This is a genomic window from Microbacterium sp. UFMG61 (assembly GCF_015354505.1).
Classification (GTDB): Bacteria; Actinomycetota; Actinomycetes; order Actinomycetales; family Microbacteriaceae; genus Microbacterium.
In genome coordinates this window covers 227560-282143 of the sequence record NZ_JACAFP010000005.1, presented here as the reverse complement: position 1 = coordinate 282143, position 54584 = coordinate 227560, and the positions used below count along the sequence as shown (strand labels likewise).

Here is a 54584-nt window from a genome sequence, read left to right as displayed (position 1 = left end):
CAGGGCGACACGGTCGCCGTTGCCTGCCTCGACGTGCCGGTCGAGGCAGTTGTACGCGACGTTGAGCTCGCCGTCGTCGAACCACTTCGCGAACGGCGGCGTCGACCAGTCGAGCACCTGCGTGAAGGGCTTGTGCCACTCGAGCAGCTCGCGTGACTGGCCGGCCCAGAACGCCTCGCGGTCGGCCGCCGCGCTCTCGTACAGCGCGGGCGAGGAGATCGACTGAGCGACGAACTCCTCGGACGGCGGGAACTGGCGGGTTTCATCGAGAAGATGATCGATCTGGCTGCTCATCGGCAGACGCTCCTTTGCGGCATGGCAGGTCGTGCAGGCTGATCCCGGGGTGGCGCGATCAGGTCACGGCGAATCTAGTCTCGGCCGCTGACGTCGCATACTGCCGAAAGTCGGTACTCCGACGGGTTTTGTCAGGACGGTCGCCTTGCGTACACTCGACCTCAGCCGAATTCTCATTCCGGCCTTGGTGTGCCCGAATCCCCCGAAAGGGTGCGCCGTGGGCGGCATCTCATTCCCCCCGTGAGGTGCCGCCCTTCTCCGTGTGGGAGCGCTCTCTGCTGTCTGGGATCGGACGTCGCCGATCGACCGATCTCTCTGCACGGGGTCGGGTGAGATGAGGTTGCTCACAGCGCGTGCGCGACGGCTCCCGAACGCGGTCCCTACGGCACGCCGGGCGCCTACCGTCGGGGCATGCCCGAATCCTTCGTCATCCGTCCGCGTTCGACGTCGCGGTTCGTGGAGAGCGCTCAGGCGGCCGACACCGAGTACCTCCCGATCGATCCGGCCTTCGGGCCGTTGGCCGAACACTGCGCCGATCCCGACGTCACCGACATCTTCGTCAACGGCGCGCAGGGGCTCTTCGTCGACCGCGGGCACGGCGCCGAGGCTGTGCCGGAATGGAGCGCCTCCGAGCGAGAGGTGCGCGATCTCGCGGTCGCGCTGGTGGGACTCGGCGGTCGTCATCTCGACGACCAGGCGCCCTGTGTCGACGTGCGACTCGACTCCGGAATCCGGGTACACGCCGTCCTCGCCCCCGTGGCGACGGCGGGCACCGCTTTGTCGATCAGAGTGCCACGGGTGCGCGCCGCCGATCTCGACGCGCTGGCCGCTCTCGGCACCTTCGACGCGCGCGGCCAGAGCTGGCTGGTACGGCTCGTGCAGGAGCGCGCGAACATCCTCATCACCGGCGGCACGGGAACAGGCAAGACCACGCTGCTGTCGGCGTTGCTCTCGGCCGCGCCGGCGTCGGAGCGGATCGTCACGATCGAAGACGTCGCAGAACTCAGACCGAGGCACCCGCATCATGTGGCTCTCGAAGCACGGCAGTCGAATCTCGAAGGTGCGGGCGGCATCAGTCTCGCGCGACTCGTGCGCGAGTCGCTGCGCATGCGTCCCGACCGCCTGGTGGTGGGCGAGTGCCGTGGCGAAGAGGTGCGGGAACTGCTGACCGCTCTGAACACCGGGCACGATGGGGGAGCAGGCACGCTGCACGCCAGCGGTCTGAGTGATGTTCCGGCCCGGATGGAGGCGCTGGGCGCGCTCGCCGGGATGGATGCCGCGGCGCTCGCGCGCCAGGTCGCCAGTGCGTTCACAGTGGTGCTGCACCTCGAGCGCGCGCCGGACGGGCGGCGGCGGATCGCGCAGGCCGGCGAGTTCGCCCTGACCGATGACCGTCTCTCGATCGTCGAGGTGCACCCATGGTGATCGCGCTGCGGCGTGACCGCTCCGAGGCTCACCGCGCCGCAGACGTCGATCATGCGACCGGCGGCGCCGATGCTGCGACGTCGGTGCAGACGCTGGCCGTGCTGCTGCAGGCAGGCGCCGTGCCCCTGACGGCGTGGCGACACCTCGGTGACACGGGCGATGAGCATGCCGCTGCCGTCGTAGAGCGTGTGGAACAGGGGATGGCCCTCGTGGCGGCGATCGAGTCGGAGGGCGGTGCGTGGCGTGATCTCGCCGCCGCGTGGGAGGTGGCGACCACGGTCGGTGCTCCGCTCGCCGAGGTGCTGCGCATGATCGCCGAGACCCTTCGCGATGCCGCATCCGCCGCAGACGACGTGCGCATCGCGCTCGCCGAGCCCGCGGGCACCGCGCGGCTGCTGCTGTGGATGCCGTTCGCCGGCCTGCTGCTCGGATTCGCCCTCGGGTTCGACACCGTCTCGGTCGTGATCGGCAACCCGATCGGCGCCGGCTGCGTCGTGGCGGGGCTGCTGCTCGTGGGGGCCGCGCGTGCCTGGACGGCGCGTCTGCTGCGTCGAGCGAGACCGAGCCCCGCAACGCCCGGCATGCAGGCCGAGCTCGTGGCCGTCGCTCTGTCCGGTGGCGCCTCCGTCGAGCGCGCACTGCGCCTCGTGGACGAGAGTCCGGCCTCGCGCCATGGCGATGGCAGGCGCATCAGATCGGTGCTCGACCTCTCCCGCGCGGCGGGCGTGCCGGCGGCCGAACTGCTTCGAGCCTCGGCGGCGCAGGACCGGCATCGATCGAGGATCGACGGCCGGCTGCGCGCGGCGAAGCTCTCGACCCAGCTGCTCCTCCCGCTCGGGGTGTGCACTCTCCCGGCATTCCTGCTGCTCGGCGTCGCCCCGTTGCTGCTGAGCGTGCTGACCTCGACGCCACTGCCGCTCTGAGCGACGTCTGCATCGAGAACCTTCACCACCCCCATCGACCACCGGATGCCTGCGCATCCACACAGAGAAAGAAGGAACCCACATGAACACGACGAGCAGGGGCATGACGAGCATGAATGCCCTCCCTCCGCTGACCGGCCGACGAGCCGCGATGCTCTTCGGCGACGAGAGTGGGGCGGCCACCGCCGAGTACGCGATCACGACCATGGCCGCCGTCGCCTTCGCGGGCCTGCTCGTGGTCATCATGAGATCGGATGAGGTGCGCGGCATCCTCACAGATCTCGTGCGCCGGGCGCTGACGGTGGCGTGATGCGCGACCGGGGAGATCGCGAGCGCGGATCCGTGGCCGCCGAGCTCGCGCTCGCCCTCCCCGCGGTCGTGCTCACTCTGCTTCTCGGCGCCGGGGCGCTCGGCGCAGCCGCGCGTCAGGTCGCGCTGCAGGACGCTGCGGCCGATGCCGCGCGGCTGCTCGGTCGGGGTGAGGATGCGGGCAGGGCATCGGGTGTCGTCGCGGGTGCGGTCCCCGGGGCGTCGATGTCGAGTGTCGCATCCGGCGACCTGATCTGCGTCACGGCCCGTGCCGATGTCGCCGTCGGATCGGTCATCCGTCTGCCGCTCGAGGCGGCGAGCTGCGCGCTCGCGGGAGGCCTCTAATGCGGTGCTCGGCGTCGGGTGGCCTCTGATGGCGGGGTCCGCGCTCGCCGCGGGGGTGCTGTCGGTCGCCGCCGCGCTGTCTCTCGGCCTCGTCCTCGTCGGCGGAGCCGCGGTCACCGCGCAGCGCGCCGCCGGAGCTGCCGACGCCGCGGCGCTCGCCGCAGCAGACACAGCGAGCGGTGCGATAGCGGTCGACGGTGACCCCTGCGCCGTGGCCGCGCGCGTCGCTTCAGCTTCCGGCGGCACGCTCACCCGGTGCGTCGTGGAGGGCTTCGTGGCGACCGTACAGGTCGAGGCGGCGTACGCTGGTCTCGCAGCCGTCTCCCGAGCCCGAGCTGGGCCACCCGACGGAAGATGACGGCCGCGCGAAGCACGGTCCGGCGAAAATGCAGGCGACCACTGTGACGAACCCATCACAGCGGTGTGTATGGTGTGCTTCGAAGAAAGGACGCTCCCTTGGCTGAAGGCAAGAAGCTCGTCATCGTCGAGTCTCCGACGAAGATGCGGTCGATTCAGGGGTACCTCGGCGATGGCTACGAGGTGCTCAGCTCTGTCGGCCACATCCGCGACCTCGCAGACAAGAAGGACATCCCTGCCGCTGACAAGCAGGCCTACGGGAAGTACTCGATCGACGTCGACAACGACTTCGACCCCTACTACGTGGTCTCCGATCGCAAGACGAAGACCGTCGCCGAGCTCAAGCGTGCGCTCAAGACCGCCGACGAGCTCCTGCTCGCCACTGATGAGGACCGCGAGGGCGAGGCCATCGCGTGGCACCTTCTCGAGACCCTGAAGCCCAAGGTCCCCGTCAAGCGCATGGTCTTCCACGAGATCACGAAGGACGCGATCCAGGCGGCCATCGGCAACACCCGCGAGCTCGACACCGATCTCGTCGACGCGCAGGAGACCCGGCGCATCCTCGACCGCCTGTACGGCTGGGACGTCTCGCCCGTGCTCTGGTACAAGGTCAAGACCGGTCTCTCGGCAGGACGAGTGCAGTCCGCCGCGACGCGCATGATCGTCGAGCGCGAACGCGAGCGCATGGCCTTCGTGTCGGCCGAGTACTGGGACGTCGAGGCGCTCGCGTCGTCGTCCTCCGGCTTCCGCGTGCGGCTGGTCCGGGTCGACGGCGGTCAGCTCGCCCGCGGCACCGACTTCGACGACACCGGAAAGCTCAAGAAGGCCGTCGTCATCCTCGACGAGAAGAAGGCCGCGGCCCTGGCGCATGCCGTCGACACCGCGGGCGCCGGCGCGGTGACCAAGGTCGAGGCGAAGCCGGGAACCCGCAGCCCCTACGCACCGTTCACGACCTCCACCATGCAGCAGGAGGCCGGTCGCAAGCTCTCGATGAGTGCCAAGCAGGCGATGAGCGTGGCCCAGCGTCTGTACGAAAAGGGCTACATCACCTATATGCGTACCGACTCGGTCGCACTGAGCACGCAGGCGGTGCAGGCGGCTCGCAGTCAGGCCGTGGCCCTCTACGGCGACTCGGCCGTGCCGCTCAAGCCTCGCGTCTACAAGTCGAAGAGCAAGAACGCGCAGGAGGCGCACGAGGCGATCCGCCCGTCGGGCGAGACCTTCCGCACGCCCAAGTCCGTCGCATCCGAGCTCGATCGCGAAGAGCACCGCCTCTACGACCTCATCTGGAAGCGCACCGTCGCCAGCCAGATGGCCGACGCCAAGTACGAGACCACGACCGTCACGATCCTCGTCGACGCGGCAGGTCAGAAGGCCGAGTTCACGGCATCCGGAACCGTCTACACCTTCAAGGGCTTCCTCGACGCGTACGAAGAGGGGCGCGACGAGAAGCGCAACGAGAAGGACGCCGACGAGAACCAGTCGCTCCCGGTCGTCGCCGTCGGCGATGAGCTGCGCATGTCGGATGCCGAGGCCAAAGGCCACCGCACGACCCCGAAGCCGCGCTACACCGAGGCTTCCCTGGTGAAGGCGCTCGAGGAGCACGGCATCGGCCGCCCCTCGACCTTCGCCAGCATCATCGGCACCGTCATCGACCGCGGCTACGCGACCAAGCGTGGCCAGGCACTCGTGCCCACGTGGCTCGCCTTCAGCGTGGTCCGACTGCTCGAAGAGCACTTCGCCGACCTGATCGACTACGACTTCACCGCAGCTCTCGAAGACGACCTCGATGCGATCGCCCGTGGTGAGCAGAAGCGCGTCGAGTGGCTGCGCTCCTTCTATTACGGCTCCGACTCCCATGTCGGCCTCCGCCAGGTGGTCGACAACCTCGGTGAGATCGACGCACGTGCACTGAACTCGACGCCGATCACCGAGAACGCGACCCTGCGGTTCGGCAAGTACGGCCCCTACCTCGAGGTCGCCAACCCCGAGGCGCCCGACGAGAAGCCGCGCATCGTCAACGTCCCCGAAGAGCTCGCACCCGACGAGCTCACCGCCGAGAAGGCGCAGGAGCTGATCGATGCGCCGGTCGCCGGCGATCGCGTGCTCGGCACCAACCCCGAGAACGGCAAGATCATCGTCCTCAAGGACGGCCGCTTCGGACCCTACGTGCAGGAGAACGACCCGGTGTCCGACGACGCGGCGGTCGACGAGGCCACGGGAGAGGTCGTCGAGGCTCCGAAGCCCAAGCGCGGAGCGAAGAAGGATGCCGCGCCCAAGCCGCGCACCGGATCTCTGTTCCGCTCGATGTCGGTCGACACGATCGATCTCGACACCGCACTGCAGCTCCTCAGCCTGCCGCGTGTGGTCGGAACCGACCCCGAGAGCGGCGACGAGATCACCGCTCAGAACGGTCGCTTCGGCCCGTACCTGAAGAAGGGCACCGATTCCCGCTCGCTCGAGAGCGAATCCCAGATCTTCGATGTCACGCTCGAGCAGGCCCTCGAGATCTACAAGCAGCCGAAGTACGGCGCGGGATCCCGCCGCGCATCCAGTGCTCTCGTCGAGTTCGAGGCCGACCCCGTGAGCGGCAAGCCGATCCGCATCCGCGACGGGCGCTTCGGCGCGTACGTGACCGACGGTGAGACGAACGTCACCATCCCGCGAGGACAGAAGGTCGAGGACATCACGTTCGAGACCGCGGTGCAGATGCTCGCCGACAAGCGTGCCAAGGGTCCGGCGCCCAAGCGCGGCGCGGCGAAGAAGGCACCCGCGAAGAAGACGCCCGCGGCGAAGAAGGCTCCCGCCAAGAAGGCTCCCGCCAAGAAGGCTCCGACGGATGCCGAGAAGGCCGCCGCTCGTTCGGCTGCTGCGAAGAAGGCTGCAGCGACGCGCGCCGCCAACGCAGCAGCGAAGCGTCGTGCTGAGTGAGTGCGGCGAATCGACGTGAAGGTCGGGTCGTGACCGCACGTTCCGGAGTGTGGATCACGCTCGAAGGCGGCGACGGCTCGGGCAAGACCACGCAGGCCGATCTCCTCGACACCTGGTTGTCGAACGAGGGCCGCACGGTCGTGCGCACGCGCGAGCCCGGTGGATCCGAGGTCGGCAACCTGATCCGTGACATCGTGCTGCACCATCGCGGTGACATCGCGCCCCGCGCCGAGGCGCTCCTGTACGCCGCCGACCGTGCGCATCACGTGGCGACGGTCGTGCGCCCCGCGCTCACGCGTGGTGAGGTCGTGCTGCAGGATCGCTACCTCGACTCGTCTGTCGCCTACCAGGGCGCCGGACGTGTGCTCGACGGCGAGGAGATCCGCGACCTGTCGCTCTGGGCCGCCGAGGGCGCGCTTCCCGATCTGACGGTGCTGCTCGACCTCGCGCCCGAGGCCGCGCGCGTGCGTCTCGACTCGGCCGACAAGCCGTTCGACCGACTCGAGGCCGAGAAGACCGAGTTCCACGCGCGGGTCCGCGATGCGTACCTGACGCTGGCCGCCGCCGAGCCCGAGCGCTTCCTCGTGCTCGACGCCGACGCGTCTCCCGAGGTGATCGCCGCGCAGATCCGCGAGCGCGTGCAGACTCTTCTCGGCTGAGACCGCGCCGCCAGCGACCGGATGCCGTCTCCGTGCGCGGACGTCGGTGCTCCCGATTAGGCTGAGGACATGCCCCAGACCGTCGCCGCCCCTTTCCCGTGGGTCGATGTGTGGGGGCAGGACGCCGCGGTCGAGACGCTGCGCGCCGCAGCATCCGATCCCGCCGCGCTCTCGCACGCGTGGCTCATCACGGGCCCGCCCGGGTCAGGCCGATCGACTCTGGCGTACGCGTTCGCCGCTGCGCTGATCGCCGATCATCCCGATGACGAGGCGGCGATGCGACAGGTGCTCGCGGGCACGCATCCCGACGTCACGGCTCTGCGCACCGACAAGGTGATCATCACGATCGCCGAGGCGCGCGCTCTGGTCGAGCGCTCGTACTTCGCCCCCTCCGCCGGGCGCTATCGCGTGATCGTCGTCGAAGACGCCGATCGCATGGTCGAACGCACCTCGAACGTCCTGCTCAAGGCGCTCGAAGAACCGCCGGAGCAGACGGTGTGGATCCTCTGCGCGCCCAGCGAGGCCGACCTGCTGCCCACCATCCGCTCACGGGTCCGCTCCCTGCGTCTGCGCGAACCCGACGTCGCCGATGTCGCGCGCCTGATCACGCTGCGCACCGGGGTCGACGAGGCCGTGGCCGAGCAGGCCGCTCGCCACGCGCAGCGCCACATCGGCATGGCGCAGCGACTCGCCACCGACGACGCGGCTCGGCGTCGCCGCGACGAGACCCTGCGGTCGGTGCTCGCGGTCCGCGGGGTCAACGACGCTGTCGACGTCGCCGGACGCATCATCCAGGCCGCCACCGACGATGCGAAGGCGTTGACCGCCGAACGCGATGCCGCCGAGCGCGCCTCCCTGCTGCGCACGGTGGGTATCGCCGAGGGGCAGGCCGTTCCGCCGGCCCTGCGCACGCAGATCTCGGCGCTCGAAGACGACCAGAAGAAGCGCGCGACGCGCAGCCTCCGTGACGGCATCGATCGCGTGCTGACCGACCTGCAGTCGATGTTCCGCGACGTCGTGATGCTGCAGTTCGGCCGCGACGACGAGTTGATCAACCGAGAACTGCGCGACGACCTCGCCGCGCTCGCTGATGCCTGGCCCGAGACCCGCACGCTCGTCGTGCTCGACCACCTAGCCGAGACGCGCCAGTCGCTGGAGCGCAATGTCGCTCCGCTTCTCGCCCTGGAGAGCTTGCTCGTGACCGTCACGAGCGGGAGGACACCGTGACCGACCGACCGACTTCCCGCATGCGGCGCGCAGCCGCCCTCGTCGCAGGGCTCGCGGCGGCAGCCGTCGCCCTGTCCGGATGCCTGTACGCGGCCATTCCCGAGGGCGGAGAGCCCAAGCCCTCGGTCACGAAGGCTCCCGACACCGAGGGCGTCGCCGACGACCTCCTGCCGTTCTACGGCCAGACGCTGACCTGGACCGAGTGCGGCACCGGGTTCGACTGCACCGACGTCACGGCACCGCTCGACTGGGAGAACCCGGGCGACGGCGAGATCACCCTGTCGGTCGTGCGTCATCAGGCGACCGGTGAGGCGCAGGGGTCGCTGCTGACGAACCCCGGCGGGCCGGGAGCGAGCGGTGTCGAGCTCATCCGTGACAGCCTCGACTTCGCGGTCGGCGCCGATCTGATCGAGAACTTCGACGTGATCGGATTCGACCCACGCGGTGTGGGCCAGTCGTCGGCGGTCACCTGTCTGGACGCGGCAGGGATGGACGACTACCTCTACACGCTCCCGACCGCGAAGCGCGGCACGCCGGAGTGGGAGGCCGAGCTGCTCGCCGGGGCCGAGGAGTTCGCGCAGGCGTGCGACGCCAACAGCGACGGCATCCTTCCGCACATCACCACGATCAACTCGGCGCGCGACATGGACCTGATCCGAGCCGTGCTGGGCGACACCGAGCTGAACTACCTCGGATACTCGTACGGCACCTTCCTCGGTGCGACGTACGCATCGCTCTACCCCGACAAGGCGGGCCGTCTCGTGCTCGACGGCGCGATCGACCCCGCGGTGTCGGGGCTCGACGTCGGCGCCACGCAGGCACTCGGCTTCGAGTCGGCGCTCCGCGCGTACATGCAGAGCTGCCTCGACTCGGGGGAGTGCCCGTTCAACGGCACGGTCGACGAGGCGATGGCCGACCTCGGTGCGCTGCTCGCGAGCGTCGACGCCAACCCGCTGCAGAACGGCGACGGACGCATGATGGGTGCCGATGCCCTCATGACCGGCATCATCGCCGCTCTCTACTCGGCCGACAACTGGACCTATCTGACGCAGGCGCTCGACGAGGCTCTGCAAGGCGACCCCACCACCGCCTTCTTCCTCGCGGACTTCTACAACGGCCGCGACCAGGACGGCTCGTACCTCGACAACTCGACCGAGGCCTTCCGTGCGTACAACTGCATGGACTACCCGGTCGAGGACGACCCTGCGGCCGAGGCTGCCATCGAGGCGAAGATCGCCGAGGGCGCACCGACCATCGCCCCGTACTGGAGTGGCCCCGACCCGTGCGAGGTGTGGCCCTACCCGCCCACCGGCACCCGCGGTGAGATCACTGCTGAGGGTGCCGGGCCGATTCTCGTCGTCGGTACGACGAACGATCCGGCCACGCCGTACGAGTGGTCGGAATCCCTCGCCGGTCAGCTCGACGAGGGCGTTCTGATCACCCGTGTGGGCGAGGGGCACACCGGCTACAACAAGGGCAACTCGTGCGTCGACAGCGCCGTGGAGGCGTTCTTCCTCGACGACACGGTGCCCGAGGACGGCCTCCGCTGCGAGTGAGGACGGCGACACTCCAGGGTGTCGACGCGCCGATTCGCGATGTCGCGTCCGCTCGGGTAATATCGATGATCGCGCCGCTTTAGCTCAGTCGGCAGAGCATTTCACTCGTAATGAAAAGGTCGTCAGTTCGATTCTGACAAGCGGCTCCACCAGGCCCCGTGATGCGAAGAACATCGCGGGGCCTTCTGGTTCCCTCCGGGCGGATCGCTTGGGGCGTACTCTCGAAGCATGAGCCGAGCGCTTCTCATCGTCGACGTCCAGAACGACTTCACCGAGGGCGGGGCGCTGGCCGTGGCCGGCGGGGATGCCGTGGCATCCGCTGTGTCCGCGCTGCTCGCCGAGAGGGCGGGTGACTATGACGTGATCATCGCGTCGCGCGACTGGCATGATTCCGAGGGCGACAACGGCGGGCACTTCGCCGAGAGCCCGGATTTCGTCGACACCTGGCCCGTCCATTGCGTCGCCGGATCAGACGGAGCGGACTACGACCCGCTCCTGGTGACCGACGCCGTCACTCACCACGTGCACAAAGGGCAGGGGCGCCCGGCCTATTCGATGTTCGAGGGCGCCACCGTGGCGGGGGAGACCGTGGGGGCGATCCTGACCGCAGCGGGCGCTCTGAGCGCCGATGTCGTCGGCATCGCCACCGACCACTGCGTCCGCGCCTCGGCCCTCGACGCGATCGCCCACGGCGTGCAGGTGCGCGTCTTCACCGACCTGATCGCGGGCGTCGGCGTGGAGTCGAGCGAAGCCGCGCTTGCCGAGCTCGCGCACGCGGGCGCCGAGCTGACCGAGAGCGGTGCTGTGTGACCCGCAGCGTCCTCCTGTTGCGCGCCGTCAACGTCGGCGGCCGGGGCACGGTGCCGATGGCAGAGCTGCGCGCTCTGCTCGCTCCCGAGTTCGGCGAGGTCTCGACCTACATCGCGAGCGGCAACGTCGTGTGCGAGCATCCCGCCGACCCGGATGCGGCGCGGGCGCGGGCCCGCGAGCTGATCGCGGCGGAGTTCGGCGTGGACACCCCGGTGATCCTGCGCACGCACGCTGCGCTCGCACGGGCCGTGGCGGAGCATCCGTTCCCGGAGGCGTCCGAGAAGATGCTGCACGCGATGTTCCTCGAGGGGTCGGCGTCGCCCGGAGCCGTCGAGGCGCTGCACGAACGTCTCGTGCCGGGGGAGCGGATCGCTCTCGTCGGCGACGACCTGTGGATCGACTACGGCGACGGGGGAGTGCAGAACACCAAGCTCACCAAGGCCGTGCTCGACCGGGCGCTCGGTGTCGCCGGCACGGCGCGCAACCTGCGCACGGTGAGAAGGCTCGTCGAGCTCACCGCATGAGCCACCGGGAGCCGTTCGTGCTGGCGCTGCCCTTCGCCGGGCGATGGCTGGTGCAGAACAGTCCGGCGACGCGCGTTCCCAGCCACGCCACGGAGCTCTTCGGAAGCTCTCACGCGATCGACTTCGTCCCGGTCGATGCGGACGGACGCAGCGCCCGACGTGGCCTGCGCAGCGTGTTCGGAAGCGAGAGGCCCGAGGAGTTCGTCGGCTTCGGGCGCGCGATCCTCGCCCCGGTGACCGGAGAGGTCGTGCGCGTCCACGACGGGGAAGAGGACCATGTCGCCCGGCGGTCGATCGGCGCCCTGATCGGATACGCGCTCACTCAGCCCGCCCGTGTGCGGAACGGGGCGCCGGCCATCGCCGGCAACCATGTCGTCATCCGCGCGGATGACGTGCTCGTGCTGCTCGCCCATCTGCGTGAGGGACGTGCGACTCCGCGGGTGGGCGACGTCGTGCACGTGGGGGAGCAGGTCGGCGAGTGCGGCAATTCGGGCAACAGCACCGAGCCGCACCTGCACCTGCAGGTGTCGGAGTCGATCGATCGCCACGGGCGCGGTGTGCCCCTCGCGTTTCGGCGCGCGGACGAACTCCCGTGGGTTCCCGGCAACGGGGAGATCGTCGGCGCCTGAGCCGCGCGATCAGGCCGGAAGGTGGCGAGAGAGCGCCGTCGGCGGCATCTGGGTGCGAGGCTGCAGGTCGACCCGGCGCATCGCGCAGTCTGTGCAGCGCACATACAGCACAGTGCCATCGCTGGTGCGGTGCCGGGATTCCACGAGCCAGGCGTGCTCGTGAGGTACGGGCGTCGAGGGGGTCCGCGGCGTCGGGAGGGTCTGCAGGGAGGTCATGCATCCAGCGTGATGTAATGGCCTTATGCATCTCAACCCTTACGGCGAGTACGCGGTCCTGCTGGCGGCGTCCCTGGCGGATGACTTCCCCGCCGACCGCGCGGGCATCGAAGAGCGAACTCTCGAGATGGGCATGACGATGACGTTCCCGCCTGCCCCCGACGACCACGAGAGGGTGCGAGCGGTCGTGGACGACTGGCTGCGGATCGTCGACGAGAGCGACCCCTCCGCGCGGGCCGGGATGCTCAACGCCCAGATGGCTGAGGCGGCCGCGTATCCCCGGCTCACCGACCACGACGGCGAGGGGTGGCATCTGCATTACCGCGATGACGTGCAGTCGCTGCCGTACGTCCTGCGGGCGATCTTCGCGGTCGGCACCTCACTGCACCTGGTCACCCGGGGCATCGATCGCCTGGGACGGTGCGAGGCCTCGCCCTGCACCCATGTGGTGGTCGACGTCACTCGCAACGGGCGTCAGAGGTTCTGCTCGGTGCGGTGCGCGAACAGAGCGGCGGTCCGGCGTCACCGAGCTCGTGCGAGCGTGTGACACCGGACCGCCGGATGCTGTCGTCAGGGCGAGTGGTCGTCAGGCCGTCTGGCCCGCGTGGCGGCTTTCGGCCACCTCTTCGACGAGCTTGGCGTTGAAGGCCGGAAGGTCGTCGGGAGTGCGGCTGGAGACGAGCCCCTGGTCGACCACGACCTCTTCGTCGACCCAGGTCGCTCCGGCGTTGCGGAGGTCGGTCGCGAGGCTCGGATAGCTCGTGAGCGTGCGACCGTCGACGACACCCGCCTCGATGAGGATCCACGCGCCGTGGCAGATGACGGCCACCGGCTTGTGCTGCTCGAAGAACGTGCGTGCGAGTTCGATCGACGGCTTGTCGAGCCGCAGGTGATCGGCGTTCACGACGCCGCCCGGCAGTACGAGAGCGTCGAACTCGTCTGCCGTGGCATCCGCCGACGTCAGGTCCACGTGCTGCACGTGTCCGTTCTTGCCCTTGATCTGCGCACCCTCGGGTGCGATGAGGGTCGCGCTCGCGCCCTCGGCCTGCACGGCGTCCCAGGGACTGGTCAGCTCACTGTCCTCGAATCCGTCTGTCGCCAGGAATGCCACTCGGCTGTCGGTGAGAGTCGCCATGATGCGTCCTTTCGTAGAGGGTCAGGTCCCGGATGGGGACGCTTCGACCCTCTCGCACGATCCGGACGCCGAGAAGGGGGTGGCCGTATCGAGAGGGCGGTGATACGCGCGCGGATCAGTTCTCGGTGGGCGCTCCCGGCATCGCTCGACTGCGCCAGGAGCCGCCCATGCGGTCATACGTGACGATCGCGTGGCAATTCCGGCAGCGGACGTCGCACCTGGCGAGCTCCTCGGCGATGACGCCGAGGCTGAAGCCGTTGCGCACGAGTTGCATCACCGTATCTCGTTTTCCTGCCTGAGGTCGATGATCGAAGTCGAGGACCCTGAGATCGGCAGCGCCGCAGTCGGTGCAGGGATGACTACGCAGATACTCCGTGATGAACTCGATGCTCTCGGCGCGCTGCGCTGCTTGCACGCGTGCGAGCGTACGTCCGGCCACCGACATCGCCGGCGTCATCCGATCGCTCCGGAAAATGGTGGGCCCTGTGGGGATCGAACCCACAACCCGCGGATTAACCTGCCACTTCGACTTTCGCCGCCATCCTCACGGATGTTCGTGGTCTGGACTGTCCCTTCACCATGGCTTTCGCCGAAGGTGCCACCCGTCCAGTCTCTACACCTTCCGGACCAGGTCCGGCTTGGCTCGGGATTGCCATCTGTCTCCAGGAAGGGTTCCCCGACTTTGAGTGGTGTCATCCTCGGAGTTTCCTCCGAGGCGCTCCTATTTCGTTGAAGTCCGCTGCTCTGCCAATTGAGCTAAAGGCCCGTACACCGGCCCGCAGGCCGACCTTCTCATCCTAGCTTGCGTTCGCACTGCGCCCGCAGGCGGGCGCACAGAACAGGCCGCCGACGAGGTGCCTCGTCGACGGCCCGTTCTTCTGCCCGCCATCCTCCCCCGAGTGGAGGGCAGTGTGTTCCGAGTTCCCAGCTCGGTGTCCCGTGCTTACTCAGCCGGGGGCATCAGCACCGAGTCGATCAGGTACACGGTGGCGTTGGCGGTCTGCACGCCGCCGCAGATGACGTTGGCGTCGTTGACCATCAGCTCGTCGCCGCTGCCGGTGACCTCGAGGTCAGCACCCTGAACGGTGGTCTGCGTGCCGACGATGTCGTCCGGAGTGATCTGGCCGGGGACCACGTGGTACGTCAGGATCGAGCTCAGCGTGGCGCTGTCGGTCTTGAGGCCCTCGATGGTGGCCGGGTCGATCTTCGCGAAGGCCTCGTCGACCGGTGCGAAGACGGTGAACTCGTCGCCGTTGAGCGTGTCGACCAGGTTGACGTCGGGGTTGAGCTGTCCGCTCACGGCTGCGACCAGCGTGGTGAGCAGCGGGTTGTTGGACGCGGCGACTGCCACCGGGTCCTGAGCCATGCCGGCGACCGATCCGTCGCCGTCCGGCACTGCCTCGGCGTATGCCGCGCAGCCGGGGCCGACGAGGTTGGCGGCCGGGTCCATGGTCTCGGTCTCGGGAGCCATCGTCTCGGACGACTCGGGAGCCGACGACTCCGACGGCTCGTCGGTGCTGGTGGTGCCACCCATGGAACATCCGGCGAGCACGAACGCGCTTGCCAGGCCGAGGGTGATCGCTGCGGTGACCTTCTTCTTGGTGCTGAACATCTCGAGCTCCTTGAGAATCTCTGCCACGGCCTCTCCGTGGCGTTGACAGGTGTTCGGAGCCCGCCTCGGAACGGATGGGAGATTCTCAGAACTTTTTTGAGATCGGCTGATCTCCAATCCGATTCGGGGGCTGTGGCGAACAGGTTTCGACGTCACGCGTTAAGAGGACTCCTCGACGCGGGAGGCATCAGGATCTTCGCCGGCCGGATCGGTGAGATCTTTTCCGTCACTTTCGCGTGACGGTTGCGCGGGAATGCATGGAGGATGCGGCATGCTGGTAGAGATGGTCATCGATGGGATGGCCGTACCCGAAGACGGTACGGCACGGGATGCTGTCGCTGACCTGCTCGTGCGCATCGGCGACGGAGATCAGCGCGCGTTCGCGGAGCTGTACGACATGCTCTCGTCGCGCGTCTTCGGACTCATCCTCCGAGTGCTGGTCAACCGCTCTCAGAGCGAAGAGGTCCTTCAGGAAGTTTTTCTGGAGATCTGGCAATCCGCTTCCAAGTTCGCTCCGAACAAGGGACAGGGAAGAACCTGGGTGATGACGATCGCGCACCGTCGTGCGGTCGACCGGGTACGAGCATCTCAGTCCAGCGCGGACCGAGACGTGCGTGCCGGGTTCAGAGAGATCGGGGTCGCGCACGACAGTGTCGCGGAGACGGTCGAGCTGGGCATCGAGGGCGAGAAGGTCGTTCAGGCTCTCGCAGGCCTTCCCGAGGCACAGCGCGAAGCTCTCGTCCTGGCCTACTACGGCGGATACAGTCAGAACGAAGTGGCAGTGCTCGTGGGAGCACCGCTGGGGACTATCAAGACACGGATGCGAGATGGGCTCTCGCGTCTCAGGACAGCTATGGGGGTGACGGCATGAACGAGAAGGAATTCGCGGACCTCGCGGCAGGAGCAGCGCTCGACGCGCTGTCTCCCGACGACGCGGAGCGGTACCACGCGGCACTCGTCGCGCACCCCGAATGGCAGGGCATCGTCGATGCGGATGCCGACAGCGCGACCTTCCTCGCACTCGGTGCGGCCCCGATGGCCCCCGCACCCGAACTCCGAGCGGCGCTCCTGGCACGCATCGCCGTCACGCCGCAGACCGGCGACATCACCGACTTAGGAGTCACCAGCACCCCCGCTGCTGTGGACCCCGACGAACATCGTGCAGAACCGATCGTCACGGAGACTGCTGCCGGCGCCACCGCGCCGAAGGCGCCCGCGCATCCGCTTCGCGTGCTGTTCGCGCTCGCCGCATGCCTCGCGCTGCTCGTGGGTGTGGGTGTCGGCGCCGTGGCTCTCAACGACTACGTGAATCGCCCGGCGAGCGTGGTCGCTCTGCAGGAGATCCAGTCGGCGGAGGACGCCCAGGAGGCCTCCATCGAGCTCGCCGACGGCGGCACGGCCACGGCTCACTGGTCGGCATCGCTCGGCACAGCGGTGCTCGTCGCCGACGGCATCGAGACGTTGCCCGAGGATCGCGCCTACGAACTGTGGTTCGTGCGCGGTGAGACGCCGATCTCGGCGGGAGTCTTCGAAGCCGACGGGGGAGACGCCACGGCGGTCCTTGCGGGCGAGATGCACGAGGGTGACATCATCGCGGTCACGGTCGAGCAGGCCGGGGGCTCGCCGAGCGGCCTGCCGACGACCGACCCTGTCATCGCCATCCCGACGGCCTGACCGCGCGGATCGCGCGTACCCTGGTGGGATGCCCGAGCAGTTCTCCCGCCCCGTCCGCCGTCCGACCCAGGCCTTCGACAACATCGTGGGCACCCACGATCCCGCTGAGGAGACCCGGATCGCGCACGCCACGGCATCCGCTCTGCTGACGCGCGTGCGCGCCGACGAGAGCGGCGTGAGCGCCGAACGCCTCGTGGCCTTCACCGACGAGCACGGCATCGACGAGATCGCGGAACTGTGGTCGAAGGCTCCCGCTCGCACGCTGCCGGGAGCCCTCTGGCGGCTGTATCTGCTGCAGCTCGCCATCCACGGCGATCCGCACACGGCCGCTCTGCTGTACGAGCGGGGGCGCATCGAGTTGGCCTCGGCGGATGCGGCGATCGCCGGGGCTCCGGTGCCGGCGAACCCCGATGAGCTCGTCGCTCTGATCGACACGATCCTCCGCGGGGCTTTTCGGGGCGACTTCGCCGTGGCGCTCGACCGTGCGGCGGCGTTCTGTCGTGTGCAGGCGTCGGGTGCCACCCACACGGCCGACGATTACGAGCAGACCGAGCCGTCGCGCGCGAGCGAGCTGACCACGCGCGCGCTGCGCCTCAGCAGCTATGCGCAGGATCTCTCGGCGTCCGCGGTGCTCTGGCGCACCGGCGGCCTCGCCTGAAACGCAGAGAGGCTTCCGTCTGGGCGGTGCATCCAGACGGCGCCCGGACATGAAAAGACCGGGCCGCAAGAACGCCTCTCGGCGGAAGGCCGCTCGCAGCGGCGAAAATTGGAGCCCGGGGTTATGCGGCCCGGCCACTCCAGTGTAACAAGATCGCACCGCGGCTATTCCCGGGGCCTAGGCTCGGATCATGACCCGGCGCTTTGCTCTCATGATCGATCCGGCGGCGGTCGACGCCGACCGCAGTGACTTCGCAGACACGTTCACCCTGGTGGATGCCGCGGCACCCGCGCTCAGCGTGGGTGAGCTGAGCACCCAGCGCGGTGACGGCGTGTTCGAGTCGATCGGCGTGGTCGACGGCCATGCTCAGGAGGTCGTGCCCCACCTCGAACGCCTCGCGCATTCCGCCGAGCTCTGCGACCTTCCGCTGCCGAACCAGGCGCAGTGGCATCAGGCGATCGACCGCGCGGCGGCCGACTGCGGGCCGGGGGAGTACGTCATCAAGCTCATCCTCAGCAGGGGCGTCGAGCACGGACCGACGCCGACCGCGTGGGTCACGGCGGCGCCGGCATCCGACTTCTCGACCGTGCGTCAGAACGGCGTGCGCGTGGTGACGCTCGATCGTGGGTACGACCTCGATGTGGCAGAGCGGGCGCCATGGCTGCTGCTGGGCGCCAAGACCCTGTCGTACGCGGTCAACATGGCTGCCCTGCGTGAGGCGCACCGTCGCGGTGCGGACGACGCGATCTTCCTCTCGCGCGACGGCTTCGTGCTCGAGGCACCCACCGCATCGCTGATCCTGCGCTTCGGGGATCGGTTCGTCACGCCCGCGCCGAACGGTGGAATCCTGCACGGCACGACGCAGCTGAGCGTCTACGAGTACCTCGCCGGACGCGGATTCACAGCGGAGTACGGGCAGATCCCGGCATCCGATCTCTCCCGCGCGGATGCCGCCTGGTTGGTCTCGAGTGTCAGGCTCGCGGCCCCGATCACCGCCGTCGACGACACTGCCCTCTCGGTCGACCACGCCCTCACATCCGACCTCAACACCTACCTGCTGTCCCCTCGCGACTGACCCCCGGCCCCTAACCTCTCCCCTCCGCCCCGGAAAACAGAGGCTGTGTGATGCCGCCTCGGCGTGTCACCGGGCGACCTGCCGCGGCCACGGAGAGGTGTCCGGGTTTTCCCACATCAATCAGCTGAGCGCGAGGCGCGTCAGGGCTCCTCGCACCGCATCCTCGACCGTCTGCCAGTCGTGGACGACCATCGCGTAGGTGAAGCGAAGCGTCTCGTAGCCGAGAGCGGACGCCACGGCGTCGCGCCCGAGATCCTTGATCCGTGCCGCGCTGCCCTCGTGATTCTCGCGTCCGTCCGCCTCGATGATGAGCCTGTCGCCGATGACGAAGTCGACTTCGCCCACACCCTCGATCATGACCTGGCATCGGACCATGACCCCGATGCGGTGCAGGCGAAGGCGAATGAGCGATTCCAGGCCGCTGTCGGCATCGGACCGCGCGAAGGCGAGCAGCCACCGGTGGTCGAGAGGCAGATGCCGAGCTAGCCACGCCATGTCGCGCGCGGAGAGGAGGGCCTGCCGGAGGGCGGATTCCAGGGCCGCGAAGAACGCGTCCTCTCCGGCGCAGTCGAGCATCTGCAGCAGGGTGTTGCGGAGGGGAGCGGGGAACCCGACCCGGACAGTGCCGTCGTCCCAGTGGATCCGGCACGCGTCTCGATTCAGGCGCGGCGTCCCTGCGCGACCCATCCATATGTGGGCTCGGGCGGTACGTCGAGGATCCACAGTCCGTGCAGGACTCCTGCGGCGCTGCATCCGATCGTGCCACCGTGCGCGGCAGCGTGCACAGCGTCGACGGGTGCATCGCGGAGTGCGTACACGCCCTGGCGGGGTCGGATGATGTCGCCGGCCCGGACCGCTCGGGTGCGCTCGGCCTCGGTGACGCCCTTGCGCTTCAGCTCCGCGGTCCGCGCCATGCGTCCGAGATCCTGCAGAACGACGTCAGCGCGCGCGAAACCCATCCGTCGATGTTCGCGTCGGCCTCGAGCACACCGCCCGTTCGGGCCCCGATCGCGCTGGCATCTGTGCAGTGACGGCTGTTCTCGCACCCTGTGCAGAAGGGGACGAAGACGGAAAACCCAGACCATGCGGCGGCGACTCGGCGTGTCTGAGGGTGACGCGCCGACCGGCCAGGTGATGGTCTGGGTTTTCCGAAAGCGAACGAAGCGGCGGAGCGGATGCTTACCCGAAGCGACCCGAGACGTAGTCCTCGGTGGCCTGCACGGACGGAGTCGTGAAGATCGTCGAGGTGTCGTCGTACTCGATGAGCTTGCCGGGCTTGCCGGTGCCGGCGATGTTGAAGAACGCCGTCTTGTCGGACACGCGGCTCGCCTGCTGCATGTTGTGGGTCACGATGACGACCGTGTAGTCGTTCTTGATCTCGGCGATGAGCTCTTCGATCGCGAAGGTCGAGATCGGGTCGAGAGCCGAGCAGGGCTCGTCCATGAGGATCACGTCGGGCGACACGGCGATCGCACGCGCGATGCAGAGACGCTGCTGCTGGCCGCCGGAGAGGCCGGAGCCCGGCTTGTCGAGGCGGTCCTTCACCTCGTTCCAGAGGTTGGCACCGCGCAGCGACTTCTCGACGAGGGCATCCTGGTCGCTCTTCGCCATGCGTGTGTTGTTGAGCTTGACGCCCGCGAGCACGTTCTCCTTGATCGACATGGTGGGGAACGGGTTCGGACGCTGGAACACCATGCCGACCTGACGGCGGACCAGCACGGGGTCGACGCTCGCGCCGTAGAGGTTCTTGCCGTCGATCAGCACCTCACCCTCGACGCGTGCGCCGGGGATGACCTCGTGCATGCGGTTCAGGGTGCGCAGGAAGGTCGACTTGCCGCATCCCGACGGACCGATGAATGCGGTGACGGTGTTGGGCTTGATGTCGATGTTGACGCCCTCGACGGCGAGGAAATCGCTGTAGTAGACGTTGAGGTCGTTGACTTCGATGCTCTTGGACACGAGAGGATCCTTCTTGTAGAAATCGGGTAGACGGCTCAGCGGCCGTTGATCTTGGGGGCGAACACCTTGGCGATGACGCGCGCCAGCAGGTTGAGCACCATGACGATGACGATGAGCGTGAGGGCAGCGGCCCACGCGCGCTCGAGATAGGCGTCCACGGGGATGCCGGGGTACTTCGCCTGCATGTACGAGAAGACCGGTAGCGTCGCCATCTGCCCGCTGAACATGTTGAGGTTCATCCCCTGCACGACACCGACCGTGAGCAGCAGCGGTGCGGTCTCGCCGATCACGCGGGAGATCGCGAGCATGATGCTCGTGGTGATACCCGCGATGGCGGTGGGCAGGACGACCTTGATGATCGTCAGCCACTTCGGCACACCGAGCGCGTAGGCGGCCTCGCGGAGCTCGTTCGGCACGATGCGCAGCAGCTCCTCGGAGCCTCGCACCACGACCGGGATCATGAGCACCGAGAGCGCGAGCGATCCCATGATGCCCATTCGGGTGCCGGGGCCGACGATGAGAGCGAACACCGAGTAGATGAACAGACCGGCGACGATCGAGGGGATGCCGGTCATGACGTCGACGAGGAACGTGATGCCGCGGGCGAGCCTGCGGCCCTCACCGTACTCGACCAGGTAGATCGAGGTCATCAGCCCGATCGGGACTGAGATGATCGTGGCGCCCAGGGTGATCAGGAGCGTTCCGTAGATGGCGTGGACGGCGCCGCCGCCCTCGCCGACGATGTTGCGCATCGAGAAGCTGAAGAACTCCCCGTCGAACCGCATCAGGCCGTTCACGACGACCGTGTACAGCAGCGAGATGAGCGGCAGGAGCGCGACGACGAACGCCCCGGACACGAGCGCGGTCATCAGGCGGTCGACCGCGTGACGACGGCTCTCGATCACCGACGAGATCACATAGATCAGGATGATGTAGAACACCAGTCCGACGACGAGCGTCAGCGCGATGTTGAAGTCGGCCGGGTCGCCGCCCGCGTTCATGAAGGCGAAGATCGTGCCCGAGACGACGAACGCGATCAGGAGCAGGGCCCAGGGCGCCCACTTGGGCAGGTGGCCCGCAGACGTGGAGTGCGTGGTGGTGGCGACGGGCGCCGGGGTGAGCGTGGCGGTCATGTCAGTTGGCTCCCGAGAACTCGGCGCGGCGCGAGACGATCCAGCGGGCGATGAAGTTGACCGCGAAGGTCACGATGAAGAGGATCAGGCCGGCCGCGATGAGCGTGTTGACGCCCTCGTCGTGGGCCTCGGGGAAGCGCAGCGCGATGATCGCGGGGATCGTCGTGGGGTTCTCCGGGTTGATCAGGTTGAAGGTGATGATGCCGAGGGGCGAGAGCACGAGGGTCACGGCCATGGTCTCGCCGAGCGCGCGGCCGAGACCGAGCATCGCACCCGAGACCATGCCGCTGCGGGCGAAGGGCAGCACGGCCATGCGGACCATCTCCCAGCGCGTCGCACCGAGGGCGAGCGCCGCCTCTTCGTGCAGCTTCGGCGTCTGCAGGAAGACCTCGCGGCAGATGGCGGTCATGATCGGGAGGATCATGACCGCGAGCACGAGGGATGCCGTGAGGATCGTCTTGCCGGTACCGGAGGGGGTGCCGCTGAAGAGCGGGATCCACCCGAGATTCTCGTTGAGCCACTTGTAGAAGGGCACGAGCATCGGCGCGAAGGTCAGCGCGCCCCAGAGGCCGAAGACCACTGACGGAACCGCGGCGAGGAGGTCGATCACGTAGCCCAGCACACCGGCGAGGCGGCGCGGGGCGTAGTGCGAGATGAAGAGGGCGATGCCGATGGCGACGGGCGCCGCGATCACGAGGGCGATGAAGCTCGACCACAGGGTGCCGAACACGAAGGGCCACACCCAGGAGAGGAACGCCTGTCCCTCGAGGATGTGGTTGTTGCTCGTGTCGGGCGAGAGTGCCGGGAGCGCCTGGACGATGAGGAAGATCGCCACCGCTGCGAGCGTGACGAGGATGATGATCCCCGCTCCGAGCGCGGTGCCGGAGAAGATGAGGTCGCCCCGTCGGCGCAGCGCGGGGCGCGAACCGGGGGAACGGGTGGTGTCGGGACCCGCCTGGGTGGTGGTCATCGGGGCTGCTCCACGATCTGCTCTGAGGGGCTTTCGGGTGTCTTCATGCGGGTGCCCCCGGGTGTCGGTCGAGATCCTTCGACCGACACCCGGGGGCCTCGGTGCCGGAGCTCAGCGGAGTGCTGAGCGCCCGGTCACTCCGTGACGATCGCGTCGATCGCGGTGGTGATCTGCTCGCGCAGGCTGTCGGAGATGGGTGCGCTGCCGGCGGCCTCGGCCGCAGCATCCTGTCCCTCGGCCGATGCTACGTACTCGAAGTACGCCTTCACGAGGCCGGCGGTCTCGGCGTCGTCGTACTCGACACAGCCGATGAGGTAGGAGACGAGGGCGATCGGGTACGAGCCGGCCGGAGCTGCGGCCGGGTCGACGTCGAACGCGAGGTCGTGGTCTGAGCGGCCCTCTTCGAGCGGCGAGGCCTCGACGAGGGCGGCGGCCGCCTCGGCCGAGTACGCGACGTACTCGCCCTCGACCTGCACGGCGACCTGGCCGAGCTCCGAGGTGCGTGAGGCGTCGGCGAAGCCGATGTAGCCCGAGCCGTTCGAGATCGCGTCGACGACACCCGAGGTTCCGTCGCCGGCCTCACCGGTCGAGAGCGGCCACTCGTCGCTGGCCTCGTAGGTCCAGACGTCGGGGGCGACGGCGCTGAGGTACTTCGTGAAGGTCTCCTGCGTGCCCGACGCGTCGGCGCGGTGCACCGGGATGATCGCCTGGTCGGGAAGGGCGACGCCCTCGTTCTGCGACGCGATGGCCGGGTCGTTCCACTTCGAGATGGCGCCCGAGAAGATGCCCGCGAGGGTCTTGCCGTCGAGGTTCAGCTCGTCGATGCCCTCGAGGTTGAAAGCGACCGCGACGGGCGAGATGTAGACAGGGATCTCGACGATCTCGTCGGAGGTGCAAGAGCCGAAGCCGCCCTTGGCGATCTCGTCGGCGTTGAACGCGCGGTCGGAGCCGATGAAGTTCGACGAACCTGCGATGAAGTTCTCGCGGCCGGTGCCCGAACCGGTCGCGGTGTAGTTGATCGTGGTGTCGGGGTTGGCGGTCTGGAACGCGGCGACCCAGGACTGCTGCGCAGCCTCCTGCGACGAGGCGCCGGTGGCCTCGATCGTGCCCGTCAGGGTCGAGGTGGGGGCGTCGGACGAGCCGCCGCCGGTGTTGCCGCCTTCGTTCGCGGCACAGCCTGCGAGAGCCAGAGCGGCCACGGCGCCGACGGCGCCGATACGTGCGATTCGGGAGATCTTCACTGTGGATCCTTCGATCATGGATGGGTGGGGCCCGGTGCAGGGCACACAGTGACGCTAGGTGCGGCGGTTAACGAGACTCGACCCCGCAGGTGAACGGAAGGTGAACGGCGCGCGTCTCTCTGGGGCGGATCCGCGGGAACACGCGGATCTTCCGGTCTGCGAAGAGGGTCAGACTTTAGGGATGTGCGTCTCGATCGCGATGATCCCCGACCCGGGATTGGACGCCGAGAGGTGCACGACCGAGAACGCGGCGGGCTCGAGATCGGCCGCGCTGCTCACATACGATCCCTGGATCGTCCCGGTCGCGAGCGCGATCTCGGAGAGGATGCCGGGCAGCACGGGGCCGTGGCTGCACAGCACCGCGGGCTTGCCCGAGCGGACGCGCCGGCCGATCACCGACCGCAGGTCGTCGTCGCCGTCCTCCCAGGCGTCCTGACTGATCAGCGCGGTCTTCACGACCTTGCGGTCGAGGGCCTTCGCCAGGGGGGTCACGGTCTGCACGCAGCGCACGGCATCGCTCGTGACGATCTTGCGGACGCCGAAGGCGCGCAGCGGCCCCACGATCGAGGCCGCCTGCTCGCGTCCGCGGTCGGTGAGAGGACGCGAGGCATCCGATCCGTCCCAGTCGGACCGCGCGAGAGCCTTGGCATGCCGCAGCGCGATCACCGGGAAGGTGCGCAGCACGCCGTCGTCGACGAGGTTCGTGAAGAAGTCGAGGATCTCGACATCGACGGGATAGCTGAGTCGCGACCGCGCCTTCTTCAGGCTCACCCACTCGATCGCCGCGATCTCGCGGTTGGGCACGAACGTCGAGGTGCGGATCGCATCCTCCGTCGCCTCGGCCGCCCAGTAGTGCACGACCTTCTGCTTGTTCGACGGCAGGTGATAGCGACTCACGCCGACCGGCACGCCGAGCGAGATGCGGATGCCGGTCTCCTCGTGCACTTCGCGCACCGCGGTCTCGGCGAGCATCTCACCGGGATCGACCTTGCCCTTCGGCAGCGTGATGTCGCGGTACTTGGTGCGATGGATCAGGAGGATCCGCAGCTTGCCGTCGACGAGTCGCCAGATGACGGCGCCCGCCGCATACACGGCCTTGTCGGTCCATTTGGACCGAGCTGTGCTCTTGACTCCGGTCGCCCCGTGGGAGGTCATCGGGTCGCCCGTGCGCGTCGGCGTCGCTGGATCAACCCCATCGTCTTGTCCTGCAGATCGATCAACGGCTTGCCCTCGGCGTCCTCGGCGTGCCGGGTCCACACGCCTTCGGCACCGAGGTGCCACGACGTGGTGCCGGGGTCCATCGCGAGGTCGAAGAACGCGAGCAGATCCTTCAGATGTCCGGGGTCGGTCACCCGCACCAGCGCCTCGACCCGGCGGTCGAGGTTGCGGTGCATCATGTCGGCGCTGCCGATGTAGACCTGCGGGTCGCCGTCGTTGTGGAAGGCGAAGATGCGCGAGTGCTCGAGGTAGCGACCGAGGATGCTGCGCACCGTGATGTTGTCACTGATGCCCGCGAGGTCGGTGCGCAGGCTGCAGATGCCCCGCACCCACACGTCGACCTTGACGCCGGCCGCGCTCGCGCGATACAGCGCGTCGATGACCTCTTCGTCGACCATCGAGTTGACCTTGATGCGGATGCCGGCGGGCTTGCTCGCCTCCGCGTTGCGGCGCTCGTTGTCGATCTGCCGCACGAGTCCCTTGCGCAGGTGCAGGGGTGCGACGAGCAGGCGCTTGAACTTCTTCTCGATCGCATAGCCGCTGAGCTCGTTGAACAGGCGGGTGAGGTCCTTGCCGACCTGGGCGTCGGTGGTGAACAGCCCGAAGTCCTCGTAGATGCGACTGGTCTTCGGGTTGTAGTTGCCGGTGCCGATGTGCGAGTAGTGGCGCAGCACGCCGTCTTCCTCGCGGATCACCAGAGCCAGCTTGCAGTGCGTCTTGAGTCCCACCAGGCCGTACACGACATGCACGCCCGCCTTCTCGAGCTTGCGTGCCCAGACGATGTTGTTCGCCTCGTCGAAGCGCGCCTTGACCTCGACCAGAGCGAGGACCTGCTTGCCGGCCTCGGCGGCGTTGATCAGGGCCTCGACGATCGGGCTGTCGCCCGAGGTGCGGTAGAGGGTCTGCTTGATGGCGAGCACGTGGGGGTCGCGCGCGGCCTGTTCGAGGAACGCGACGACGCTCGTGGTGAACGACTCGTACGGGTGGTGCACGAGCACATCCGACTTGCGGATCGCCTTGAAGATGTCGGCGCGCGTGTTGCTGCCGGTGGGCTGGAAGGCCACCGCGGTGGTCGGCAGGTGCGGCGGGTAGCGCAGGTCGGGACGATCGATGCGCGAGAGGTCGAAGAGACCGCGCAGGTCGAGCGGTCCGGGGATGCGATAGATCTCCTGGTCCGTGATGTCGAGCTCGCGGACCAGCAGGTCCATCGTGACCTCGTCCATGTCATCGGTGATCTCGAGGCGGATGGGCGGGCCGAAGCGACGGCGCAGCAGCTCGGCCTCGAGTGCCTGAATCAGGTTCTCGCTCTCGTCCTCCTCGATCTCCACATCCTCGTTGCGCGTGAGGCGGAACGCGTGGTGGTCGAGCACCTCCATGCCCGGGAACAGGTCGCCGAGGTGGTTCGCGATCAGTTCTTCGAGGCGCAGGAACCGCTTGATCTCGCCGGTGCCCGGTACCTCGACAAAGCGCGGGAGCATGGGCGGCACCTTGAGTCGCGCGAACTCCTGGCGCCCCGTGCGCGCATTGCGGATGCGGATCGCGAGGTTCAGCGACAGACCCGAGATGTAGGGGAACGGGTGCGCGGGGTCGACGGCCAGCGGCATCAGCACCGGGAAGACCTGGGCGCCGAAGTACTCCGAGAGCTTGGCGCGCTCCTCGTCGGAGAGCTCCGTCCAGTCGGCGATCTCGATGCCCGACTCCGCGAGAGCGGGCCGCACGAGCGAGGTCCAGGCCTCGGCGTGACGCAGCTGCAGGGCATGAGCCTCACGGGCGATGTCGGCCAGCGCATCGGCGGGGGAGCGGCCGATGTTGGTGGGCACCGCGAGGCCGGTCACGATGCGGCGCTTGAGGCCCGCGACGCGGACCATGAAGAACTCGTCGAGGTTGCTCGCGAAGATCGCCAGGAAGTTCGCGCGCTCGAGCTCCGGCAGCGACGGATCCTCGGCGAGCTCGAGGACGCGCTGATTGAACGCGAGCCAGCTGAGCTCACGGTCGAGGTAGCGGTGGTCGGGCAGCAGCGCGTCCGGCGACTCGATGGCGTCGAAGTCGTCGTCTTCAGCATCGCCGAGACCTGCGTCGGCGAGAGCGGGATCGATCATGGGGTACATCTAAGCACCGTGAGGTGACGTGCGTGTGAACGCAGCTCTCTGTGTCACCGTGCGGCGGGGACGCTCTCGTCCTCGTTGACGTTGAAGCGGTACCCCACGTTGCGCACGGTGCCGATGATCTGCTCCTGGTCGCCGAGCTTCGCGCGCAGGCGACGCACGTGCACATCGACCGTGCGCGTGCCGCCGAAGTAGTCGTATCCCCAGACCTCGCTGAGCAGCTGTTCGCGGGTGAAGACGCGCGACGGATGCGTGGCGAGGAAGTGCAGGAGCTGGAACTCCTTGTACGTCAGGTCGAGAGGCCGGCCGCGCAGCTTCGCCGAATACGACTGCTCGTCGATCACGACGCCCGATGCCTGCACCCGAGACGGCTCGGCTGTCTCCTCGTGCCGGGCGAGGGCGAGTCGGACCCGCGCGTCGGCCTCGGCAGGGCCGGCTGTGGTGAGCAGCACGTCGTCGATGCCCCAGTCGCCCGAGAGGGCGCTCATGCCGCCCTCGGTGACGACGAGCAGCAGAGGAGCGTCCTGCCCGGCCGCGCGCAGCAGGCGGCAGAGCGACTTCGCGCCGACGAGGTCGTGGCGGCCGTCGACGATCACGATGTCGTAGTCGGGCGCGCTGACGAGTTGGGCCGGCTCGGCGGGGATCTGTCGCACGCGGTGGCTGAGAAGCTCCATGGCGGGCAGGACCTGCTCCGAGACCGGAGCGTTGGTCAAGACCAGGACCTGGGCCACACGCACTCCTTCCGGACGGCTGATGTATCGCCGTGCCGCAATGATACCGGGCGCCGATGGGTCACAATGGAGTCATGTCGGAACCTGCGCTCGCACCGCGTAACGAGTTCGTCGGCGTGCTCGCCGTCTGGGCGGTCGCACTGGTCGGCTCGATCGCCATCGGGATCTTCGTGCCCGAGGTGTACCGCATGCAGTGGCTGCTCGTGGCGTTCGGCGGTGTCGTGCTGCTCTCGTTCGCGGTGCAGCTGTGGCACGGACGCACCCAGGGCTTCATCCTCCGCGTCGGCGGAAGCGCCATCGGCGCACTGCTGCTCATGGGCATGATCTCGGTCGGCTTCGGCCTCGCCGCGCTCGCCTCCTGACCCCCACGATCCCGTCATCGCGAGAGGCGACACTCCCGCGTGCGGAGGGTAGGGTGGAGCCATGGACCTCATGGCGCTCGAATTCTTCTTCATCGGCCTCCTGGGACTCGCGAGCCTCGCTATCGCATTCGTCTCGGTCGTGGTGCTGCGCAACCTCTTCCGCGGCCAGCGCTGAGCTCGTCGTGATCGATCTCCCCACCGACCTCCCCGCCGATCTCGTCCCGCTCTCGTGGCTGATCGGCGTGTGGGAGGGCACCGGAGTCATCGACTACCCGGTCGACGGGAAGCAGCTGCGCGGCGAGTTCGCGCATCGCGTGAGCTTCAGCCATGACGGCGGCCCTTTCCTCAACTACTCGGCCACCGCGACCTTCACAGGCGACGACGGCTCGACATCCGTTCCGCTCGTCGCCGAGACCGGATACTGGCGTCTGACCCGACCGGCGACCGATGCCGACTCCGGTCCGGGGCTTCTTCCTCCGCTGGGCGTCACGGTCGACCGCGGCGTCGATGACGTCGAGGCGCTGCGCGCGGCATCCGGTGGCTTCCCGATCGAGGTGTCGATCGCGCACTCCGACGGGATGCTCGAGCTCTACCTCGGCGAGATCAACGGCCCTCGGGTCGACATCGCCACCGACGCCGTCGTGCGCGGCGCGGGCGCGAAGGAGTACGGCAGCGCCACGCGCCTGTACGGCCTCGTCGACGGCCACCTGCTCTGGGCGTGGGACATCGCTGCGCTGGGCACTCCGCTGCGCTCGCATGCTTCGGCGCGCCTCGCGAAGGTCTGACATGCCCGGCTTCTCCGACATCGAGGGCGCCGTCTCGGGTGACCAGGGCATCGCCCATTTCGGCGACGTCTTCCGAGAGCAGCGCCGCCTCGCGGCGGGTGCGGCTCTCGTCCCCCTCGACGACAGGACCGTCATCGAGGTCGCGGGTCCCGAGCGTCTCGGCTGGCTCGACTCGATCACCTCGCAGGCTCTCGGGCGCCTCGCCGCCGGTGACAGCACCGAGTTGCTCGTGCTCGACCCGCAGGGTCGCGTGGAGCATGCCGCGGGCGTCGTCGACGACGGGTCGTCGACCTGGCTGATCGCCGATGCCGGCGACGCCGACGCTCTCGCCACCCGGCTGCAGCGCATGAAGTTCCGCACGCAGGCGACGATCGAGGTCCGCCCCGATCTCGCGCTGCTCGGTTTCGTCGACGGTGGGGCTGCGTCCGAGCGCGCTCGAGCCGCGGCATCCGCCCCCGCGGGCGCTCCGATCGTCTGGTCGGATCCCTGGCAGCGGGTGAGTGCGGGCGGACATCAGTACGCCGAGGTCGCCGAGCACCCGGGTGCAGAGCTCGCGTGGCGGATCGCCGTCGTCCCGCGCGGCGCGGCGGACTCTCTCGCGGCAACGCTGTCGGCAGAAGACGTCGCGGGCCTTCTCGCGGCAGAGGCGCTGCGCGTCGCCGCGTGGCGGCCGCGCTGGTCGGCCGAGGTCGACGAGCGCTCGCTGCCGCACGAGTCCGACTGGATCCGCACGGCCGTGCACCTGAACAAGGGCTGCTACCGCGGTCAGGAGACGGTGGCGAAGGTGCACAACCTCGGCCACCCGCCGCGTCGCCTCGCCGCGCTGCACCTCGACGGCAGCGACGATGTGCTGCCGTCCGCCGGCGATCCCGTCTTCGCCGGTGACGACGAGGTCGGGAGCATCACGTCCGTCGCGCGGCATCACGAAGACGGTCCGATCGCGCTCGCGATCCTCTCGCGCCGCACCCCGGTCGGCGATCTCGTCGTGCGCGCCGAGGGCGTGGACATCGCCGCGACGCAGCAGGTCATCGTGCCGGCGGATGCCGGTGCCACGGCCGACATCCCTCGACTCACCCGGCTGTCGCGACGCCCGAGCGCCCCGGATCCCCGCCACGCGGTCTGACCCGTCGCGGCCGGCGTCCCACGTCGGTCAGGGCAGCGGCGCCACGGCCTCCCAGGGCAGCGTGAGCTCGCCCAATCGCCACCGGGCCTTCCCGCCCGACACCGGCCAGCCCTGATCGCGCAGTGCGCCCACCGCAGCCAGGAAGCGCTGGGTCGCGCCGAACGTCGACAGCGCCGCGGCGCGGTCCCATTCCCGGTCGAGATCGACGAGCAGGGCGTGCACGCGCTCGCCCGGCACGTTGCGGTGGATCAGCGCCTTCGGCAGGCGTTCGGCGACGATGCTCGGATGCTCGAGCTCGGCGAGTCGGAGGGAGATCGTGAATCGCCGCGGCGTCGCATGGTGGTCGACGTCGATCCAGCTCGCCACGCGCCCGATCTCGTCGCAGGTGCCCTCGATCAGCAGACCGCCCGGGGCGAGGCGGGCCGTCGTCGTGCGCCACGCTCCGGCGACGTCGGCCTCGTCGTACTGGCGCAGCACGTTCATGGCGCGGATGACCGAGGGGCGGCGGCCGTCGGGGAGCGGCACCTCGAACCCGCCCCGTGCGAACGTGACGCGCAGGTCGGGGTCGAACGGGGTGAGCCCCGCACGCACCGCGAGCAGCTGCTCGTTCGCGGTGGCGACCCGTGCGGGGTCGATCTCGAGGCCCCGGACCTCGGCATCCCGTCGGACGCGCTGCAGCCGTGTCGCGAGCTCGAACGCCGTGACACCGCTCGCACCGTAGCCGAGGTCGATCACGAGCGGATCCGTCGCGCGCCGGAACGCGGGGCTGGCGGCTATCCACCGGTCGTTGCGGCGCAGGCGGTTCGTCCCGGTGGTGCCGCGGGTCGGCCGACCGAGAGGAGATGACGCCATGCGTCAATCCTCCCAGGGTGGGGGCGTGGACGCGTCGACCTGCGCCGATAAACTGGGCCCATGACTGCGAAGCGCACCCTGATCCTGCTCCGTCACGGCCGGAGCGAGTGGAACGAACTGAACCTCTTCACCGGCTGGGTGGATGTCCGCCTCAACGAGCAGGGCCGCACCGAGGCCCGTCGCGGCGGAGAACTGCTCGCCGAGGCCGGCATCCTGCCCGACGTCCTGCACACCTCGCTGCTGAGCCGCGCGATCCAGACCGCGAACATCGCGCTCGACGCCGCCGACCGTCTGTGGATCCCCGTGACCCGCTCGTGGCGTCTCAACGAGCGCCACTACGGCGCCCTGCAGGGCAAGGACAAGGCGCAGACGCTCGAGGAGTTCGGCCCCGAGCAGTTCCAGCTGTGGCGCCGGTCGTTCGACGTGCCGCCGCCCGTGCTCGACGACGACAGCGAGTTCAGCCAGGTGCACGACCCGCGCTACGCGGGCATCGACGGCGAGGTGCCGCGTACCGAGTCCCTGAAGCTCGTGATCGACCGACTGCTCCCGTACTGGGAGAGCGCGATCGTCCCGGATCTCGAGGCCGGCAAGACGGTTCTCGTCACGGCCCACGGCAACTCGCTGCGCGGACTCGTGAAGCACCTCGAGGGCATCAGCGACGAGGACATCGCCGAGCTGAACATCCCCACCGGCATCCCGCTCGTGTACGAGCTCGACGAGAACAACGTGCCGACGGGACCCGGTCGCTATCTCGACCCCGAGGCCGCCGCGGCCGGAGCGGCAGCGGTCGCCGCGCAGGGCAAGAAGTAACGACACACACGAAGGGGCGGATGCTGACAGCATCCGCCCCTTCGTCGTACCGTGACGCGGGTCAGGCGTGGCCGAACTCGCGCTGCTGCTCGGCGGCCGACAGGAAGTCCTCTTCGTCGACGTGCCAGTCGCCCGTGGCGAGGTAGACGACCTTCTTGGCGACGGCGACCGCATGGTCGGCGAAGCGCTCGTGATAGCGGCTGGCGAGGGTGGCGTCGACCGTGGCGGTGGCCTCACCCTTCCAGTTGTCGCTGAGCACCTTCTCGAACACGCTCGCGTGCAGTTCGTCGATGTCGTCGTCGGTGTTGCGGATCGTGTCGGCGAGACGCAGGTCCTGCGTGCGGAGCAGTTCGCTGAGGGTGCGGGAGATCTCGACGTCCAGCTCGCCCATCTTGGTGAAGGTGCCCTTGAGGCCCTTCGGGATGGCACGCTCAGGGAAGCGCAGGCGAGCCAGCTGGGCGATGTGCTCGGACATGTCTCCCATGCGCTCGAGCGACGCGCTCACGCGCAGTGCGAAGACGACGATGCGCAGATCGCGGGCGACCGGCTGCTGGCGGGCGAGGATCTCGATGGCCTGCTCGTCGAGAGCGACCGCGAGCTCGTCGATCTTCGCGTCGTCGGCGATGACCTCTTCGGCGAGGGCGACGTCGCTCGTGGCGAACGCGCGGGTGGCCTTGTCGATCGAGACCGTGACGAGGTCTGCGATCTCGACGAGGCGCGACTGCAGGTCCTCGAGGGACTGGTGGAAGACTTCGCGCATGGTGGGGCGCAACCTTTCATTCGGGTCTCGGCTGTGTGTCAGCGCGAGACGGCTGGGGCGTCCGCGCGAGAGGAGGTCCGCGCTCCCGCACAGGCCCGAAGCGATTGTCTGCCCCGAAGGTTAACGAACGGTGCCCAGCACGTGAATAGTACTTCTCGCTCTGGTCTCGCGCCCGGTTAACGCGCCGGTCGGCAGGTGAACGCACTCTACTCTGGACACATGACCCTGCCGCAGACCGCGCTGCTCGCGCTGGCCGTCGGCCTCGTGATCGGTGTCGGACTCTCACTCCTCCTGGTGTGGGCGTACCGCGCGAGGGCCCGCATCGCCGAGGAGACGTCACTCGTCGTTCCCGACGGCGTCACCGCCGTGCTCCGGAGCATGGACGACGCGGCATGCGTCGTCGACGCGTCGGGGCTCGTGCTGGCGGTCTCGAAGGCTGCGGCGCGGTTCGGCATCCGGGTCGGCGCCCCGCTCGAGAACCCGGAACTTCGTCAGCTTCTGCGGAGCGTGCGCAGCGAGGGCGGCTCGCACACCGAGTCGATGCGCATCACCCGTGGCGGACTCAGCCTCGACCCTCGTCTGGTCTCGGCGCGCGCGAGCGCGATCAGCCCCCGCATGTCACTGCTCATCATCCGAGACGTCACGGAGCAGGAGCGGCTCGATCAGATGCGCCGCGACTTCGTCGCGAACACCAGTCATGAACTCAAGACACCGGTGGGCGCGGTCACGCTGCTCGCCGAGGCGATCGAGTCGGCAGCCGACGACCCGGCCCAGGTGCGGCACTTCCCGACGCGGATCTCGGCCGAGGCCACGCGGCTTGGGCAGCTCACCGGACGCATCATGAGCCTGTCGAGGCTGCAGGCGGACGACACCCTGACCGATGCGCGACCCGTGTCGATCGACGAGGTGATCGCGTCCTCGATCGAGGCCCACGTCGTGCAGGCGGACTCGGCGGGAGTGGAGCTCGCCCGAGGCGGCGACCGCGGCGTCTGGGTGCACGGTGACCCGCAGATCCTCATCGAGGCCTTCGGCAACCTCATCGCGAACGCGATCGTCTATTCTCCTCGAGGTTCGCGGGTCGGCGTCGGCGTGAAGGCCGACGCCGGTGTCGTCGAGGTCGCCGTGTCCGATCAGGGCATCGGCATCTCCGAGGGCGACCGCGAGCGGATCTTCGAACGGTTCTACCGCGCCGACGAGGCCCGTTCCCGTCGCACCGGAGGCACGGGGCTCGGCCTGTCGATCGTCAAGCACGCGACCCAGCGGCACGGCGGCGAGGTGACCCTGTGGTCGCGCCCGGGGCGTGGATCGACCTTCACCATCAGACTTCCCCGCATCGATGCTCCCGAGGGCATCGAGGACGACAAGAAGAGCAAGAAGAAGCGCGAGCGCAAGGCGGCGAAGGCCGCGGCTCGCGTCCGAAACGGAGAGAACGCATGACCCGCATCCTTCTCGTCGAAGACGAGCCCGACCTCGCCGACCCGCTGGCGTATCTGCTGCGCCGCGAAGGGTTCGAGGTCGAGATCGCCGAAGACGGCCCCGGCGCGCTGACGGCCTTCCGTGAGCGCGGTGCCGACATCGTGCTGCTCGACCTCATGCTGCCGGGCATGCCCGGCACCGAGGTCTGCCGGCAGATCCGCTCGACCTCGGCCGTGCCGATCATCATGCTCACGGCCAAGGACTCCGAGGTCGACATCGTCGTGGGTCTCGAGCTGGGCGCCGACGACTACATCACCAAGCCCTATTCCTCGCGGGAGCTGCTCGCGCGCATGCGGGCCGTGCTGCGCCGAGTGGTGCAGGCCGAGAGCGAGCTCGACGAGCGTGTGCTCGACGGCGGTCGGGTCTCGCTCGACATCGACCGGCACACGGTCTCGGTCGCGGGCCAGCAGATCAACATGCCGCTCAAGGAGTTCGAGCTGCTCGAGGTGCTCATGCGCAACTCGGGTCGGGTGCTCACCCGGGGCCAGCTGATCGACCGGGTGTGGGGCAGCGACTACTTCGGAGACACCAAGACGCTCGACGTGCACATCAAGCGCATCCGCTCGCGCATCGAGGAGAACCCGGGTGAGCCGGTGATGCTGGTCACCGTGCGTGGCCTCGGCTATCGCTTCGAAGGCTGACACGGCCCTCATTCCGACGGCGGACATGACAGAGGCCGGCACCCCGCGGGGTGCCGGCCTCTGTCGTTCAGTCCGTGGGTGTCACTCGGTCGGAGCCGGTGCTGCCGTGTCGGTGGGCACCGGCTCAGGCGTCGGCTCGGCGGTGGGCTTCGCCTTCTCCGTCGGGACGAGGTCCGCGTAGTAGGGGAGCGTGCCGTCGAGCACGGGCACATCGGCCTTGGTCCCGGCGCCGTCGCCCGACTGGAAGTGGATCTCGACCGTCGCGCCCGGCATCGTGTCGAGGTCGTCGATGCGCAGCGGCTCTTCGTCGGCGGTGCCGAAGCTGACGGTCTTGCCCGCGGCGACCGGCACCTCGATCGGCTCGAGGCCCGCGACCGTGATGGTGAGGGTCGCCTTGTCGAGGGTCGGGTTCACGACCGCGCCGATGAAGTTGCCGACCGAGCCGTCTTCGTTGGCGACGATGAACGCGTTGCGCACGTCGAGCGGGCCGTCGGAGTCGGAGATGTTGACGCCGTCCGATGCCGAGTACTCGATCTTCGTCGACTGCGGCGAGATGAACGTGCAGCCGGTGGCGCCGAGAAGAACGAGGGCGCTGATGGCGGCAGATGCGACAAGGCGCGATTTCACTGGTCCTCCTGTGGTCCGGCGGGATGTCCGCCTCCCATTCTATGCGCATGCGGAGGGGCGCCTCGGGACGCAGGGGTGCAAACCTTAGCGCATCTTCGCTGTGGTATCCTTGAGGTTGCCGAAAGGACAATTTTTTATGCTTTTTGAGGTTGGCGAGACTGTCGTCTATCCGCACCATGGCGCTGCGACCATCATCGAGGTCAAGGAGCGCATCATCAAGGGTGAGGCGAAGAAATACCTGAAGCTCAACGTCACGCAGGGAGACCTCATCATCGAGGTTCCCGCGGAGAACGTCGATCTTGTCGGGGTCCGCGATGTGATCGGGCGGGAGGGCCTCGACCACGTGTTCGAGGTTCTGCGTGCGCCCTTCACCGAAGAGCCGACGAACTGGTCGCGCCGGTACAAGGCGAACCTCGAGAAGCTCGCCTCCGGCGATGTGATCAAGGTGAGCGAGGTCGTGCGCGACCTGTGGCGTCGTGATCAGGACCGCGGTCTGTCGGCGGGTGAGAAGCGGATGCTGGCCAAGGCGCGTCAGATCCTCATCTCCGAGCTGGCTCTCGCAGAGAAGACCGACGAGGACAAGGCGAGCGCCATGCTCGACGAGGTCCTCGCGTCCTGAGCGGATCGAGACGAGGCGGATGCTGCGGCATCCGCCTTTTTTCGTGCGCGCCGGTAACGTGAACGGGGTGAGCATGCTTCCCGTCCCGAACACCGCCATCATCGTCGTCGCCGCAGGATCCGGCACCCGACTGGATGCCGGGGCGCCGAAGGCGTTCGTCGGCATCGACACGCACTCGATCCTCCGGCACGCGCTCGACGGCGTCTTCGCCGCGGCACCCGCCCAGGTCGTCGTGGTCGCGCCGGAGGGCTTCGAAGGCGACGCCGAGGCCGAGCTGAGGGCGGCCGCGGGTGAGCGCGCCGAACTCGGACGCGTGGTGACGGGCGGTGACACCAGGCAGAAGTCGGTCGCGGCAGGTCTCGACGCGCTGTGGGGTGACGTGCGCACCGTGCTCGTGCATGACGCCGCTCGCGCCCTGACGACTCCGGCTGCGATCGACGCCGTCGCGGCCGCCGTCGACGACGTCACCGGGGTCATACCGACCCTCCCGGTGATCGACACTCTCAAGAAGGTCGACGGCGACGACATCGTCGGCCCGGTCGATCGCTCCGAGCTGGCTGCGGCGATGACCCCGCAGGGTTTTCCGCGCGATCTCCTCGAGGAGGCCTACGCGGCCGCACTGGCGTCGGGCGTCGAGTACACCGACGACGCGGCGCTGTTCGCCGCGGCAGGGCATCCGGTACGCAGGATCGACGGATCGCCGCGTGGATTCAAGATCACGACACCGGCCGACCTGGAGCGGGCACGCCACCTGCTGAACACGGATTCCGGGGCATCGGCGCGATCTGCGCACACCGGGTCGGGGCCCACCGCACCGATTCGCCCTGCACCGCTCCTGTCCGTGTCGATGCCGCGGGTGGGACTCGGAACCGACGTGCATGCGTTCGGCGGTGAGGGAACCCTCTGGCTCGCGGGTCTGGAGTGGCCGGGCGAGCAGCCGCTCTCGGGGCACTCCGACGGCGATGCGGTGGCCCATGCGATCGTCGACGCGCTGCTCGGGGCCGCAGGCCTGGGCGACATCGGCGAGCACTTCGGCACGGCGCATCCCGAATACTCCGGGGCCCACGCCGAGGTGTTCCTGGACCGCACGCGGGAGATCCTCGCCGAGGCCGGTTTCGCGATCGGCAACGTGTCGGTGCAGTTCCAGGGCAACCGGCCGCGGTTCAGCCCCCGTCGCGCCGAGGCGCAGCAGGCGCTGTCGGCGGCGCTCGGAGGGGCTCCGGTGTCGGTCACCGCGACGACGACCGACGGGCTCGGGTTCGCCGGGCGGGGAAAGGGCATCGCGGTCACCGCGGTCGCCCTGGTGGTGCCGTCGAGCGTGGAGGAGTCGTCGTGAGGATCCTGATCATCGGTGCCGGTGGGCACGTCGGACGCACGGCGGTCGAGGCGCTGCAGGGCCATGAGATCATCGCCGCCTCGCGCACCGGAGAACCGTCGGTCGATGTCGCGGATCCGGCGTCCGTCGAGCGGCTCTTCCAGGCTGTCGGCCCCGTGGACGCCGTGATCGTGGCGCTCGGCGGAGTGCCGTTCCGCCCGCTGTCCGACCTCGACCGGAGTGACTACGAGTCGGCGTTCCGCGGCAAGGTGCTCACCCAGGTCGACGTCGTGCGCCTCGGTACGCCGTTCGTCCGCGACGGCGGGTCCTTCACGCTGACCACGGGCATCCTGGCGAGAGAGGCGATCGCGACGGGCGCGGCGGCCTCACTCGCGAACGGCGCGCTGGAGTCGTTCGTGCTCGCCGCGGCGACCGAGCTGCCACGCGGCATCCGCATCAACGCCGTCAGCCCCTCGGTGCTCGAGGACGCCCCGTCGTATCACTCGTCGTTCCCGGGCTTCGTGCCGGTCTCGTCGCACCGTGTCGGGCAGGCGTACGCCAAGAGCGTCCTGGGAGTGCAGACCGGACAGGTCTTCGCGGTCGACTGATCCGGTCGTGCAGCGCGCACGGCGCGGTGACTTGCGCTCGACGGCGACGCCGCGCGACGATCGAGGAAAGCGGCATCGACGGCGACCCGCGTGACGAGCGAACGAGGAATCAGATGAGCGGTTACCGAGTGCAGAACCCCGCCACGGGCGAGGTGCTGGAGTCCTTCGACACGGCGACGGACGCGCAGATCGAGACGGCTCTGGCCTCTGCGGATGCCGCCTATCGCGAGTGGCGCGATCGCAGCGTGCAGGAGCGCGCGGCCGTCGTGAAGCGCGTGGCCGAGCTCTTCGAGGAGCGCAAGGACGAGCTGGCCGATCACATCGCGGTCGAGATGGGCAAGTCCCGTGCCGAGGCGATCGACGAGGTCGACTTCGCCGCCTCGATCATCGAGTACTACGCCGTGCACGGCCCCAGCCTCATCACCGACTACGAGATCCCGAGCACGGTTCCGGGACGCGCGTACATCGAGCACCGCCCGATCGGCACTCTCCTCGGCGTCATGCCGTGGAACTTCCCGTACTACCAGGTGGCCCGTTTCGCGGCTCCCAACCTTCTGCTCGGCAACACGATCCTGCTGAAGCACGCCGAGATCTGCCCCCGCTCGTCGCTCGCCATCGAGGCCATCATGCGCGAGGCCGGGGTCACCGAGGGCGGCTATCAGAACGTCTTCGCCTCGCACGACCAGATCGCCACGATGATCGCCGACCCCCGCGTGCAGGGCGTCTCGCTCACCGGCTCGGAGCGTGCAGGCGCCATCATCGGAGCCCAGGCGGGAAAACACCTCAAGAAGTGCGTGCTCGAGCTCGGCGGCATCGATCCGATGATCGTGCTGGATGCCGACGATGTGGCAGCGGTCGCACGCGAGGCCTGGGACTTCCGCGTCTACAACGGCGGTCAGGTGTGCAACTCGAACAAGCGCCTGATCGTGATGGACGACATCCACGACGAGTTCGTGGCCGAGCTCACGCGCCTGGCGGAGGGATTGAAGCCGGGCGACCAGCTCGACCTGCACGACGGCGAGTTCGTGCCGCTGTCGACGCGCACCGCCGCAGAGACGGTCGACGAGCAGGTGCGTCGCGCTGTCGAGGCCGGAGCCACGCTCGAGGCCGGCGGCGTTCTGTCCGACGGCCCCGGCGCCCACTACTCGCCGGCCGTGCTCACGGGCGTGCCGCGCGACTCGGCGTCCTACCGGGAAGAGATCTTCGGGCCCGTCGCGACGGTCTATCGGGTCTCCAGCGACGAGGAGGCGCTCGAGCTCGCCAACGACTGCGACATGGGCCTGGGTGGATCGGTGTTCTCGACCGACGAGGCGAGGGCCGCTCGCGTCGCCTCGCGCCTCGAGGTCGGCATGACCCACGTCAACACGATCGCCGCCGAGGCCGCCGAGCTGCCCTTCGGCGGGGTGAAGCGCTCGGGCTTCGGACGCGAGATGGGGCCGATCGGCATCGGGGAGTTCGCGAACCGTCGGCTCTCGTTCGTCGCCGACTGACGCACCCAGTCTTCGGAATCCGCCGCCCGGTAAGCTTGTGCGGTGACTCTCCGCCTCTACGACACCCGCGCACAGCAGCTGCGCGACTTCGTGCCTCTCGATCCCGAGAACATCACGATGTACGTGTGCGGACCCACGGTGCAGTCCGGACCCCACATCGGTCACGTCAGGGCGGCCCTCAGCTTCGATCTGCTGCGACGATGGCTGACCCACCGCTTCGGACGCGTGACGTTCGTGCGCAACGTCACGGACATCGACGACAAGGTGCTTGCGAACGCCTCCGACACCGAGCCGTGGTGGGCGCTGGCGTACCGCATGGAGCAGGAGTTCACGGCGGCCTATGCCGGTGTCGGCATCCTCCCGCCGACCTACGAGCCGCGCGCGACCGCGTCGATCCCGCAGATGCAGGAGATCATCGCGACTCTGATCGAACGCGGGCACGCGTACCCGGCGCCCGATGCGTCCGGCGACGTGTACTTCGATGTGCGCTCGTGGCCCGAGTACGGCTCGCTCACGAACCAGTCGATCGACGCGATGGAGGCCGCGGAGGATGCGGATCCTCGTGGCAAGCGCAACCCGCAGGACTTCGCCCTGTGGAAGGGTATGAAAGCCGGCGAGCAGGCGGATGCCGTCTGGCAGTCGCCCTGGGGCGCGGGACGCCCCGGCTGGCACATCGAGTGCTCGGCCATGTCGAAGCGCTATCTCGGCGCCGAGTTCGACATCCACGGCGGCGGTCTCGATCTGCGCTTCCCGCATCACGAGAACGAACTCGCGCAGTCGACCGCGGCCGGCGACGGCTTCGCTCGGTACTGGGTGCACAACGGACTCGTGACCGTCGACGGACAGAAGATGTCGAAGTCGCTCGGCAACTTCACACTGGCGGCCGACGTGCTCGCCGAGCGGGATCCGCTGGTGGTGCGTTATGCACTCGCCGCGGCGCACTACCGCTCGAGCCTCGATCTCTCGGAGTCGTCGTGGACCGAGGCCGAGGCGGCGCTCGGGCGCATCCGCACGTTCATGGCGCGCGTGATCCGGGCCGTCGGCGGTTCGCACGTCCGGTTCGTGTACAGCGACATGCCCTCGTCGTTCGCATCGGCGATGGACGACGATCTCGGAGTGCCTCAGGCGCTCGCGGTGCTCCACGAGACGGTGCGCGACGGCAATGCCGCGCTCGACGCGGGAGACACGGATGCCGCTGCCACGGCGCTCCGCGCCGTCGCAGTCATGGCGACGGTGCTCGGCATCGACCCGCTGGCCCCGACCGGGGCCTCGGGCGGCGATGCCTCGACATCCGCTCTCGACGCTCTCGTGCAGACGATGATCACTCAGCGCGCACAGGCGCGCGCCGACAAGGACTGGGCGGCGGCCGATCGCATCCGTGATGCGATCGCCGCCGCAGGAATCACGCTGGAGGACACTCCGGCCGGAACTCATTGGAGTATCGATGGCTAAGCAGGGCAACCCCTCCGCAGGCAAGGGAAAGAAGGGCCCCACCAAGGGCTCCGGCGGCAAGGGCCGTAGCTCGCTCGAAGGTCGTGGACCGACGCCCAAGGCGGAAGACCGCGCCTGGCACCCCGCGGGCAAGCGCAAGGCCGCCGCAGAGCGGTACGCCGCAGCCGGCGGTCGGGGCAAGCCCGGGCAGCGTCAGTCCTCGGGCGGCAACCCGAACCGCTCGGCGCGCGTGAAGGACAACACCACCGACACCGAGACGGTCACCGGCCGCAACTCGGTGCTCGAGGCGCTCCGCGCGAAGATCCCCGCCACGGCCTTCTACATCGCGCAGCGCGTCGAGATGGACGACCGCACGAAGGAGATGCTGTCGATCGCTACGAACCGCGGCATCCCGGTGCTCGAGGTCACGCGCCAGGAACTCGACCGCATGGCCGGCTTCGACGGTGTGCATCAGGGCGTCGCCATCAAGGTGCCGCCGTACGAGTACGCCCACCCGCAGGACCTTCTCGAGCAGGTCATCGACAAGGGCGAGGTGCCCCTCTTCGTGGCGCTCGACGGCATCACGGATCCCCGCAACCTGGGCGCGATCATCCGCTCGACCGCGGCGTTCGGCGGCCACGGCATCATCCTGCCGCAGCGTCGCTCCGCCGGCGTGAACTCCGCCGCGTGGAAGACGAGCGCGGGAGCGGCGGCCCGTGTGCCGGTCGCCCTGGCGACCAATCTCACGAGCCAGCTCAAGGAGTTCAAGAAGCAGGGCGTGTTCGTGCTCGGCCTCGACGGCGACGGAGACGTGCAGCTTCCCGAGCTGCAGCTGGCCGATCGCCCCGTCGTGATCGTCACCGGATCCGAGGGCAAGGGCCTCTCGCGTCTGGTGGCCGAGACCTGCGATCAGATCGTGTCGATCCCGATCTCGGCGTCGACCGAGTCCCTCAACGCCGGCATCGCGACGTCGGTCGCGCTCTACCAGGTGTCGACCGTCCGCAACGCGAAGAAGTAAGGGAGCGCCCGTGGCTCGTATCGTCGTTCTCGGAGGGACCGGCTACGCCGGTCGTCACATCGTCGCGGAGGCGGTGAGCCGCGGACACGAGGTGATCGCGATCTCGCGCTCCACCCCCGCGGATGCCGTCGACGGCGCGTCGTATGTGCAGGGCTCGGCGCTCGAGCCGGCGTCGCTCACGAGCGCGTTCGACGGGGCGGATGCCGTCGTCTCGTCGCTGTCGCCTCGAGGCGATATGACCGACAACGTGCTGCAGGCGTTGAAAGGTGTGATCCGCGTGCTCGCGGGCACCAGCACGCGTCTCGGCGTCGTCGGGGGAGCGGGCGGAAGCCTGGTGGCTCCCGGCGGTCCGCGCCTGTTCGACCTGGACTTCCCCGAGGAGTACAAGCATGAGGCGCAGGTCGGCATCGACTCGCTCGCGCTGCTCGAGGGCGCGGATGCCGATCTCGACTGGTTCTTCGTGCATCCCGCCGAGGTTTTCGGACCCTGGGCCGAGGGCGAGCGCACCGGGCACTATCGTGACGGCGGCGACGTGCTCGTGCGCGACGACGAGGGCAAGTCCTACATCTCGGGGGCCGACTTCGCGGTCGCCGTCGTCGACGAGATCGAGCAGGGAAACCACCACCGCGAGCGGTTCACCGTCGGCTACTGAGGCGCAGCGGTCCGTCGTCAGACGAGGTCGCGCCAGTCGGCCTCGTGGTCGTCGTCCGAGACAGGATGCGCGCCGGTGATCACGGGCAGGCTCATCGTCTCGGTGGGCGGGCCCATGATGGTGGCCTCGTCGCGGCGGTGCCGCAGCACCTCGTTGATGTAGCTCGTGAGCACCTCGGCGAGAGGCACCGCGCGTCCCTGAGCCTGTGACAGGTACCAGCGGTGCTCGAGCACCTGGTGGAACACCTCCGCGGGCTCGAGTTTGGTGCGCAGCTCGTAGGGGATGGCCCGCACCACGGGCTCGAACACACGGGTCAGCCACTCGTGCGCGTACATCTCCTCGTCGGCCCACTGCTTGGTCGACCGCACGCGGAACTCGTCGAGGTCGTTCAGCAGACGTCGAGCCTGGTTCTCCTCGACGTCGAGTCCGGTCAGGCGGATCAGGCGACGCTGGTGATGCCCGGCATCTACGACCTTCGGCTGGATCTCGACCACCGTGCCGTCGGCGGTGGTCGACATCGACATCTCGTCGATGTCGAAGCCGAGGGCGTTCAGACGCTCGACCCGCTCGGTGATGCGCCAGGTCTCGGCGGAGGCGAACGACTCCTGCGCGGTGAGCTCGGCCCACAGCGAGTGGTATGACGAGACGATGCCGTCGGCGATCGCGACGGCGTCGACGCCGTGCTCGAGTCGCCCGCCTGCGGCCAGGTCCATGACCTCGCCGGCGATGTTGGTGCGGGCGAGATCGAGGTCGTACGCGCGCTGGCCGTCGGTCAGGCCCTCTTCATGCAGCTCGCCGGTCTCGGCATCGACGAGGTACGCCGCGAACGCCCCGGCGTCGCGGCGGAACAGCGTGTTCGAGAGCGAGACGTCGCCCCAGTAGAAGCCGACGTTGTGCAGTCGTACGAGCAGCACCGCGAGGGCGTCGACGAGGCGATTCGCGGTGTCAGGGCGCAGCACGCGGGTGAACAGCGCGCGATACGGCATCGAGAAGCGCAGGTGCGAGGTCACGAGGGCTGCGGGCAGCGGTTCGCCGGCGGCATCCGTCCGCCCTGCGATCACGGCGACGCGTGACACGCAGGGGACGTCGAGGCGCGCGAGGTTGCCGAGCATCTCGTACTCGCGGCGCGCCATCTCGTCGGTCGTCTCCTTGACGGCGACGACGCGGCCGGAGAGGTCGGCGAAGCGCACGAGGTGACGCGAGAGTCCCTTGGGCAGGGAGACGATCTGCTCGGACGGCCACGACCCCAGCGGTGTCGACCAGGGGAGGGCGAGCAGTCCGGGGTCGACCGTGCTCGCCGTGATGCGCAGCGCGTCCTGCATGGGGCTCCTCAGATGGTGGCGGGAAAGACGAAGCGGCGCGGGTGACCGAAGTCAGCCCGCGCCGCGTCTGTGGAGGTGATCAGGCCGAGACGACCGGCTTGTCGTTCAGGCGCTCGCCCGACTCGATGTCGAACGCGTGCACATGGCCCGCGTTCGCGGCCAGCGTGACCGTCTCACCCGCGTTGGGGTGGCTGCGGCCGTCGACACGTGCGACCAGGTCGGCGCGCTTGCCGTTGATCTCGGTGTGACCGTAGAGGTAACCGTCTGCACCGAGCTCCTCGACCAGGTCGACGACGACCGAGAGGCCCTTGCCGTCTGCCGGGCCGACCGTGATGTCCTCGGGGCGCACACCCACGGTGACCTGCGAGCCGTGGGCACGGCCCACGGTGTCGCGGTCGAGCGGGACGATCTCGGTGCCGAAGCGGATGCCGCCCTCGGCCAGGTCGGCCGAGAACAGGTTCATGGCCGGCGAGCCGATGAAGCCGGCGACGAACACGTTGTTCGGCTTCTCGTACAGGTCGCGAGGCGAGCCGACCTGCTGCAGGAGGCCGTCCTTGAGGACCGCGATGCGGTCACCCATGGTGAGGGCCTCGGTCTGGTCGTGCGTGACGTAGACGGTGGTGACACCGAGACGACGCTGCAGCGACGCGATCTGCGTACGGGTCTGCACGCGGAGCTTGGCGTCGAGGTTCGACAGCGGCTCGTCCATGAGGAAGACCTGGGGCTGACGCACGATCGCGCGACCCATCGCGACACGCTGACGCTGACCACCCGAGAGGGCCTTCGGCTTGCGGGTCAGGTACTCCTCGAGGTCGAGCAGCTTGGCGGCCTCGAGAACGCGCGATGCACGCTCTTCCTTGCCGACGCCGGCGATCTTGAGCGCGAAGCCCATGTTCTCGGCGACCGTCATGTGCGGGTACAGCGCGTAGTTCTGGAACACCATCGCGATGTCGCGGTCCTTCGGCGGCACGTCGGTGACGTCGCGGTCACCGATCAGGATGCGGCCGGCGTTGACCTCTTCGAGGCCGGCGAGCATACGCAGCGAGGTGGACTTACCGCAGCCGGAGGGGCCGACGAGGACGAGGAACTCGCCGTCAGCGACCTCGAGGTTGAGCTTGTCGACAGCCGGGCGGGTTCCGCCGGGGTAGAGGCGGGTGGCCTCGTCGAAAGTCACAGATGCCATTGTGTTTCTCCTTCACCGGCAGGTACGTGCCGGACGATCCGTAGTGATAGAGCGGCGGAGCGATCCGCCGTGACCCCTCATCGGGTCGGGATCAGTATGCCAGAAACCGGCGCATCTGGGTATTTCTCAGCCTGGCTGGTTAACATCGATCTCGGCCGCTTCCAGCGGCGTCCGCCGTTCGATCGGCGGACGGGGCCACCCTGCCCCACCGAGACTCTCAAGAGGAACGATGTCGAGCGACGAGACGCCGAACGTCCCCACATCTCGCAATTCGCGTGAGGTCGTGCGGGAGAAGGCACAGAAGGTGCACGCGCAGCAGTCGAGGGCGCGCATCATGCGACGGATCATCCTCGGCGCGATCGCGATCGTCGCCGTCGGTGCGATCGGCACGGCGGTCACGCTCGCCGTGTCCGCTCAGGTGTCGAAGCCGCAGCTCACCCCGACGGGCATGGCGGACGACGGCATCCTGGTCTCCGACATCAGCGCGTCGACCGTGTCGAGCGAGCCGGTCGAGGCTCCCGACCCCGAGGCGACCGAGGCCAGTGGCGAGGCCGCGCCGACGCCCGCGCCCACCAGCGCGAGCACCGTCGACATCCACATCTACGTCGACTACCTGTCGCCGGACGCCGGTGAGTTCGAGCGCGCCAACGCCCGTCAGCTCGTCAACTGGATCGGCGAGGGTGCGGCGACCGTGACCTACCACCCGGTGGCTCTGCTCACCGCGAGCTCGAACGGCACGAAGTACTCCCTGCGCTCGGCGGCCGCCGCCGCCTGCGTGGCGACGCACTCGCCGGCCGAGTTCTACGCCTTCAACCACGATCTGCTCGACGATCAGCCCGAGATGAACACCGACGGCTTCACCGATTCCGAGCTGGCCGACATCGCCGGCGCCGTCGGATCCGACAACGTCAAGAGCGTGCGCTCCTGCATCGAGAAGCAGGACTACGTCACCTGGGCGAAGGATGCCACGTCGCGTGCGCTCGAGGGCCCGCTCGTCGGATCGGACGACCTGGTGCTGACCTCGGCTCCCATGATCGTCGTGAACGGCGAGGCCTACGTCGGTGCACTCGACGACCCGAGCGAGTTCTCGCAGTTCGTGCTCACGGTCGCCAGTGACGCCTACTACTCGACCGCCACGCCGACCCCGGCCCCCTCGGAGACGCCGACCGAAGCGCCGGTCGAAGAAGCGCCCGCCGAGGAGACTCCGGCGCCGACCGAGGCCCCCGCGCAGTAAGCATGGGTCCCGCGCAGTAAGCGCGGGCGCCGACGGTCCTCGGCCGGTCGGCGTGAGCTCGGCCGAGAACGCTCTAGACTCGGTGATGCACATTCGTGAGAGCGGACGTGCTACAAGTGCCGCGGGACACCGTGGTTCGCCGACTTGGCGCAATTGGTAGCGCACCGTACTTGTAATACGGGGGTTACGGGTTCGAGTCCCGTAGTCGGCTCTCAGATCTTCGGATTGTGCGTCGTCAGGCGTGAGACTCCGCCGAACACACGCATCGTCACCCGCGAACCTGTGCGGCCGTATATGTTCGGCGCGTACGGTCGGGGCATGACCAGGAAGCAGTCGTCCGACAAGGACGCCGACAGTCGACGCCCACTCACGCGGAGCGATGTCCCCGAAGGCACGACCCCGCGGTCACGGGCGCTCAAGCCGCTGCACATCTTCTCGCGCCGGCCCAGGCGTCAGCTCGAAGCCTGACTCCGCGCCGTCCGGCTACGGTCGAACGTCGAGGTCCAGATCGACGGCGGTGATGCTCCAGTCGTCGTCGCCCGGCTCGTCGTCGTGCGAACGCGGGTACCGGTGGTGGGCGCGGAGCGCGGCGGCCTGCTCGGAGAAGTCCGGGTCGACATCTGCGGAGGCAGTGGGGCCGACGAGCAGGTCGTTGCCGAGTCCGACGATGAGCTCGGCCGTCTCGACCCTCCCATCCACGACGATCGGGATCTCGAGCGCCTCGGATTCGCCCTCGTTGGCGATCGCGGCGGCGAGAGTCACGAGAACCTCGGCGACGTCATCGGTCGTCACGAGTTGCTGGGCTGCGTAGGAGACGAGTTTCATACGTCCAGCGTGGCATCCCTCTCGGATCCGTGCTGAGGGCTTGCGCCGCGCGGTGTCGGTGTGCCACCGACCGCGTGGGCCGACACGCGGCGTCATACGGGAAATACGTCACCGTCGTCTGAGGTTGTCCCGAACATGACTCGTATCGGAAACAGTGACCTCGACGTGTTCCCCCTCTCGCTCGGTGGCAACGTGTTCGGCTGGACGGCCGACCGCGACGCATCGTTCGCCGTGCTCGACGCCTTCGTCGACGGGGGAGGCGACTTCATCGACACCGCCGACTCGTACAGCGCCTGGGTGCCCGGCAACTCGGGCGGCGAGAGCGAGACGATCATCGGTGAGTGGCTGGCATCGCGCAAGCCTGCGGGAGTGACCGTCGCCACGAAGGTGAGTCAGCACCCGGACTTCACGGGACTCGCGGCCTCGAACGTGCGCAAGGCCGCAGAAGCATCGCTCGGGCGCCTGGGGGTCGACACGATCGACCTCTACTACGCGCACTTCGATGACGAGACCGTGCCGCTCGAAGAGACGGTCGGCGCGTTCGGACAGCTGGTCGCCGACGGCCTGGTGCGCAACATCGCGGTGTCGAACTACAGCGCCGACCGTATCCGCGAGTGGGTCGAGATCGCCCGCCGCACCGGAGTCGCGCTGCCGATCGCGGTGCAGCCGCACTACAACCTCGTGCACCGCAACGACGTCGAGGAGACGATCATCCCCGTCGCCGAGGAGTTCGGCCTCGGACTCGTGCCGTACTACTCGCTCGCGAGCGGATTCCTGACCGGCAAGTACCGCACGACCGACCCCGAGGGCCAGTCGTCGCCGCGCGCCGGCGGCGCCGCGAAGTACGCCACCGAGGCGGGGCTGCGCATCATCGACACCCTCGAGCAGATCGGAGATGCGCACGGCGCCTCGATCGCCGCGACCTCGCTGGCGTGGCTGCGCGCGCAGCCGACGGTGGTCGCACCGATCGCGAGCGCCCGCACCGTGGAGCAGGTTCCCGATCTCCTCGCCGGTGCACGCCTCGAACTCACGAGCGACGAGGTCGATGCGCTGAACAGCGTCTCGGAGTGGTCACCCGCCAAGGTCTGAGAGCACCCGGCGCCCTGCCCGCCGACTCACGAGTCGGAGGGCAGGGTGCCGTCGTCGATGAGCCCGAGCCGGTGAGCGAGGATCACCAGATGGATGCGGTCGCGAGCACCGAGCTTCGCGAGCACGCGACCGACATGCGTCTTCACGGTCGACTCACTGACGTAGAGCGCCTGGGCGATCTCGGCGTTGGTCAGGCCGCGCGCGATCTCGAGGAAGACGTCGCGCTCGCGGTCGGTCAGCTCGGTCGTGGGGTCGTCGACCACGAGCGCCGGTGCGTCGGGGGCCACGCCGCGACCGGTCGTGACGTGTTCGAGCAGCATCCGCGTGACCCTCGGCGCGAGTGCTGCGTCGCCTCGGTGGATGGCGCGGATCGCGGAGATCATCTCGTGCCGCTGCGCGTCCTTCAGGAGGAATCCGCTGGCACCCGCGCGGATCGCGCCGAAGGCGTACTCGTCGAGATCGAACGTCGTGAGCACCAGCACGCGGGTCTCGGGATGCTCGCGCACGATCGCCTCGGTCGCTGCGATGCCGTCGAGCCCGGGCATCCGGATGTCCATGAGCACCACATCCGGTCGCAGGGCAGCGGACTGAGCGATCGCCGCGTGACCGTCGGCGGCCTCGCCGACGACGACCATGTCGGCTTCGGCCTCGAGCACCATGCGGAAGCCGAGCCGGATGAGCTGCTGGTCGTCGACGAGCAGGAGTGAGATCGTGTCGGTCATCGGCGGTCCTCCGGATCGGGAACGATGAGGTCGGTCGGTGGGGGTGTCGCGGGGGATGCCGTCGGCAGTTCGGCGCGCAGCATCCATCGGCCACCCGAGAGTGGTTCCGACGCGACGCTCCCGCCCGCGTGTGCGGCACGCTCGGCGAGGCCGCGCAGGCCGAATCCCGATGTGCCGACGGGCCCGGTGGCACCGTCATTGACGACCTCGACCGTCACCGCGTCGGCCGCGTAGACGAGCCGCACGTCGATCGACGTCGCCCCGGGCGCGTGCCGCATCGCGTTCGTGACGCCCTCCTGCACGATCCGGCCCACGGCGTGGGCCACGGCGGGAGCGACCTCCGTCGCGCCGCTGACCGCAAGGGTCACGGGATAGCCGGCGCGCTGCGCATGAGCGACGGTCTCCTGCGGGGCGGTCGGGGCGAGCGGAGCGAGGGGCAGCGGGGAGTCGTCGGCGCGCAGGACGCCGAGCATCGCCCGCATCTCGGTGAGCGCGCTGCGGGCCGTCTCGGCCGAGGCCGACGCGGCCGCTCGTGCCTGTGTCGCGTCGGATGTCGCGGCGGCGCCCTCGGACAGGGCGACGATCACCGTCAGCGAGTGCGAGACGATGTCGTGCATCTCTCGGGCGATGCGGGCACGCTCTCCCGCGGCGGCGAGCTGCGCCTGCTGATCGCGCTCGACGAGCAGCTGGCGGGAGCGGTCGATCACGGCATCCAGATACCGCTTGCGCCCACCCACGTTCACGCCGATCAGCGTGCCGATCAGCCCGAGCACGAGCGACATGATGACGGCGTTGGCGGCGACCTGGAAGGAGATCACGCCTGCGAGGGTGAGCAGCCCGCCGACGGCGCTGAGTGAGGCGAGGCCGATGCCGAAGCCCATCCAGGCGGCTCGCGACGAGCGATACACCGCGAGCGAATAGCAGGTGACGAGAAGCAGCGGCGAGCCGATCGGCTGCAGGGCGAAGAGGAAACCGGCCTCGAGTGCGAAAGAGGCGACGAACGGCACCAGCGGGCGGCTGCGCCGCCACAGCAGCGTCGCGCAGGCGGCGACGACGGATGCGGGGACCAGGATCGCGACGCCGACGGCCAACGGCATCGGCAGGTCGCGCGTGATGACACCGGCGGGAACGAGCGACAGAAGCAGGCACACCAGCGCGATCAGGACGTCGGCGACGATCGGATGTCGCGCCCAGAAGCGCCGCAGGACGCCGGGGGGACGCGGCAGCCGCAGCGCCTCGTCCTCGCGGACGGAGGTGCTGCGGCTGCGCATTCTGCTCACCGGCCGACTCTACGCGGCGCAGTCATGGAGCATCGCGATCACGCGTCACGCGTGCGGAGCACGGCCCAGGCGGCGAGCATCCCTGCGGCGACCCAGCCGGCCAGTGTCGCGTATGCGACCGGACCCTCGAGGGCGGCGCCCTCAGGAAGGATCGCGCTCTGCGCGGCGGCCACGGGCAGGTAGTTCGCCGACTCCAGGAGCCAGTTCCACGCTTCGCCGGCGACGGCGAAGAAACTCGCCACGATCGGCAGCACGAACAGCAGGCCGACGGTGGCGGCGATCGCCCCGGCGCCCGAGCGCAGGATGAAACCGAACGCGACGCCGATCAGGGCGAACACCGCCATGGCGAGCGACGAGACGACGATCGGCAGGATCGACGCCGACGGGTCGCTCCACTCGATGCTCTGGTCACGTGACGCGACGACGGCGGAGACCGCGACCGCCGCGGCGGCGAAGATCACCAGCGACGACACGAACATGAAGAGGCCGACCACGACGGCCTTGGCCGCGAGCACGGACCCGCGCTGCGGGTTGGCCGCGAGCGTCGAGCGGATCATTCCCGTCGAGTACTCGCCCGTCACCGAGATCGCGCCGAGGATGCCGGCGAGCAGCATCGCGAACTGGATCGGCATCACGACGGCCTGGATGGGCTCGAAGCCCGGCACGTCGATCGCCTGGGCGATGAGCACGGCGATGCCGATCGTGAGGATCGCCGCGATGCCGATCGACCACCAGGTCGAGCGCAGAGTGGAGAGCTTGATCCACTCACCGCGGACCGCGCGGACGAACGTCAGGCGTCGGCCGGTGTCGACCTGTGCGCGGGTGAGGGGAGGAGCCTGGACGGTGGTCATGAGATCTCCTTGGTGCGGTACTCGACCGAGTCGCCGGTGAGCGCGAGGTACGCGTCTTCGAGCGATCCTGTGGTCGGGGTGAGTTCGTGGAGGGGAATGCCGCGGTCCGCGGCGAGGTCGCCGATGCGTGACGCGGGCAGGCCGACGATGTCGAGCAGATCGGGAGCCGAGCTGACGATCTCGACGGACGGTCCGCCGACAGCGGCGGCCAGGTCGGCGGCGCGAGGCGTGCGCACGCGCACGGTGTTCGTGGTCCATGCCCGCACGAGCTCGGCCAGGGGAGCATCAGCCAGCACCTTGCCGCGGCCCATGACGATCACATGATCGGCGGTCTGCGCCATCTCGCTCATGAGGTGACTCGAGAGCAGCACCGTGCGTCCCTCGGATGCCGCGTGGCGGACGAACTGGCGGACCCAGCGCACGCCCTCGGGGTCGAGGCCGTTGACAGGCTCGTCGAGGATCAGTGTGTGCGGGTCGCCGAGCAGAGCGGAGGCGATGCCGAGTCGCTGCCCCATCCCGAGCGAGAACTTGCCCGCGCGTTTGCGGGCGACGGCGCCGATGCCGGCGAGGTCGATGACCTCGTCGACGCGGGAGGCGGGGATGCCGTGGGTCGCCGCCATGGCGCGCAGATGATTGCGCGCGGTGCGGCCCGTGTGCACGGCCTTCGCGTCGAGCAGCACGCCCACCTCGGTGAGCGGCGCACGCAGCCTGCGATACTCACGGCCGCCGACGGTCGCGGTGCCGGAGGTCGGTCGGTCGAGGCCCACGATCATGCGCATCGTGGTGGACTTTCCCGCGCCGTTCGGCCCGAGGAATCCGGTGACGGTTCCCGGCTGCACCGAGAACGACACCCCGTCGACTGCTGTCTTGTCCCCGAATCTCTTCGTGAGGCCTTCTGCTGTGATCATGTCTTCGACGCTACAGACCGGGTGGTCGCGAGCGCGTCCTCCCGGGGTACCGTTCACGCCTCAGCGCGGGTCATCCTCACGGCGGATGCCGAACACTGCCGGATCGACCGGTCGCCGGGCTTTCGGCAGCTTCTCGACGACCAACCGGTAGGACTCGGTGATCAGTTCGGTGACGAGCTCGTCTTCGAGAGAGGGCCCGGGGAGCAGCGTGATCCAGTGCTTCTTGTTCATGTGGTACCCGGGGACGATGTCGGCGAAGGTCTCGCGCAGCGCGACGGCATCGTCGGGATGGGACTTGAGCGTGACGCGTCCGGTGTCGTCGAGCGGAATGAGCAGGAAGACTTTTCCGCGCACCTTATAGACGTCCCACTCGGGGCCGAAGGGGTTCTCGCGCTCGGAACCGGGCAGCTCCTCTGCGCGCTCCATGGCGACGGCGATCAGCCGAGTCGCGTCCACGCGCTCAGAACAGCCGCTCTGACGTGTTCTCGGCCGAGGGGGTGTTGGCGGCGCGGGGTGCCACCTGCACGCGCTCGTCGAGTGTCGCGGCGGCGAGCAGAGCCTCGTCGATGATCTCTCTGCCCGGCTCGGCGGTGAGCCAGTCGCCGCTCAGCGACGCGGGGATCAGCACCGGCATCCGGTCGTGGATGTGTGCGAGGTGCGGTGGTGCCGGCCTCATCACGATCGAGTAGCAGGTGAACGACTGGCCGTCGGCGGTGCGACCGTGCTGCGTCACCGCAGCCATGCCGAACAGAGCCCCGTCGTCGACGAGGAACTCGTGCCACACCCGCTCGGGCTTCTTCATCTCGTACCAGCTGGTCGCCGGCACGAGCGCTCTGCTCTTCAGCCCGCCGGGGCGATCCTGCAGCCGCTCGGACCGAGTGTTGATCGAGGGGAACTTCGACGGCTCGCCCCCGACGAGAAAGCCCCACCAGGCCGGTTCGAGAGTCGGTGTGGTCTCGGGCTGCGTGACGATCGGATTGAGGTTCCGGAGATTCTTGCCCGTCGGGCGCACTGTCTCGCCGGCGTTCCGCTCCGCCCAGCCGCGGAGCCCCTCGAGCACCGCCTCGTCGGCGGCAGCGAGGAGCTCGGCGTCGGTGAATCGAGGATCCAGACCATAGCTCGCGCACATGCAGCCAGGGTACGCCGGGGCGCCGACATCGGGTGCCCGGATCCGCCCGCGCGCAGCGCCGCACTAGGGTCGATGAGTGACCCCGACCCGCCGCCTCTCCGCACCCGCCGCCCTCGGCGGAGCAGTCGCGATCGGCGTCATGACGGCGATCCAGGCGCGCATCAACGGCGTGCTCGGCGTCAGGGTCGACAACGGCATCGTCGCGGGTCTCATCTCGTTCGCGGTCGGCTTCCTCACCCTGATCGTCGTGATCGTCTGCCTGCCGTCGGCCCGTCGAGGCGTCGGTCGGCTGCGCGACGGCATCCGCGATCGCAGCATCCCGTTCTGGATGCTCCTCGGCGGCGCCTGCGGTGCGCTCACCGTCTCTGCGCAGGGCATCACGGCGGGCGTGCTCGGAGTCTCGCTCTTCACGGTCGGCGTCGTCGCGGGCCAGACGCTGCACGGCCTCGTGCTCGACCGCGTCGGGTTCGGTCCCGCGGGGGTCGTCGCCGTCACGCCCGGACGCGTGGCCGGCGGCGCGCTCGCGCTCGCCGCCGTGGGGATCTCGCTCAGCGGCGATGTGCTGGCCACCGCCCCCCTGTGGATGCTGCTGCTGCCGTTCGCGGCAGGTGTGGGCATCGCCTGGCAGGCCGCGACCAACGGCCGACTGTCGCAGCGCGTGCACTCGCCGCTCGCCGCGACCATGATGAGCTTCATCGCCGGCACCGCGGTGCTGATGATCGCCGCGGGCGTCAGCGTCGGCGTTCGCGGGGTTCCCGATGCGCCGCCCACCGAGCCCTGGCTCTACCTCGGCGGTGTCCTGGGAGCGGCGTACATCCTGCTCGGGACGTTCATCGTGGCGCACACCGGGGTGCTGCTGATGGGACTCGGGTCCGTGCTCGGCCAGCTCGCGACCTCAGTGGTCATCGATCTGATCTGGCCCGCGGCGGCAGGACCCGCTCCCTGGCAGATCATCGGGATGGTCGCGGTCGCCGTGGCATCCGTCGTCGTCGCGCTGCCACGGCGCAGGCGCCCCTGACTACTTCTTCTTCGACGCCTTCGCGACCGGCATCCGCGTCACGAACGTGCGCGCATCGACCGGCTTGCGGCGTCCGGCCTTCTTGCCTGCGGGCTTGCCGCCGACGTACAGCCACCCGAGGAGCTCCTCGTCCTTGCCGATGCCGTGGGCCTTGGCCACCGCCTTCGAGCGGGTGTAGCTCCCGGTGCGCCACAGCACGCCCCAGCCGGCCTCGTCGAGAAGCAGGCTGAGCACGTGGGCGACGCCCGAGGCCACGGCCTCCTGCTCCCATCGCGGTACCTTCGAGCTCTTGCGGTAGCTCGCGACAACCGCGATCAGCAGGGGGGCGCGTCGCGGCTTCGACGAGGGGGACTTGTCGCCCTCCGCCTTGGCGATCGCTGCCCCGAGCACATCGCGGTCGGAGCCACGCAGCTCGATGAGCCGCCAGGGGCGCAGGGAGGAGTGATCGGCGACGCGGCCAGCCGCCGCCACGAACGTCAGCAGCTCGTCGTGCGAGGGGGCGTCGTCGGTGACCTTCGACCAGGACTGTCGGGCTCGAACGGCGTCGAGCGCGCTCACGACTCTTCCGGTGTGAAGTTCAGTGCGATCGAGTTCATGCAGTACCGGTCGCCGGTGGGCGTGCCGAATCCGTCGGGGAAGACGTGACCGAGGTGCGAGCCGCATGCGGCGCAGCGCACCTCGGTGCGCACCATTCCCAGGCTCGTGTCCTCGATCAGCTCGACCGCGTCGGGACGGATC

Annotated in this window: 62 protein-coding genes and 2 tRNA genes (2 of these 64 only partly in view); 36 read left to right on the top strand and 28 right to left on the bottom strand. The window is 68.8% G+C overall.

Annotated features, from left to right (window positions below; genetic code table 11):
- A protein-coding gene (acs, locus tag IXW21_RS08180) for an acetate--CoA ligase (RefSeq protein ID WP_194763758.1) crosses the window boundary here: on the bottom strand, positions 1-294 show its 5' end (the start). Its footprint begins 1674 nt before the window's first position; only the first 294 of its 1968 coding nucleotides appear in the window; the start codon lies at positions 292-294; its stop codon lies off the left edge, out of view.
- Between the two features lie 411 nt (positions 295-705).
- Between acs and IXW21_RS08175 the strand changes: the two genes are divergently transcribed.
- The 13 genes from IXW21_RS08175 (at position 706) to IXW21_RS08115 (ending at position 11989) form a co-directional block, all read left to right on the top strand.
- On the top strand, positions 706-1719 hold the full coding sequence (locus IXW21_RS08175) for a TadA family conjugal transfer-associated ATPase (RefSeq protein WP_194763757.1): 1014 nt from the start codon (positions 706-708) through the stop codon (positions 1717-1719).
- The gene (locus IXW21_RS08170; RefSeq protein WP_194763756.1) at positions 1713-2642 is read left to right on the top strand and encodes a type II secretion system F family protein; all 930 of its coding nucleotides are present in this window, start codon (positions 1713-1715) and stop codon (positions 2640-2642) included. Before IXW21_RS08175 ends, IXW21_RS08170 begins: the two co-directional genes overlap by 7 nt.
- A gap of 103 nt (positions 2643-2745) precedes the next feature.
- Positions 2746-2952 carry a DUF4244 domain-containing protein gene (locus tag IXW21_RS08165; protein ID WP_194763794.1) on the top strand — a complete coding sequence of 69 codons (207 nt, stop codon included), beginning with the start codon at positions 2746-2748 and terminating at the stop codon, positions 2950-2952.
- The gene (locus IXW21_RS08160) at positions 2952-3296 is read left to right on the top strand and encodes a TadE family type IV pilus minor pilin (protein ID WP_194763755.1); all 345 of its coding nucleotides are present in this window, start codon (positions 2952-2954) and stop codon (positions 3294-3296) included. The genes IXW21_RS08165 and IXW21_RS08160 overlap by 1 nt, the downstream gene beginning before the upstream one ends.
- Before the next feature lie 28 nt (positions 3297-3324).
- Complete coding sequence (locus IXW21_RS08155) at positions 3325-3654, top strand: Rv3654c family TadE-like protein (protein WP_194763754.1); 330 nt, start codon at positions 3325-3327, stop codon at positions 3652-3654.
- A gap of 98 nt (positions 3655-3752) precedes the next feature.
- Complete coding sequence (gene topA, locus IXW21_RS08150; protein ID WP_194763753.1) at positions 3753-6584, top strand: type I DNA topoisomerase; 2832 nt, start codon at positions 3753-3755, stop codon at positions 6582-6584.
- A gap of 29 nt (positions 6585-6613) precedes the next feature.
- On the top strand, positions 6614-7243 hold the full coding sequence (tmk, locus tag IXW21_RS08145; RefSeq protein WP_194763752.1) for a dTMP kinase: 630 nt from the start codon (positions 6614-6616) through the stop codon (positions 7241-7243).
- Positions 7244-7312: 69 nt separating this feature from the next.
- Positions 7313-8470, top strand: a complete 1158-nt coding sequence (locus tag IXW21_RS08140) for a DNA polymerase III subunit delta' (protein WP_194763751.1) — start codon at positions 7313-7315, stop codon at positions 8468-8470.
- Positions 8471-8490: 20 nt separating this feature from the next.
- A complete protein-coding gene (locus tag IXW21_RS08135) occupies positions 8491-10026 on the top strand; it encodes an alpha/beta hydrolase (protein WP_194763750.1) in 1536 nt (511 codons plus the stop codon).
- A gap of 73 nt (positions 10027-10099) precedes the next feature.
- Positions 10100-10175, top strand: a tRNA-Thr gene (locus IXW21_RS08130).
- Between the two features lie 79 nt (positions 10176-10254).
- A complete protein-coding gene (locus tag IXW21_RS08125) occupies positions 10255-10836 on the top strand; it encodes an isochorismatase family protein (RefSeq protein ID WP_194763749.1) in 582 nt (193 codons plus the stop codon).
- Positions 10833-11360 (top strand): DUF1697 domain-containing protein, encoded by a 528-nt coding sequence (locus IXW21_RS08120; RefSeq protein ID WP_194763748.1) that lies wholly within the window; start codon positions 10833-10835, stop codon positions 11358-11360. Before IXW21_RS08125 ends, IXW21_RS08120 begins: the two co-directional genes overlap by 4 nt.
- Entirely contained in the window at positions 11357-11989 is a 633-nt protein-coding gene (locus tag IXW21_RS08115; protein WP_194763747.1) for a peptidoglycan DD-metalloendopeptidase family protein, read from the top strand. Before IXW21_RS08120 ends, IXW21_RS08115 begins: the two co-directional genes overlap by 4 nt.
- Before the next feature lie 9 nt (positions 11990-11998).
- Here the strand turns inward: IXW21_RS08115 and IXW21_RS08110 are convergent, their stop codons facing one another.
- A complete protein-coding gene (locus IXW21_RS08110) occupies positions 11999-12205 on the bottom strand; it encodes a hypothetical protein (protein ID WP_194763746.1) in 207 nt (68 codons plus the stop codon).
- 25 nt (positions 12206-12230) lie between these two features.
- On the opposite strand from IXW21_RS08110, the gene IXW21_RS08105 reads away from it, so the two are divergent.
- On the top strand, positions 12231-12752 hold the full coding sequence (locus tag IXW21_RS08105) for a CGNR zinc finger domain-containing protein (RefSeq protein WP_194763745.1): 522 nt from the start codon (positions 12231-12233) through the stop codon (positions 12750-12752).
- Between the two features lie 39 nt (positions 12753-12791).
- On the opposite strand, the gene IXW21_RS08100 is transcribed toward IXW21_RS08105, so the two are convergent.
- From IXW21_RS08100 to IXW21_RS08090, 3 genes are all read right to left on the bottom strand, one after another.
- The gene (locus IXW21_RS08100) at positions 12792-13340 is read right to left on the bottom strand and encodes a type 1 glutamine amidotransferase domain-containing protein (protein WP_194763744.1); all 549 of its coding nucleotides are present in this window, start codon (positions 13338-13340) and stop codon (positions 12792-12794) included.
- A 115-nt stretch (positions 13341-13455) separates the two neighbouring features.
- The gene (locus IXW21_RS08095; protein ID WP_194763743.1) at positions 13456-13755 is read right to left on the bottom strand and encodes a hypothetical protein; all 300 of its coding nucleotides are present in this window, start codon (positions 13753-13755) and stop codon (positions 13456-13458) included.
- 528 nt (positions 13756-14283) lie between these two features.
- Positions 14284-14952, bottom strand: coding sequence for a fasciclin domain-containing protein (locus IXW21_RS08090; protein ID WP_194763793.1), 669 nt, complete (start codon positions 14950-14952; stop codon positions 14284-14286).
- Between the two features lie 271 nt (positions 14953-15223).
- Here IXW21_RS08090 and sigK point away from each other — a divergent pair, with 271 nt between their 5' ends.
- The 4 genes from sigK to IXW21_RS08070 all read left to right on the top strand — a co-directional run bounded on the left by sigK (position 15224) and on the right by IXW21_RS08070 (position 18359).
- Positions 15224-15823 carry an ECF RNA polymerase sigma factor SigK gene (gene sigK, locus IXW21_RS08085; protein WP_194763742.1) on the top strand — a complete coding sequence of 200 codons (600 nt, stop codon included), beginning with the start codon at positions 15224-15226 and terminating at the stop codon, positions 15821-15823.
- On the top strand, positions 15820-16626 hold the full coding sequence (locus IXW21_RS08080; protein WP_194763741.1) for an anti-sigma factor: 807 nt from the start codon (positions 15820-15822) through the stop codon (positions 16624-16626). The genes sigK and IXW21_RS08080 overlap by 4 nt, the downstream gene beginning before the upstream one ends.
- Before the next feature lie 28 nt (positions 16627-16654).
- Positions 16655-17284, top strand: a complete 630-nt coding sequence (locus tag IXW21_RS08075; RefSeq protein WP_194763740.1) for a DNA-directed RNA polymerase subunit beta — start codon at positions 16655-16657, stop codon at positions 17282-17284.
- A 190-nt stretch (positions 17285-17474) separates the two neighbouring features.
- Entirely contained in the window at positions 17475-18359 is an 885-nt protein-coding gene (locus IXW21_RS08070; RefSeq protein WP_194763739.1) for an aminodeoxychorismate lyase, read from the top strand.
- 120 nt (positions 18360-18479) lie between these two features.
- Here the strand turns inward: IXW21_RS08070 and IXW21_RS08065 are convergent, their stop codons facing one another.
- The 9 genes from IXW21_RS08065 to IXW21_RS08025 all read right to left on the bottom strand — a co-directional run bounded on the left by IXW21_RS08065 (position 18480) and on the right by IXW21_RS08025 (position 27716).
- A complete protein-coding gene (locus IXW21_RS08065) occupies positions 18480-18935 on the bottom strand; it encodes an endonuclease domain-containing protein (protein WP_194763738.1) in 456 nt (151 codons plus the stop codon).
- 83 nt (positions 18936-19018) lie between these two features.
- Entirely contained in the window at positions 19019-19318 is a 300-nt protein-coding gene (locus IXW21_RS08060) for a type IV toxin-antitoxin system AbiEi family antitoxin domain-containing protein (RefSeq protein WP_194763737.1), read from the bottom strand.
- Positions 19319-19538: 220 nt separating this feature from the next.
- Entirely contained in the window at positions 19539-20318 is a 780-nt protein-coding gene (gene pstB / locus IXW21_RS08055) for a phosphate ABC transporter ATP-binding protein PstB (protein ID WP_194763736.1), read from the bottom strand.
- A 35-nt stretch (positions 20319-20353) separates the two neighbouring features.
- Positions 20354-21451, bottom strand: coding sequence for a phosphate ABC transporter permease PstA (gene pstA / locus IXW21_RS08050; protein ID WP_194763735.1), 1098 nt, complete (start codon positions 21449-21451; stop codon positions 20354-20356).
- A 1-nt stretch (position 21452) separates the two neighbouring features.
- On the bottom strand, positions 21453-22421 hold the full coding sequence (pstC, locus tag IXW21_RS08045) for a phosphate ABC transporter permease subunit PstC (RefSeq protein ID WP_194763734.1): 969 nt from the start codon (positions 22419-22421) through the stop codon (positions 21453-21455).
- Positions 22422-22555: 134 nt separating this feature from the next.
- Positions 22556-23662, bottom strand: coding sequence for a phosphate ABC transporter substrate-binding protein PstS (gene pstS, locus IXW21_RS08040; protein WP_194763733.1), 1107 nt, complete (start codon positions 23660-23662; stop codon positions 22556-22558).
- A 168-nt stretch (positions 23663-23830) separates the two neighbouring features.
- On the bottom strand, positions 23831-24817 hold the full coding sequence (locus IXW21_RS08035) for an NUDIX hydrolase (RefSeq protein ID WP_194763732.1): 987 nt from the start codon (positions 24815-24817) through the stop codon (positions 23831-23833).
- The gene (locus tag IXW21_RS08030) at positions 24814-26979 is read right to left on the bottom strand and encodes an RNA degradosome polyphosphate kinase (RefSeq protein ID WP_194763731.1); all 2166 of its coding nucleotides are present in this window, start codon (positions 26977-26979) and stop codon (positions 24814-24816) included. The genes IXW21_RS08035 and IXW21_RS08030 overlap by 4 nt, the downstream gene beginning before the upstream one ends.
- A gap of 53 nt (positions 26980-27032) precedes the next feature.
- The gene (locus IXW21_RS08025) at positions 27033-27716 is read right to left on the bottom strand and encodes a winged helix-turn-helix transcriptional regulator (protein ID WP_194763730.1); all 684 of its coding nucleotides are present in this window, start codon (positions 27714-27716) and stop codon (positions 27033-27035) included.
- A gap of 74 nt (positions 27717-27790) precedes the next feature.
- Here IXW21_RS08025 and IXW21_RS08020 point away from each other — a divergent pair, with 74 nt between their 5' ends.
- The 3 genes from IXW21_RS08020 (at position 27791) to IXW21_RS08010 (ending at position 29986) form a co-directional block, all read left to right on the top strand.
- Positions 27791-28078: a hypothetical protein gene (locus tag IXW21_RS08020; RefSeq protein ID WP_194763729.1), complete on the top strand. Its 288-nt coding sequence runs from the start codon at positions 27791-27793 to the stop codon at positions 28076-28078.
- A gap of 182 nt (positions 28079-28260) precedes the next feature.
- Complete coding sequence (locus IXW21_RS08015) at positions 28261-28863, top strand: FABP family protein (protein ID WP_194763728.1); 603 nt, start codon at positions 28261-28263, stop codon at positions 28861-28863.
- 1 nt (position 28864) lies between these two features.
- Entirely contained in the window at positions 28865-29986 is a 1122-nt protein-coding gene (locus IXW21_RS08010) for a YgfZ/GcvT domain-containing protein (RefSeq protein ID WP_194763727.1), read from the top strand.
- A 27-nt stretch (positions 29987-30013) separates the two neighbouring features.
- On the opposite strand, the gene IXW21_RS08005 is transcribed toward IXW21_RS08010, so the two are convergent.
- Complete coding sequence (locus IXW21_RS08005; RefSeq protein ID WP_194763726.1) at positions 30014-30838, bottom strand: class I SAM-dependent methyltransferase; 825 nt, start codon at positions 30836-30838, stop codon at positions 30014-30016.
- Between the two features lie 60 nt (positions 30839-30898).
- Here IXW21_RS08005 and IXW21_RS08000 point away from each other — a divergent pair, with 60 nt between their 5' ends.
- Positions 30899-31648, top strand: coding sequence for a phosphoglyceromutase (locus IXW21_RS08000; RefSeq protein ID WP_194763725.1), 750 nt, complete (start codon positions 30899-30901; stop codon positions 31646-31648).
- 61 nt (positions 31649-31709) lie between these two features.
- Here the strand turns inward: IXW21_RS08000 and phoU are convergent, their stop codons facing one another.
- Positions 31710-32408 carry a phosphate signaling complex protein PhoU gene (phoU, locus tag IXW21_RS07995; RefSeq protein ID WP_194763724.1) on the bottom strand — a complete coding sequence of 233 codons (699 nt, stop codon included), beginning with the start codon at positions 32406-32408 and terminating at the stop codon, positions 31710-31712.
- A 219-nt stretch (positions 32409-32627) separates the two neighbouring features.
- Between phoU and IXW21_RS07990 the strand changes: the two genes are divergently transcribed.
- Positions 32628-33845, top strand: a complete 1218-nt coding sequence (locus IXW21_RS07990; RefSeq protein WP_194763723.1) for a sensor histidine kinase — start codon at positions 32628-32630, stop codon at positions 33843-33845.
- On the top strand, positions 33842-34525 hold the full coding sequence (locus tag IXW21_RS07985) for a response regulator transcription factor (RefSeq protein WP_194763722.1): 684 nt from the start codon (positions 33842-33844) through the stop codon (positions 34523-34525). The genes IXW21_RS07990 and IXW21_RS07985 overlap by 4 nt, the downstream gene beginning before the upstream one ends.
- 81 nt (positions 34526-34606) lie before the next feature.
- On the opposite strand, the gene IXW21_RS07980 is transcribed toward IXW21_RS07985, so the two are convergent.
- Positions 34607-35152, bottom strand: coding sequence for a DNA modification methylase (locus IXW21_RS07980; RefSeq protein ID WP_194763721.1), 546 nt, complete (start codon positions 35150-35152; stop codon positions 34607-34609).
- Between the two features lie 136 nt (positions 35153-35288).
- On the opposite strand from IXW21_RS07980, the gene IXW21_RS07975 reads away from it, so the two are divergent.
- The 7 genes from IXW21_RS07975 to IXW21_RS07945 all read left to right on the top strand — a co-directional run bounded on the left by IXW21_RS07975 (position 35289) and on the right by IXW21_RS07945 (position 42285).
- Positions 35289-35771 carry a CarD family transcriptional regulator gene (locus IXW21_RS07975; RefSeq protein ID WP_194763720.1) on the top strand — a complete coding sequence of 161 codons (483 nt, stop codon included), beginning with the start codon at positions 35289-35291 and terminating at the stop codon, positions 35769-35771.
- Between the two features lie 22 nt (positions 35772-35793).
- Positions 35794-37107: a 2-C-methyl-D-erythritol 4-phosphate cytidylyltransferase gene (gene ispD, locus IXW21_RS07970; RefSeq protein ID WP_416361093.1), complete on the top strand. Its 1314-nt coding sequence runs from the start codon at positions 35794-35796 to the stop codon at positions 37105-37107.
- Positions 37104-37694 carry a short chain dehydrogenase gene (locus tag IXW21_RS07965; RefSeq protein ID WP_194763718.1) on the top strand — a complete coding sequence of 197 codons (591 nt, stop codon included), beginning with the start codon at positions 37104-37106 and terminating at the stop codon, positions 37692-37694. The genes ispD and IXW21_RS07965 overlap by 4 nt, the downstream gene beginning before the upstream one ends.
- Before the next feature lie 113 nt (positions 37695-37807).
- The gene (locus IXW21_RS07960) at positions 37808-39184 is read left to right on the top strand and encodes an NAD-dependent succinate-semialdehyde dehydrogenase (RefSeq protein WP_194763717.1); all 1377 of its coding nucleotides are present in this window, start codon (positions 37808-37810) and stop codon (positions 39182-39184) included.
- Between the two features lie 42 nt (positions 39185-39226).
- Positions 39227-40636 (top strand): cysteine--tRNA ligase, encoded by a 1410-nt coding sequence (cysS, locus tag IXW21_RS07955; RefSeq protein ID WP_194763716.1) that lies wholly within the window; start codon positions 39227-39229, stop codon positions 40634-40636.
- On the top strand, positions 40629-41633 hold the full coding sequence (gene rlmB / locus IXW21_RS07950) for a 23S rRNA (guanosine(2251)-2'-O)-methyltransferase RlmB (protein WP_194763715.1): 1005 nt from the start codon (positions 40629-40631) through the stop codon (positions 41631-41633). The genes cysS and rlmB overlap by 8 nt, the downstream gene beginning before the upstream one ends.
- Before the next feature lie 10 nt (positions 41634-41643).
- A complete protein-coding gene (locus IXW21_RS07945; RefSeq protein ID WP_194763714.1) occupies positions 41644-42285 on the top strand; it encodes an NAD(P)-dependent oxidoreductase in 642 nt (213 codons plus the stop codon).
- 17 nt (positions 42286-42302) lie between these two features.
- Here the strand turns inward: IXW21_RS07945 and IXW21_RS07940 are convergent, their stop codons facing one another.
- Positions 42303-43607 carry a DUF4032 domain-containing protein gene (locus tag IXW21_RS07940; protein WP_194763713.1) on the bottom strand — a complete coding sequence of 435 codons (1305 nt, stop codon included), beginning with the start codon at positions 43605-43607 and terminating at the stop codon, positions 42303-42305.
- Between the two features lie 79 nt (positions 43608-43686).
- Positions 43687-44790, bottom strand: coding sequence for an ABC transporter ATP-binding protein (locus IXW21_RS07935; RefSeq protein WP_194763712.1), 1104 nt, complete (start codon positions 44788-44790; stop codon positions 43687-43689).
- A 229-nt stretch (positions 44791-45019) separates the two neighbouring features.
- On the opposite strand from IXW21_RS07935, the gene IXW21_RS07930 reads away from it, so the two are divergent.
- The 3 genes from IXW21_RS07930 to IXW21_RS07920 all read left to right on the top strand — a co-directional run bounded on the left by IXW21_RS07930 (position 45020) and on the right by IXW21_RS07920 (position 46492).
- Positions 45020-46024 carry a DsbA family protein gene (locus tag IXW21_RS07930; RefSeq protein WP_194763711.1) on the top strand — a complete coding sequence of 335 codons (1005 nt, stop codon included), beginning with the start codon at positions 45020-45022 and terminating at the stop codon, positions 46022-46024.
- 138 nt (positions 46025-46162) lie between these two features.
- Positions 46163-46235, top strand: a tRNA-Thr gene (locus tag IXW21_RS07925).
- A gap of 107 nt (positions 46236-46342) precedes the next feature.
- Entirely contained in the window at positions 46343-46492 is a 150-nt protein-coding gene (locus tag IXW21_RS07920; RefSeq protein WP_194763710.1) for a hypothetical protein, read from the top strand.
- 15 nt (positions 46493-46507) lie between these two features.
- Here the strand turns inward: IXW21_RS07920 and IXW21_RS07915 are convergent, their stop codons facing one another.
- Positions 46508-46849 carry a hypothetical protein gene (locus tag IXW21_RS07915; RefSeq protein ID WP_194763709.1) on the bottom strand — a complete coding sequence of 114 codons (342 nt, stop codon included), beginning with the start codon at positions 46847-46849 and terminating at the stop codon, positions 46508-46510.
- 135 nt (positions 46850-46984) lie between these two features.
- On the opposite strand from IXW21_RS07915, the gene IXW21_RS07910 reads away from it, so the two are divergent.
- On the top strand, positions 46985-47938 hold the full coding sequence (locus IXW21_RS07910; RefSeq protein ID WP_194763708.1) for an aldo/keto reductase: 954 nt from the start codon (positions 46985-46987) through the stop codon (positions 47936-47938).
- Positions 47939-47964: 26 nt separating this feature from the next.
- Here IXW21_RS07910 and IXW21_RS07905 read toward each other — a convergent pair whose 3' ends face one another.
- From IXW21_RS07905 to IXW21_RS07880, 6 genes are read right to left on the bottom strand one after another with little or no spacing between them, the layout of a single operon-like run.
- Positions 47965-48660: a response regulator transcription factor gene (locus IXW21_RS07905; protein WP_194763707.1), complete on the bottom strand. Its 696-nt coding sequence runs from the start codon at positions 48658-48660 to the stop codon at positions 47965-47967.
- Complete coding sequence (locus tag IXW21_RS07900) at positions 48657-49931, bottom strand: sensor histidine kinase (protein WP_228528315.1); 1275 nt, start codon at positions 49929-49931, stop codon at positions 48657-48659. Before IXW21_RS07900 ends, IXW21_RS07905 begins: the two co-directional genes overlap by 4 nt.
- Before the next feature lie 47 nt (positions 49932-49978).
- Entirely contained in the window at positions 49979-50791 is an 813-nt protein-coding gene (locus IXW21_RS07895; RefSeq protein WP_194763705.1) for an ABC transporter permease subunit, read from the bottom strand.
- Positions 50788-51699: an ABC transporter ATP-binding protein gene (locus IXW21_RS07890; RefSeq protein ID WP_194763704.1), complete on the bottom strand. Its 912-nt coding sequence runs from the start codon at positions 51697-51699 to the stop codon at positions 50788-50790. Before IXW21_RS07890 ends, IXW21_RS07895 begins: the two co-directional genes overlap by 4 nt.
- A gap of 60 nt (positions 51700-51759) precedes the next feature.
- Complete coding sequence (locus tag IXW21_RS07885) at positions 51760-52155, bottom strand: MmcQ/YjbR family DNA-binding protein (protein WP_323742195.1); 396 nt, start codon at positions 52153-52155, stop codon at positions 51760-51762.
- Positions 52156-52159: 4 nt separating this feature from the next.
- A complete protein-coding gene (locus IXW21_RS07880) occupies positions 52160-52828 on the bottom strand; it encodes an SOS response-associated peptidase family protein (protein ID WP_194763703.1) in 669 nt (222 codons plus the stop codon).
- A 76-nt stretch (positions 52829-52904) separates the two neighbouring features.
- Here IXW21_RS07880 and IXW21_RS07875 point away from each other — a divergent pair, with 76 nt between their 5' ends.
- Positions 52905-53846 (top strand): DMT family transporter, encoded by a 942-nt coding sequence (locus IXW21_RS07875; protein ID WP_323742194.1) that lies wholly within the window; start codon positions 52905-52907, stop codon positions 53844-53846.
- Here IXW21_RS07875 and IXW21_RS07870 read toward each other — a convergent pair whose 3' ends face one another.
- Both IXW21_RS07870 and msrB read right to left on the bottom strand, forming a co-directional pair.
- A complete protein-coding gene (locus tag IXW21_RS07870) occupies positions 53847-54404 on the bottom strand; it encodes a nitroreductase family protein (protein ID WP_323742193.1) in 558 nt (185 codons plus the stop codon). It lies immediately after the preceding gene.
- Positions 54401-54584, bottom strand: the final stretch of a protein-coding gene (msrB, locus tag IXW21_RS07865; RefSeq protein WP_194763701.1) for a peptide-methionine (R)-S-oxide reductase MsrB. The gene runs 221 nt beyond the window's last position; 184 of the gene's 405 nt are visible here — the last part of the coding sequence; its start codon lies beyond the right edge, outside the window; it ends in the stop codon at positions 54401-54403. Before msrB ends, IXW21_RS07870 begins: the two co-directional genes overlap by 4 nt.

Bases quoted from the DNA above. Each gene is read 5' to 3' on its own strand.
- IXW21_RS08090 (WP_194763793.1), bottom strand. From the start codon at position 14,952: ATGTTCAGCACCAAGAAGAAGGTCACCGCAGCGATCACCCTCGGCCTG.
- IXW21_RS07905 (WP_194763707.1), bottom strand. From the start codon at position 48,660: ATGACCGACACGATCTCACTCCTGCTCGTCGACGACCAGCAGCTCATC.
- IXW21_RS08075 (WP_194763740.1), top strand. From the start codon at position 16,655: ATGCCCGAGCAGTTCTCCCGCCCCGTCCGCCGTCCGACCCAGGCCTTC.
- IXW21_RS07890 (WP_194763704.1), bottom strand. From the start codon at position 51,699: ATGATCACAGCAGAAGGCCTCACGAAGAGATTCGGGGACAAGACAGCA.
- IXW21_RS07990 (WP_194763723.1), top strand. From the start codon at position 32,628: ATGACCCTGCCGCAGACCGCGCTGCTCGCGCTGGCCGTCGGCCTCGTG.
- IXW21_RS08065 (WP_194763738.1), bottom strand. From the start codon at position 18,935: ATGCTCGACTGCGCCGGAGAGGACGCGTTCTTCGCGGCCCTGGAATCC.
- IXW21_RS08155 (WP_194763754.1), top strand. From the start codon at position 3,325: ATGGCGGGGTCCGCGCTCGCCGCGGGGGTGCTGTCGGTCGCCGCCGCG.
- IXW21_RS08165 (WP_194763794.1), top strand. From the start codon at position 2,746: ATGACGAGCATGAATGCCCTCCCTCCGCTGACCGGCCGACGAGCCGCG.
- IXW21_RS08170 (WP_194763756.1), top strand. From the start codon at position 1,713: ATGGTGATCGCGCTGCGGCGTGACCGCTCCGAGGCTCACCGCGCCGCA.
- IXW21_RS08030 (WP_194763731.1), bottom strand. From the start codon at position 26,979: ATGATCGATCCCGCTCTCGCCGACGCAGGTCTCGGCGATGCTGAAGAC.
- pstC (WP_194763734.1), bottom strand. From the start codon at position 22,421: ATGACCACCACCCAGGCGGGTCCCGACACCACCCGTTCCCCCGGTTCG.
- IXW21_RS08175 (WP_194763757.1), top strand. From the start codon at position 706: ATGCCCGAATCCTTCGTCATCCGTCCGCGTTCGACGTCGCGGTTCGTG.
- IXW21_RS08105 (WP_194763745.1), top strand. From the start codon at position 12,231: ATGCATCTCAACCCTTACGGCGAGTACGCGGTCCTGCTGGCGGCGTCC.
- IXW21_RS07940 (WP_194763713.1), bottom strand. From the start codon at position 43,607: ATGCAGGACGCGCTGCGCATCACGGCGAGCACGGTCGACCCCGGACTG.
- IXW21_RS08070 (WP_194763739.1), top strand. From the start codon at position 17,475: ATGACCCGGCGCTTTGCTCTCATGATCGATCCGGCGGCGGTCGACGCC.
- IXW21_RS07915 (WP_194763709.1), bottom strand. From the start codon at position 46,849: ATGAAACTCGTCTCCTACGCAGCCCAGCAACTCGTGACGACCGATGAC.
- IXW21_RS07930 (WP_194763711.1), top strand. From the start codon at position 45,020: ATGTCGAGCGACGAGACGCCGAACGTCCCCACATCTCGCAATTCGCGT.
- IXW21_RS08160 (WP_194763755.1), top strand. From the start codon at position 2,952: ATGCGCGACCGGGGAGATCGCGAGCGCGGATCCGTGGCCGCCGAGCTC.
- IXW21_RS08115 (WP_194763747.1), top strand. From the start codon at position 11,357: ATGAGCCACCGGGAGCCGTTCGTGCTGGCGCTGCCCTTCGCCGGGCGA.
- sigK (WP_194763742.1), top strand. From the start codon at position 15,224: ATGCTGGTAGAGATGGTCATCGATGGGATGGCCGTACCCGAAGACGGT.
- IXW21_RS07920 (WP_194763710.1), top strand. From the start codon at position 46,343: ATGACCAGGAAGCAGTCGTCCGACAAGGACGCCGACAGTCGACGCCCA.
- IXW21_RS08020 (WP_194763729.1), top strand. From the start codon at position 27,791: ATGTCGGAACCTGCGCTCGCACCGCGTAACGAGTTCGTCGGCGTGCTC.
- rlmB (WP_194763715.1), top strand. From the start codon at position 40,629: ATGGCTAAGCAGGGCAACCCCTCCGCAGGCAAGGGAAAGAAGGGCCCC.
- IXW21_RS08035 (WP_194763732.1), bottom strand. From the start codon at position 24,817: ATGACCTCCCACGGGGCGACCGGAGTCAAGAGCACAGCTCGGTCCAAA.
- pstA (WP_194763735.1), bottom strand. From the start codon at position 21,451: ATGACCGCCACGCTCACCCCGGCGCCCGTCGCCACCACCACGCACTCC.
- IXW21_RS08010 (WP_194763727.1), top strand. From the start codon at position 28,865: ATGCCCGGCTTCTCCGACATCGAGGGCGCCGTCTCGGGTGACCAGGGC.
- IXW21_RS07985 (WP_194763722.1), top strand. From the start codon at position 33,842: ATGACCCGCATCCTTCTCGTCGAAGACGAGCCCGACCTCGCCGACCCG.
- IXW21_RS07895 (WP_194763705.1), bottom strand. From the start codon at position 50,791: ATGACCACCGTCCAGGCTCCTCCCCTCACCCGCGCACAGGTCGACACC.
- IXW21_RS08060 (WP_194763737.1), bottom strand. From the start codon at position 19,318: ATGGGTTTCGCGCGCGCTGACGTCGTTCTGCAGGATCTCGGACGCATG.
- IXW21_RS07960 (WP_194763717.1), top strand. From the start codon at position 37,808: ATGAGCGGTTACCGAGTGCAGAACCCCGCCACGGGCGAGGTGCTGGAG.
- IXW21_RS08100 (WP_194763744.1), bottom strand. From the start codon at position 13,340: ATGGCGACTCTCACCGACAGCCGAGTGGCATTCCTGGCGACAGACGGA.
- IXW21_RS08005 (WP_194763726.1), bottom strand. From the start codon at position 30,838: ATGGCGTCATCTCCTCTCGGTCGGCCGACCCGCGGCACCACCGGGACG.
- IXW21_RS07900 (WP_228528315.1), bottom strand. From the start codon at position 49,931: ATGCGCAGCCGCAGCACCTCCGTCCGCGAGGACGAGGCGCTGCGGCTG.
- IXW21_RS08110 (WP_194763746.1), bottom strand. From the start codon at position 12,205: ATGACCTCCCTGCAGACCCTCCCGACGCCGCGGACCCCCTCGACGCCC.
- IXW21_RS08000 (WP_194763725.1), top strand. From the start codon at position 30,899: ATGACTGCGAAGCGCACCCTGATCCTGCTCCGTCACGGCCGGAGCGAG.
- IXW21_RS08135 (WP_194763750.1), top strand. From the start codon at position 8,491: ATGCGGCGCGCAGCCGCCCTCGTCGCAGGGCTCGCGGCGGCAGCCGTC.
- IXW21_RS07975 (WP_194763720.1), top strand. From the start codon at position 35,289: ATGCTTTTTGAGGTTGGCGAGACTGTCGTCTATCCGCACCATGGCGCT.
- IXW21_RS07880 (WP_194763703.1), bottom strand. From the start codon at position 52,828: ATGTGCGCGAGCTATGGTCTGGATCCTCGATTCACCGACGCCGAGCTC.
- IXW21_RS08080 (WP_194763741.1), top strand. From the start codon at position 15,820: ATGAACGAGAAGGAATTCGCGGACCTCGCGGCAGGAGCAGCGCTCGAC.
- IXW21_RS07935 (WP_194763712.1), bottom strand. From the start codon at position 44,790: ATGGCATCTGTGACTTTCGACGAGGCCACCCGCCTCTACCCCGGCGGA.
- IXW21_RS08125 (WP_194763749.1), top strand. From the start codon at position 10,255: ATGAGCCGAGCGCTTCTCATCGTCGACGTCCAGAACGACTTCACCGAG.
- IXW21_RS08140 (WP_194763751.1), top strand. From the start codon at position 7,313: ATGCCCCAGACCGTCGCCGCCCCTTTCCCGTGGGTCGATGTGTGGGGG.
- phoU (WP_194763724.1), bottom strand. From the start codon at position 32,408: ATGCGCGAAGTCTTCCACCAGTCCCTCGAGGACCTGCAGTCGCGCCTC.
- IXW21_RS07910 (WP_194763708.1), top strand. From the start codon at position 46,985: ATGACTCGTATCGGAAACAGTGACCTCGACGTGTTCCCCCTCTCGCTC.